This is a genomic window from Aminobacterium sp. UBA4834, from assembly GCF_002400205.1.
In the GTDB taxonomy this organism is placed as follows: Bacteria; Synergistota; Synergistia; order Synergistales; family Aminobacteriaceae; genus Aminobacterium; species Aminobacterium mobile.
Genome location: NZ_DHFC01000014.1, coordinates 57,672 through 110,501 on the forward strand (window position 1 = coordinate 57,672; position 52,830 = coordinate 110,501).

A 52,830-nucleotide genomic window follows, 5' to 3' on the forward strand; every position below is an offset into this window, starting at 1 on the left:
TTTGTCTGTGCCCACAACGAAAAGGACTTCCCCTTTCTTAACCCAATCCCCTTCTTTTTTCTTCCACTCTAAAATAGTACCTTCATTCATTGTTAAGCCAAGTTTAGGCATGGTCACTGTATATGCCATGAGTTGCCATAAGCCTCCTTATATTTCCTACAAAAGAAGCAAGTAGGGGTTCTCCGCTAATTCTTTTATTCGAGCTATAAACTTCGCGGCATCGGCCCCATCCACTAAACGGTGATCAGCAGATACAGATAAGGTAGAGATAGGAAGAACCTTAATTTCTCCACCAACGACCACTGCTTTTTCTACAATAGCATTTATGCCGAGAATACAAGCTTCTGGTGGATTAATAATGGGAGTAAAGCTATGTACACCAAACATCCCTAGATTGGTAATTGTAAAAGTTCCTCCCTGCATCTCCTCTAACTCAAGTCTATTTGATCGCGCTCGCTCCACAATATATGAAGATTCCAGAGCTATTTGCAGAAGACTCTTATCTTGAACTGCCTTTATGTTGGGAACAACCAGTCCACCCTCAACGGCAACAGCCAAACCTATGTTCACATTTTCATGCAGAACAACTTCTTGCTCTTCTAAACTAGCATTTGTCATGGGGAACTCTAAAAGAGCCTGAGCACAAATTTTCATAAAGATATCATTAAAAGATATCTTTATTCCCCTCTTTTCTATCCCCTTATTCATCGTCTGTCTCATAGTTATGAGTTGGGAGAAATCTACATCCATGTTATAGGTCACACTAGGAATAGTCGTAGCGGAAAGAAGCATCCTCTCCCCTATAACTTTCCGCATATTTGTTAGAGGAATCCGTTTTCCTATCTGAGCCGAAGCAAGAGATTTTTTAGAGGAAAGCAAAGCAGCCGCCACATCCTCCTTCATGATACGACCCTCTTTGTCTATGGTAGCCAAATCCACTCCTAAATCTGAAGCCATCTTACAAGCTGCAGGGGAGGCTTTAGCTCCACGAACCAGAGGAACTGCCTGGGAAAACGCCACCACATCTTTTTTTACAACACGCCCCTCTGGTCCTGTTCCTTTTATCTCTGATATATCAATTCCAAGATCACGAGCTGTTTTTTTTGCAAGGGGAGAAGCTTTTACTAATCGGGTAGACACAGAGGAAGATATATCCATACTATCGCGAGAGCCACTCTTTACTATATCTTTTTCTTCTAAAAGGGACGTGTAATCTTCCCCTACTTGTCCCACAACAGCCAGGGGTGTCCCCACCGGAACGTCTTCATGTACGTGCACGAGTATTTTTAGTAGAACTCCTTCTTCTGGTGATTCCACGTCAAAAGTCAGTTTATCGGTAGCAACAACAAAGAAAGGCTCCCCCTTAGCTATCGATTCCCCTTCTTTTTTCTTCCACTCCGCAATGCTTCCGCTATTCATAGTCAGCCCTAATTTAGGCATAGTAACCAGAGTAGCCATCATGACCCTCCTTATGGGACCTTAATATAGGCCAAACGCCTTTGGTAAAAAAGTAGATAGAGATGGGAAAAGCATTAAAACTAAAAGGGCAAGAATTGATGCAAAGATAAGAGGGAAAGCCGGCTTGCTAATCTGTTCCATAGTTAAATTACTAATATTTGCACCCACGTAGAGATTGACTGCTACAGGAGGCGTTACTTGTCCAATAGCGAGATTTACTGTCATAATGACACCAAACCAAATAGGATCCCATCCAAAATGAGCCATTATAGGAACGAGAATAGGGAGGAAAACATAATATATAGAAATTGCATCGAGAATCATTCCTGCGAAAAGTAAAATCACATTTATCAATAGAAGGATAATAAAAGGGTTGTCTGAAAGGCCAAGCAAAAGAGCGGCTGCTTTATCGATAAGTCCCACAGTTGCTCCTACCCAGGAATATAACCCGGCACACGTTACAACAATCATGACCACCGCCGTAGATATTACAGTAGAAGAAAGAATTTCAAACATAATCTTAATAGTAATAGTCTTATATACAAAAACTCCCACAAAAAGACCATAAAAAACCGCCACAGCAGCAGCTTCTGTGGGCGTAAAAATTCCTCCGTAAATACCTCCAAGAATAATTATTGGAGTAAGTAGTCCCCAAAAAGACTCTTTAAAGGCTCGGATGAGAGCTTCTTTGCCACCCCGCGGGGTACCCCTATAACCATGTTTTTTACTGATAAAATACACAAATATCATCATAAAAATAGCCACAACAATTCCAGGGATAACCCCTGCGGCAAATAAAGCACTCACAGATGTTTCTGTCACAACGCCATACACTATAAAAGCAATGCTCGGAGGAATAACAATAGCTAATCCAGATGCCACCGAAACCACAGCTGCTGCAAACGCCTTATCGTATCCTGCAATTGCCATTCCCGGGATAAGAATCAATCCAATAGCAGCTACTGTGGCAGGACCAGAGCCACTTACAGCTCCCCAGAACGTAGCTACTCCTACCGTAGCTATTGCTAAACCACCAGTAACCGACCCTACAAGCTCTTTAATGAGTTGGATAATTCTCTCGGCAATTCCAGCTTTTTCCATAATAATGCCAGCCAGAATAAAAAAAGGGATGGCTAACAAGGGGAATTTAGCAATACCAGCAAAAAAATTATAGGAAATCATTTGATATCCTAGTCCCCAGAACCATGAAACCGCTAAAGCAGCCCCACCTAATGCAATAGCAATGGGAAAACGGAAAAGAAGAGGAATAACAAAAAGGATAAGAGACCATAAGGCAGGATCTTTCAAAATAGCATGCATACTCTAATCCCCCCTAATATTGGTGGTTTTTATAAGCTTCTAAGGTATATTGCGCCATTCGTATGATAATGAGCACTGAAAAAACTGGCGTTGCGATAGTATATATCCAAACTGGAATATCCAGAGATTCAGTAGTAACATTCAGGGCTATTTCATCAACAACTTCGATGTATCCTAAATAAGCCAAAATACCAAAAAAGAGCATTGTAGCCACAGAGGAACAAAGGAAGAAAAAGGCTCGTTTTTTCTCTGAAAACCGCTCATAAAAAAAGGTCATGCTCAGATTAGCCCCTTTTCTAAAAGCCAAAGACGTTCCGAGCATTACAAGCCACACAAAAAGATTAACTTCCAATTCTTCGGTAAAGGAAAGAGAATATTTTATAAAATAGCGTGTTACAACATTGAGAAACGCAACGCTTACCATAATCATCAACATTACAGACCCTACAACTTCTTCAAAGTGATTCCATATTTTTTTCAGCATAAGGCAAACAGTCCTTTCCTTTCTGAAAGAGTGGGAGGGTGAAAAAATCTCCCCTCCCATCTATTCTTCTAAGAAGAATCTTGAAGCTTTTTAAAACGCTTACTTCACAGAAGCCATGTCTTCTTCTGCAACCTTTACAAGATCTTCTCCTATTTTGCTCTTCCAGGCATCGAAAACAGGTTGTGTTTTCTCTACAAAGGCTTTTACCTGATCAGCATTGAGGCGAACTATTTCCATTCCCAGGCCTTCAAGATGCTTGTAAGGCTCTGTTACTTCAGGCAACTCATTGATGTTCTTGAGATATTCATAAGATTCCCCGTCATCAAGACCAACGCGTGACAAGGCTATCTGATATTTCGAAGCCTCTGCTACACATTCCAGAATGAGCTTCTGATCTTCTGGACTGAAAGATTTCCAAATGTTGTTGTTTACAGCATACATAAGGGGATCTACTACATAGTGCCAATCGGTGAGATATTTATGGAATTCATTGACTTTGTAGGGAAGAATAACTGAATTAATGGGGTTTTCTTGTCCATCCACAACACCTTGCTGGAATGCTGTTACAGCTTCTCCCCAGTTCATATTAATAGGATTGGCCCCCAGGGCCTTGAAAATATCGAGGTACAGAGGGCTGCCTACAACGCGAATTTTCATACTTGCCATATCTTCAGGCTTTACTATGGGACGAATGCCATTAGTCAGTTCTCGGAACCCATTTTCTCCCCACCCTAAGACTGTAACGCCTTTTTTCTCCAAAGCATCAGCTATCATCTTTCCTGACTTTCCAGCCTCCATGGCATCAAGAGCTTTATAAGGATTTGGTTGGCTGGAAATAAAGAAAGGAAGGGCAAAAAGGTTTAGTTCTGTTGCTTGAGGAGACCAATTTATGGTGGAAGAAAGAGCAAAATCTGCAGCCCCATTTCGAACAATCATAAACTCAGATGTCTGTTTCCCCGCCATGAGTTGGGCTGAATAGTAGACTTTAACGTTTATCTTTCCGCCGGACTTTTCTGCCAACAACTCGGCAAACTTCCCAGCGCCCTTACCCCACGCACTTTGAGCGGCTACATTAACACTCATTTTATACTCGTCTTTATACGCAGCAAGAGCTGGAACAGCAAGACCGCAAACAAGAACAACCAGGGTTAATAAAGCTACCAGTTTTCGCATTTATACGCCCTCCTGTTATAAAAGTTGTGATACGTTGTGTAGCAGAAAACACTACTCTTAATTTCCCTCTCCCCTTTCACCCCCCCTGTAAACGCTACTGACCTTAAGCTGGAGAATATAGCCATCACTTATTTTCTATTGCGAAAAAGCTTGAACAGAACAAACCCCGTCTCTTCATCAAAAGACCGAACCATACGGACCGTTTCAAAAACGCTAATCACCACTTCCATAGTGGCAAGTACCCTGTTTCTTCCAGAATCTACAAAATGTCCTGCATGAGGTCTCATATCTGAATCAGCAACAGAACCATGAAGATGAAGAGCCACTGTACCATCCTCATTCTTCCCAATAATACCCTGAGCCCCTATAAACTCGAGAGGTCCTGCTATATACAGAGGATCCAGATAACGAGCCTGCCCCTTCTCATCTTTTGCTACGCAAACCATCGTAGCTTCCTCAAGACTGCCTATCATGGAAGTAATAGCCCCTGACTCCACTTCCATTTTTTCGCACAAAGCTATCAACGATTGAAAAAAATCTTCACCAGGACCAAATCGCGCAACTACAATCCTCGAAAGAGCCGTCGATTCTGCCTTCACTACATCATCCTCCATCAAAATATTTGCTTGATAGCTTTATAAATTTTATCTGAAGTAACTCTGTAGGCTTGTTCTAACGGCCGAGCGAAGGGGATGGGTGTAAAAGGTGCTCCTATGCGAACAATAGGTGCATCAAGATAATCTAGGCCCTCCTCCGCTACTATGGCAGCTATTTCTCCTCCAACGCCCCCCTGTTTCACGGCTTCATGGGCAATAGCAAGACGACTTGTTTTGGCCACTGAGTTGAGAATCGTTTCTTTATCAATAGGAGAAATGGTTCGAAGGTCTATAAGCTCGACACTAATACCATCTTTCTCGAGTTTTTCAGCGGCCTGAGCTGCTAAATGCATAGTGTTGGAATAAGATATAAGAGTTAGATCTGTCCCCTTTTTTACTACCTTCGCTTTTCCTATAGGAGTAATGTACTCTTCTTCAGGAACGTCCCCTTTCATACTGAATAAAGCCTTATGTTCAAAATAAATTACAGGATTATCGTCACGAATGGCAGCTTTCAAAAGCCCTTTGGCATCGGCTGGGTTAGATGGGATTACCACTTTGAGCCCCGGAACATGCTGGAACCATGCCTCTATACTCTGAGAATGCTGAGCTGCAGCCTGATTAATCAAGCCATCAGGAGCCCGGAGAACCATGGGCATTGTTTTCTGGCCTCCAAACATATAATGAATTTTTGCCATCTGGTTATATATTTCATCCATACATACGCCCATAAAATCGGCGAAATGCATATCAGCTACAGGACGCATTCCTGCCAGAGCCGCTCCCACAGCTGCTCCCACTATGGCTGTTTCAGAAATAGGCGTATCGATAACTCGCTCCTTGCCAAACTTGTTGGGAAGCCCTTTAAATTGACCAAAAATTCCTCCCTGACGGGCAATATCTTCTCCCATAACAAAGACCCTCTCGTCGCGGGTCATTTCTTCATCCATTGCTTCCAGAGTTGCCTGAGAAAATGTGAGCATTTTCACTGTCTTCACCGCCTTATACGTAAAGATCTTCAAAAAGCTCTGATGGATCAGGTTCAGAAGCATTTTGGGCAAAAAGAATTGCCTCGGCAATGGACTGCTCCACAGACTCTTCGATTGACTCTAATTCCTCTAAAGACATTGATCCAGACTTTGTAACCCTCTCCATAAAACGAGGGATCGGATCAGTCTCATCAAAAACCTTCTGTACTTCCTCTTTTGTACGATATTTTTCTGGATCCCCTACAAAGTGCCCTTTAATTCGATACGTTTTTGCTTCTAAAAGTGAAGGGCCTTCACCGCTCCGAGCCCGCTCTACCAACTCTCTGGCAGCCTCATACACAGCAAATACATCATTCCCATCTACAATAACGCCAGGCATAGAGTACCCTTGAGCACGATCTGCAATGTCTTCCACAGACGTAGTAGTGCGGTAAGGAGTTGTTGAGGCCCATTGGTTGTTTTCACACACAAAAATAACCGGGAGCTTCCAAGCTGCTGCCATATTCGCAGCTTCATGAAAAGTCCCCCGGTTCGAAGCTCCATCACCGAAAAAAACAACGGAAACACCCTGGGTTTTCTGCATTTTTTGCGCCAGCGCTGCTCCTGTAGCAAGGGCAAAGCCTCCGCCAACAACTCCATTAGCTCCCAACATCCCTACGCTAAAATCAGCTATATGCATAGAACCTCCCTTACCTTTGCAATAGCCAGCTTTTTTTCCAAAAATCTCTGCCATCATTTGCTTGAGCTGAGCACCCTTCGCTATAGTATGACCATGTCCCCTATGGGTACTCTGGATATAATCGCTTTTACGAAGATTTGCCATAACACCTGCAGCTACAGCCTCTTCCCCAATATACAAATGGACAAAACCAGGAATTTCTCCTGCAAAGAAGAACTCCTCGACTTTCTCTTCAAAGTGCCGAATTTTTACCATGGTTTCATAAAAAAAACGAAGAGTGTCTCGGTCAAATTCTTCAATGGGAATTGATGGTTCTTTTCGAACCGCTTTGGCACACATATCAAGCCCTCCCCTAATATTGATAAATTAAATTGATTCTTTATTTTTTAAAAAAATATAAGAATTATTACAAAAATTATTATTTAAATATCAATGTATACATAAAATCCGTATATAAACCCGCATGGCTTCCTTTGTCAGGTTCATTAAGAGAGAAGATTTTTCTTCCCAGTAACCATATGAATATGCATGGCTTCTGCTGCTGCATCCCCATTATTATTCCGCAAAGCCTGCACAATATCACAATGTTGTTGATAAGACCGTTCTACTGTCCCCGGTCCCTTTAAAACATTTACACCTACTGAGAAAAAACGATCTTGAACTCGTTGTGAAGTGGAAATAATGAGAGAGTTGGCATAAACAGATATGAAATAATCATGAAATGCTCGATCATATACCAAGTATTCAGCCACATTATTCCTATCCATGGCTTCTTTTTGAAGGGTTAAATTCCGATCTATTTCCTGGAAATGATCTTTTTTTAGGAAAGGGAGTACGTTTCTGATAACAAATTCCTCTATGGCCATTCGCAAGTCTAATATTTCATTTGCTTCTAGGAGGGTTATATCTCGCAGGACAATGCCTCGATTCGGAAATATCTCTATATACCCCTCCATTTGAAGTCGCTGAAGAGCTTCTCGTATAGGAGTTCGGCTCATATGTAACATTTTGGCCAAAGAGTTTTCAGAGATGTCATGATTCTGAATATACTCTTTATCAAGAAGTAACTTTCTTATTTTTTCGTAAGCCACATCTTTTTTTCGTTGCCCGAGCATGGGAACGCCCCCTAGAATCAGGTTAGTCTGTAGCTTGCATACAAGTAACATACAACTTGTACACTAAAAATGTACAACGACCATTTACCTTATGTCAAGAGCCCCATGCCCTTTAATTCTAAAGTCTAAAGAATGGACATTTAAGCAGTTTAAACAAGACAAAAACAAGTTTTAACGATTGTGGATCATATTGTTAAGTTTCAACCCAATTTTCAAGAAAGAAATCTCTTTCTCCTTAAAGATTTCCATATCTTCCTTATATTGAACTCGAGAATATTCCTTTGCTCCACAGCTCCGCTCATAAAGTCGCTGAGAGATCTCTTTTAAGAAAAAGACAGCCTCCATCATTCCAGAGATATACGCCCTCTGGAGTATGAGAAACTGGCCATCGATAGTTTTATTATCAGGTCGAAGTTCTCGTATTTTTTCTCGAACTTCAGCAAGCTGGCGACAAATATCCCCTAATCTCCCACACGTTTCTTTATAATCTACTGGGCAAAAAATGCCAGGAATAGGAATGACTTTTCGAAGAGAGGGCTTAAAAAGGTCTTCCTGTATTTCCATATACTCTTGCAATAATTTATGAGTACATTGAGCTATAGAAAGAGTCTCTGTCTCCATAAAAGAGCATCTCCTCTCCATTACTGTTTACGGGGTTATTAATAAATCCAGTTCTTTCTTCAAATCTGAAAAATTCTGTCTCAGTTCCTTTAAGATTTCTTCTCCTGCTGCAGGGGTAAGTTTAAGACGGCTTGCACGTAGTCTTTCTCTTTTTTCTTTAAGATCTTCTATAACAGACTTTACAATAGTTTTAGACTCGCTATCGAGGCTCCCCATATTTGCTTCTCCCGCAGCAATAACTTCTTCTGCGAGAAGAAGAGTCCGATCTACTTCCTCTACGAGACCTTCTGTGCCAGCAGGACCTTGGGGGAGAGGTTTCGTCGATAACGACGTTTCTTTAAAAATAACAAAACCTAGCACAACAATACAGGCGATAAAAGCTGTAGTGATATAAACTTTTTTCATTAGTTCCTCCTGCTACTCTAGATATTTATATTGTAGTATATATCCATAAAAACAAAAAAGGCCCCTTCTAAGAGGCCTCACAATATTTTTCACTTCCTATTTTCGGCTCCCCGGTTTTTGCCATGGAATCCCCTTCGCACAATAAGGACACTCCTCCGGTCTATATACAGGGAAAGAGACATTCCAGAGAGAGAGCGGTTCGTGGGGTAATATATGTTTTCCACCACTTCTGTTAACTATACAAGCCGTAGCAAGCCATCGTGCCCCTCCGTTCACGAGGAAATTTCCTACCTCCTGCACAGAACCACCAGTAGTGATTACATCTTCTACCACAAGCGCACCTGCCTTTTCTGGGAACGGGAAACGTCGCAATTTCATCTTCCCTTCTTCCCTTTCGCAAAAAATGAAAGGAATATTAAGGGCACGAGCTACTTCATGACCAATAATAAGTCCTCCTAAAGCCGGTGCCACTACAATAGTGGGCTGTAGCTTTTCTGCAAGCCGCGCTATTTCCTGGGCTGCAAAAGCAGCGTATGCGGGGAATCTTAGTAAGAGAGCACACTGCAAATAATTAGAACTATGAAGGCCGGAAGAAAGAAGGAAATGTCCTTCTAAAAGCGCTCCACTATCTCGCATCATTTCTTGTATCCGTTCTTGTACTAATCCTCGCTGCATATTATTGCCCCCTCTATCTCCTTCAATATAGCACGTACCGCTTCTTGCCTATTTTCTGCCCGAAGAATGGGGCGGCCTACCACTAGATAATTGGCCCCGCTTAACACGGCTCCCCGTGGGGTTGCCGTACGAACCTGATCATCAGATCCTTTTGAAGGACGAATTCCTGGCACTACTTTTATAAGTTTTCGCCCTGAAGTTTTATTGATAAGAGGAAGATCCAGAGGAGAACAGACAAGGCCAGGGATACCAACTTCGGCACAGACTTCCGCCCGGGCCCGTAAAGCTTCCTGCAATGGACAACCCGGAGCTACTTCCTGCCACATTTCTTCATTCATGCTCGTCAGGACTGTTACGCCCAAGAGCAACATGGAACTGCCCACTCTATCTCGTCCTTCCAAAGCTTCTTCAAGCATGGCACGTCCTCCTGCGCTATGAAGAGTCAAAGCCCATATTCCTTCTCCAGCCAACGCTTCTACTCCCATCCGTACGCTATTGGGAATATCATGCATCTTCAGATCTAAGAATATTTTATATCCCATCTTCATGAGACTATGTAAAAATTGAAGCCCACCTTTGGCATAAAGTTGGTGCCCCACTTTTATACGATGTAGAACACTTTTGAGGGAAGAGGCTGTGTGTAGGCCTTCTTCAATAGTATCTACATCCAAAGCTAAGATCAGTCTATCACTAGGATTAACCATTTATACCTCTCCTTTCTCTCGCCGGGCTTGGCCACGGAGGTCCCGAAGATGCTCTATATTGCGATCATTTACATACTTCAACAATCCCTCACAAATCCGCTTTGGTGTTTCCGCATGAACAAACATAGACGTCCCTATCTCTACTGCGCTAGCGCCAGCAAGAATCATGGAAAGAGCATCTTGCCATGTAGCCACTCCTCCGCACCCCACGACTGGCAAGGAAACAGCCTCGCATACTTGCCACACAAGACGGAGAGCAAGAGGGAAAACAGCTGGCCCTGAAAAACCAGCAAAAACTCTTTCAAATACAGGACGGCACGCATTAACATCAATAGCCATGCCCAACCACGTATTAGCCACAACCAGACCATCAGCGCCAGCTTCCTCAGCAGCCTTAGCAACTGCTACTATATCAAGAGCCTGAGGGGTCAATTTAACTAACAGAGGACCGGGCCATGCTTTCCGAGCTGCAGCTACTGCTTGAAATGTAGATTCTGGGGATAAACCCCAAGCCATACCATCACCATCTACGTTGGGGCAAGAAATATTTAGTTCCACCCCACAAGTAATCTCTCTTTTAGCCGCCAAAGCATCAAGGGTTTTCTGGGTATCCCCTATGCTTTCCATAACAACATTTACAAAAAAAGGCATGCCTCCTTCTTGAATGGAAGGAAGATTATGAGCAAGAAAATCTTGCACTCCTGTGTTTTGGAGACCAATACTATTCAACATGCCACAGGAGGTTTCCCATACCCGAATTCCCTTATTGCCCCTGCGAGGTGAACAGCTAACTGCCTTTGTGCAGAGAGCTCCTACACCAGGGAGATTACCCCTCCGCCAGAGTTGAGGGTCATAGGGCCACACTCCTGAAGCTATGATTACAGGTGTTTCCAAAAGAACCCCCGCTATTTCCCCCGATAATTTATGCCATGTCATTCCATTGAACCTCGCTTGCCAAGAAAAATGGACCATCCACACAAACCCTTTTGGGCCCCATAGATGTATCTATAACGCAGCCTAGACATCCGCCTATACCACAAGTCATTTTCATATCGAGACTTACCCGTATCTGATGTTTTTGGTCGGGATACTTAAATGCAAGAGCTTTTAGCATGGGGAGTGGACCACACGCCCAAATTTCCATACGTTCGTTTAGAGCATCTGGCAACGCAGCCAAAGCTGTGCCATGAATACCTAAAGTCCCATCATCGGAACAAACAGTCATTCGAGAAACTTTTTCCCGAGTATAACGAACGAAGCCTTCCCAGCCTTTCCCTGGAACGCCTAAAACAAAATCACTCCGAGAACAAAGAGAGAAGTTTTGAAAAGCAAAGAGGAGAGGAGCCGCTCCAAGAGTTCCTGCAACAAGAAGGATATGCTTATTCTGCGAAGGCCGCGATAAATAACCATTCCCGATTGGTCCGCGAAGGTTCATCTTTGATCCTGGAGGCAAAGAAGCGAAAAGAGAGGTAAACTTTCCTACAATCTGGAATAGTAATGTGATTGTCTCTCCATTTACTGCCGCTACAGCTAGGGGTCGACCTAACAGGGGGTCTAAAACTCCCTGTTGCCTCACCATTATAAATTGCCCCGGCCTCGCCGCAGAAGCCACCGATGGGCAATGGATGGTGGCTTCTGCAACTTCAGAAGAAAGTTGATGGATTTTTAAAATTACCCCGTTATGATCAATCCGATCCATGACTACGACCTTTATGCCATACCCGGCCCTCTAGAATGGTCATTACAGGCCAACCAGTCAGAACCTCTCCATCCCAAGGGGTCAGACGAGCCTTACTGTTCCAAGTACTCACGTCCACTACTTTCGACTCTTCAAGATCCAGAACAGTCAAATCTGCAACAGCTCCTTCTTTAAGAATGCCCAACTTTCTCCATTCTGTAGGGAGGATAGATGCCGGTCCCGAGGTAAAGAGCTGTAAAAGTCGATTTAAAGCAACAGGTTGTCCCATTTTAATCCATGTATCAAGAACAACTGCTACTGCACACTCTAAAGAAGCGATACCAAAAGATGCTTCTTGAAAAGGAAGGTCTTTTTCATTAAGATGCCATGGTGCATGATCTGTTGCGATAGCGTCTACAGTTCCGTCGGCAATGGCTTCCCAAACTGCTTTTACATCTTCTCGGCTCCTGAGAGGAGGATTGACTTTATAAACAGAGTGGTAACGACTGATAATGACGTTATTTTCGTCTAAAGATACATGGTGAGGTGTAACATCGCAGGTAACAGGAAGCCCCTCCTTTTTAGCATTGGCAATAGCTTTGAAAGAAAGTGCCGTGCTCACATGGGTAAAATGGATAGGTGCTCCTGTCTCTCGTGATAAAGCTATTCCTCTCTCTATGTCAATATATTCAGCAGAATGGGGGAAACCTTTTAAACCACTAACCGCCGACACTCGCCCTTCGTTCACTTGCCCTTTCTCTGTAAGGGACGGATCCTCTGGATGTTCCATTATCACGGCCCCTACATCTCGGCTATATAAAAGAGCTGTTCGAAGAAGCTTAGAGGTTCGAACGGGGGCACCGTCATCTGTGAAAAGAACGGCTCCGGCCTCTCGCAGGAGCCCCATTTCAGCCATAATTTCTCCCTTTCTGCCATGGCTCACACAAGCGCTGGGTAAAACCCTGGCAGCTCCAGCCTGTCTCCCTTTTTCTGCAACGTAAGTCACAAGAGAAGGAATATCTATTGCCGGATCGGTATTAGGCATAGCCACAACTGTTGTATATCCACCAGACGCTGCAGCTTGAGCACCACTTATAATGTCTTCTCGCCACTCAAAACCTGGGTCTCTAAAATGGGCGTGGAGGTCAATAAACCCTGGACAAAGAACTTTGCCTTGAAGATCTATAACTTCTATGCCATCCTTACATTCAATGGAAGGAGCTATTTTCTTTACCATCCCACCTTCCACCAAGACATCCATTGGTTCCTCACTCAATTCTTTCCCATCAAAAAGCTGAGCGTTTTTTAAAAGAATCAATTACGAGCACCTCCCAAGCAAAGGTAAAGTAATGCCATTCGTACAGCTACTCCGCTTCTTACCTGTTTTAAAATAACGCTGTTCTCTCCATCGGCAACGGAAGAAGCAATTTCTACCTCTCTATTGATGGGCCCTGGGTGCATCACTATAGCCTCGGGTTTTGCCAGAGAGACACGTGTCTCCGTAGCTCCATACCGTCTATGATATTCGTCTATGGAAGGGATAAGCCCTTCCTCTTGGCGCTCTTTTTGTATTCTGAGAAGATACACCATATCTGAACCAGCAATAGCTTTGCGGGGATCAGGCTCATAGTCGACCCCTAAATCCTGATAAAAAAGAGGTATGAGAGTCCGCGGCCCTGAAAGGACTACATGTACTCCCATTTTCCCAAAGGCCTGGATATCACTTCGTGCTACTCGGCTGTGTAAAACATCACCTACAATGGTCATCTTTCGTCCTTCAAGCTTACCGAAACGCTGTCTCGCTGCATGGAGATCGAGAAGGGCCTGGGTCGGATGACCATTTGTGCCATCTCCAGCATTAAAAACCGATGCTTTCCTTAGTTTTCGTGATAAGTAGTCTGCAGCACCTACAGCAGAGTGGCGCATTACAACAGCATCGGCTCCCATAGCTTCCAGTGTCCAAGCTGTATCTCTCATTGTCTCGCCTTTGCTTACACTTGAACCAGATGCCGACCAGTTCACAACATCTGCTGAAAGCATCTTTTCGGCCAGTTCAAAAGAAACTCTCGTCCGTGTAGAGTTTTCAAAAAAGAAGTTTACGATCAGCTTGCCACGCAATGCTGGGACCTTCTTTATCGGTCGATTCATAAGTTCTTCCATATAATCTGCCTGTTCAAGAAAGAACTCCAGCTCTTCTCTGCTCCAATCTTCCAGAGAGATGAGATGCTGATGTCTCCACTGCATCACTCCATTCCCCCATTTCTTTCACAAATCATTACTTTATCTTCTCCATCTAATTCTTTGACTCGCACTTCTACTGTCTCGTTTTTAGAGGTAGGCACAGAACGTCCGACATAATCTGCCTGGATAGGGAGTTCTCTATGTCCGCGATCTACAAGGATAACAAGCTGTACCCGATCCGGACGTCCGAGATCCATAAGAGCATCCAAAGCCGCTCGAATGGTTCGGCCAGTGTAAAGGACGTCATCAACAAGTACTAATTTTTTTCCGGCAATATCTACTGGAATAGAAGTACTATGAACAACAGGCTGCTCTTGCAATGTTGTAATGTCATCTCTATAAAGGGTAATATCCAACTCCCCTGCAGGGACCTTAATGCCCTCGGTCTCCTTCAATATGGACCGCAGCCTTCCGGCAAGATACACTCCCCGACGCTGAATTCCCAGAAGCACGACATCTTCAAGACCTTTATTCCGTTCTACTATTTCTACGGCAATCCGACGAAGAATACGCTCCATATCTTCTTCCGTCATAACCACTGCTTTCTCGATAAGAGCCATACCCATCCTCCTCTACATTCCAATTCGAAAAAAAGGCCATAAACCGCTATTTTTTACGGTTTATGGCCTCGTTATTCCTTACTGTATTCTTTCTACAAAAAAATCTTCCGTTTTTTCCCGCCATCTCTCCAAACCTCCCTCATTTTCCTGAGAGGAGTGTAGCAGGAAAATATGGTTAATGCAAGCGGTTGCATAAAACTTTTTTCGTTACGCTTTTATAGCTTCTATACGTCCTGGATAGACTTCAAGACCCTCTTTTAACACATCCATCGCTCGAACCAATTCCTTTTCTTCAAGTACATAGGCAAGACGGACCTCATCTTGTCCCAGGCCCGGTGTAGCATAAAACCCTTCCCCAGGAGCTGCCATAACTGTTTCTCCATTGCCATCAAAATTTTTTAGCATCCAGATAATAAATTTTTCTGCATCATCCACCGGCAACTTAACCATCATATAAAAAGCGCCCTTGGGCTTTTCGCAAATAACCCCTGGCATACACTTTAGGGCTTGATACATAATATCTCTTCGTTTCTGATATTCCCTGTTGACCTCTTGAAGATATGAAGGCGACGTTCCATATAGAGCAACAGCTCCCACCTGATCTATAGTAGGCGCACTCGTCCGACTCTGACACAATTTTACTATCTGTCCCATAAGGTCCTTGTTCTTGCTCACTATACATCCTATACGGGCGCCACAAGCACTGTATCGCTTAGAAACAGAGTCCATAATGAGAACTCGATCTTCTACATCCTCTAGATTTCCAAAACTCACATATTGAAGACCATCATAAACAAATTCCCGATATACTTCGTCGGCAACAATATAAAAATCATGTTTAAGGGCCAAATGCCCTATACGCTCCATATCCTCTCTTGAATAGACCATACCTGTCGGATTGCCTGGATGGCACATTACGATGGCCCGCGTACGGGGGGTAATTTTCTTCTCTATAGTCTCTGTCGGAGGGAGCCGGAACCCCTCTTCGGCTTTAGTTGTAATAGGAACAATTCGAGCGCTGACCCACTCAGCAAAAGGATTATAGTTTGCGTAAAAAGGTTCTGGAATAAGGATCTCATCACCAGGATCGCAAAGAGCTGTAAATGCGAAGACTATAGCCTCGCTGGCCCCAGCTGTAATGAGAATATTTCCTTTCTCAAGATCTATGTGATAGTCCTTGTAGTACTCTATAATCGCTTCGATCAGTTTGGGATTCCCCTCGGAGGGGCCATAAGCCAATACATCCTCATCAAAATGGCGTATGGCTTCAAAGAAAGAGGGAGGAGTTTTTATATCAGGCTGTCCAATATTTAAATGATATACTTTTTTCCCTCGCGCTTTCGCTTCAAGCCCGTAGGGAGCTAATTTACGAATGGGGGAAGCTTGCATAGCATAGATACGTTCAGAGAATCTCATACGTCTACTCCTTTCAACTTTTAAAAAAAGGCGGCCCAGAGGACCGCCTTGCTTTTGTTGTTGTGTACAAAAACTATTCAAACTCTTTAAGCATGGCTTCAAATTCTTCTTCTTTCCCAGGCAGAATATGATATACATGATCATCTGTAGGAAATTGTCCCGTCTTCACATCTTCAACATATTCTTTAAAAGCTCGAATCTCTTCTGCTGCAAGGTTAGCATATTTTTTAACAAATTTGGGGGTAAAAGCCTCAAATAATCCTAACATATCCCCACAAATCAGTAGTTGGCCATCGCAAGGAATTCCTGCTCCTATAGAATATACTGGTATCTCAAGTCTTTTAGCTATAAATTCTGTCAACTCTGGAGGAACTGCCTCAAGTAGCAATGCATAGGCACCCGCCTCTTGAATAGCCAAAGCATCTTTTATGAGCTCTCGAGCACTCTCCGGATCTCTCCCCTGTGCTTTAAATCCGCCAAGCTGTCCAGAACTTTGAGGTGTGAGTCCAATGTGCCCCATTACAAGGATACCCGCGTCAGCGATAGATCGGATACGGCTGATCACTCTCCGCCCGCCTTCCAACTTTACGGCATCCATATCTGCCTCTTTTAAGAATCGACCAGCATTGAGGACAGCGTTTTCATCGGAAATCTGGTACGACATAAAGGGCATATCTCCTACACAGAAAGTATGAGGAGCTCCCCTGCGTACCGCTTGACAATGACGGATGCAGTCTTCCATAGTGACAGGGATAGTACCTTCATAGCCTAGTACCACCATCCCAAGAGAATCCCCTACAAGAATCATATCCATGCCAGCTTGTTCTACAAAAGATGCGGTAGGAAAGTCATAAGCCGTAACCCACGCTACTTTCTCTCCATTCTGCTTCATTTTTACAAAATCCAAACGTCCTTTCTTCTTTGCCATAAAACTCGCCTCCTCCTATAATGAATCAGCGCCTGTAAAACCCAGTCGCCTCGACACCTCCAAAGAGGCTCTCTGCAAAGCCTGTATCAATTCCTCTGTACGAGAGGAGGTAAAAGATACAGCCAACGCCGAAGAGCTTAATGCAGCAATAATATGACCTCTATCATTTCGGATTGGGAGCCCCACACAACAGAGACCTTTCTCCAGTTCCTGATTGTCCTGCGCCCAACCACAATCCCGAACTCGCCGCAATTCTTCAAAAAGGACCTTTTTAGTTGTAATACTTTTAGCTGTATAGGGAAAAAGAGGGAAAGAGTACATTTCTTCGATAAAAATATTAGGAAGTTCTGACAATAGCACTTTTCCAGCGGCAGTGCAGTAAAGAGGAATTCTTTTCCCCACATGGGAGTAATGGATATGTTGCCCTTCCGGTTCCACCTTTTCAATGTAAATACCCTCGTTCCCATCCCGGATAACGAGATGAACCGTGATTCTTAATTCATTGGCTATACGTTGCATAAAAGGTTCTGCACAATGACGAACATCTAGCGATTGACGAACTATGTTACCTAGCTCAAAAAGCCTTAGCCCTGGAATAAATGTTCCTGGACTTCTTCCTTCCTCGATAAAACCATAGTCTACAAATACTCTCAAAAAGCGATGAACAGTGGATTTGGGAATAGACGACAAAGAGGCAATCTCAGTTGCTGTTAAAGAGGGACGGTCAAAAGAAAAACATTGAAGAATAGTAAGAGCACGTTCTAACGTCTTCATCGAAGAAGAGGCTTTTGTCTTTTTCAAGGACAACACCTCTTTTTAGATTCTCATAATATGATATGCCCTTCTCATATTGTAATATTATAGTGTTTTTCAAAAAATATTTCAATAATAAAAGTTGAACGACCAAGGTGGTAGCCCCTTAATAGCAAAACTAGGGCTACCACCGATTAATACTCTGGAAACATTTGGGCTCATAAAATATTTATTTTAGCTCAAAAATACCGACAACAGGTGTATGATCTGATGGTTTTTCCCAACTTCGCGGCTCTCTGTCTATATAGCAGTCAACAGAACAGACAGCAAGAGGGGGTGTCGCGAGAACATGGTCGATTCTCCACCCAATATTTCTCGCCAAAGCATTTTTTACCCTATAATCGAAGAAGGAAAAATCTATTACATGAGGGTGATATTTTCGAAAAACATCCACAAACCCCCAGGCTTTCACTTCTTCAAACTTATTTTTTATGTCTTTGTGAAAACACACGTGATCTCCTTTTCGTTCAGGGCTCGTTACATCTATATCAGTAGGAGCTACATTCATATCTCCAACCCATAATAGGGGCGTATGAGGTGAAAACTCCCTCTGAAAAAGATTGAGGAGACGATCGAAAAAACGGTGTTTCGCCTGATAGTCCGGATGATCAATGCTCTTGCCTTGAGGGACATACGTATTAATAACATGGATACCGCATATGGTTCCTCGCACTATCCTCGTTATAGGATCAGGATCTTCACCATCATTAAATCCAAACTGAGGGTTCTCTATTGCATGACGGCTTAAAAGAGCTACACCGTTATAGGCCTTCTCTCCTTTAAATATGAGAGAATAACCGAGTTTTTTAAATTCTTCCTGAGGGAAAAATTGATCTTCCGTCTTGGTCTCTTGAAGACAAAGAACATCAACTCTGTTTTTCTGAAGCCATTGCAAAAGGACAAGCATGCGACTTCGCACAGAGTTTACATTAAAGGTAGCAACCTGAAATAGTGCCATGTTTTTCACCGCCTTATACTCTATGTTTTATTCTGTGAATCAGATTTTTATTGATCTCCTGAAATTGACGAGTGTGGAGTTAAAACAGCTGTTTTTTCTCCTCCTCGGACTGCCCCTTTATCCGGCAAAGCATTGCCAGAAGAAGTAGAAACTCTCTTAAGAGTAAAAGTATCCATCAAATGGGACACCTGTTCTGAACCATGACTCACTCCCTCTGCTTCTCGTGCCACACTCTCAGCAGCCTTTACTGTCTCTTCACCTGCTTGCCGAATAGTAGCCACCATCTGCCTCATGCTACGAGCCGCAGAAAGAACACGTTCTACCGTCCCTTTCATTTCTTCACCAGCCAGAGCCTGATTCTGAGCCAAAGCAGCAAGGGCCTGGATAATTTCATCTATTTTTGCCGTTTCAGAGAGAGCATCTTCCATGCCTTTTCTCGCATGGCGGGCATCTACCACTGTACTTTTCATGGTTTCTCCTGTTTCTCGAATAGCATCTATAGAAACAGAGGCATCTTTTTGTAGCTCTGAAATTTGCGACTCAATATTTCGAGCAGCTTCAGCCGACTCCTCTGCCAATTTTCGAACTTCGTCAGCTACAACTGCAAACCCTCGCCCAGCATCTCCAGCTCTGGCAGCTTCAATAGCAGCATTGAGCGAAAGGAGATTCGTCTGATCTGCTATAGCCGTAATTACATTCACAAAACCTGAAATATTCTTAATAGAAGAACCAAGACGAGCTATTTTAGACTCTGTTTCCTTCATCTGATTTTCCACATGTTGTATAGAGCTAATAACGGCCTCAACTCTTGACGCAGCCTCTTCTGAAAGAGAAGCGGCGAAAGCCGATGTTTTTGCCGCTTCAGAAGAGGAATGAGCCGATTCTGATGCATTCTCTGCTACTACGTTAACAGCATCTCCAGCTTGTTCCAAAGCATGCCCACTCTCCTCAGAGAGGGTGTTGAGCTCTTCTAAAGCACCCCGAATTTCCTCCATAGAAGCCGTGCTTTCCTGAGACAAGGCAGCAAGACTCTCTGCTCGCTGAAGGGAATTATATGCATTACCTCGCACTTCCACTAAAGCATTCCGAAGAGAATCTATCATGGCAGAAAGAGCATCTGCCATATGGCCGAACTCATCTCTCCGTTCCGTTCCAAAATCATCTCTTCCCCAAGAGAGGTCTCGTTCTGCCGCCCTTTGGGCGAGACAAACAACTTGACGAAGGGGCGTTGTTATATGACGAGACAAAATCAATCCGGTCACTACACACGAAAGGACCATAAGAGAAGCCGCAAGAAAAATATAGCGAAGGGCCGTATTATTCTGTTCTGCAAGTTCTGGTCCCAATTTTTGCTGGAAGGACTCTAAAGCTTTTTGAATAGAAGCTATTTGCTCCTCCATTTTGGAGCCGAGTTCCTCTATCGTCTCCGACCGAATAGCCCGACGTTTCGTATCTATTTCCACTATAGTAGGTATTTGTTCTTCAAAATTTTTTAACGATTCAGTAAACTTCTGGAGGTGGTCACGCCCTGCCTCATGATCTTCAACCATCATATCAAAAAGAGGCATATACCCCGAGAGATCCACTAGTTCTCGCTTTAACTTACCAATAAGAGTCTGATCTCCCGTTTGAAGATAATGGATTCCGTCAGCCTTGGCCAATAAGAGACTCCTCACCCCTAGTCCTGCATAATACGAAAGGCTGGCATTTTGATTCTTCTCCGCTTCCACCATAAGAGCAGTTAACTCCTGTTCCATAATTTCACTCTGATTGAGAAAGCCTGTCTGAAAAAGAATCTCCATGTCGTCATTCAATTGAACTGCTGTTTGAAAGGCTTGATTATATTCATCGAGAAGAGAAGAAATTATATCTATTTTTTCTTTCTGTTCTATTTTTTCTTTCTGTTCTGTTTTTTCAACATTAGAAGCAAGGCGAGAAAGAGCCGCCTCAAAAACCGCCTGAATATCCCGGTACTGAATTTGATCCTCAACTCTTCTGAATTCAATGTACCGCGTGGCGGAAGCTTTAAGGGACATAAGCGCGACCTGTACTTTTGCACTTTCATTGCTCACTTCAGCTAAACGCTGATATTGTAATAAGCCTAAAGAAGAATGATTCAAGGACCTATAGCTTAACCATCCTACCACCGCCATAAAAAAGATCAGAGCCGCGAAAGCCGCCGCAATCTTTCGCGACACGCTTCCATACGACATAACATTACCCCCCCCATCTATGGATTAAAATACAAAAACTGCACCTCTCCCATATAGTATTTCTCTTTTAACTTCCCCTTCCTCGAGCTTGTCAATTGCTAGTCAATCGGTAAGAACATAGTCTTCTCGATCTATAGAGCCGTGCCACCTTTTCCCCTCAAGGAAAAGGGCTATATTTCGAGCCGCCACTTCACATGCTTCAGCCATGGCACCAGCTACATAATTAGAATTGTGGGGGGAGCCAAGAACGTTAGGGAGTTCAAGGAAAGGATAGTCCACATGAAAATTGTCTCTGCCCCATGTAGGTTCTTTCCACCATACATCAAGACCTACCTGGAAACTGGGGTTTCTTTTCAGATGTTCATAAAGGTCTTTTTCTATTATGAGAGGAGCGCGAGCCACATTAATCAATATGGCATCTTTCTTCATTATCGACAATTCCTTTGTGCCAATAAACCCCTTCGTTTGTTTTGTAAGAGGAAGTGCCAGTAACACTACGTCGGATTCCTTTAAGACTTGAGGTAACTGATAAAGCGTTCCTATAAAATCTACTGGAATTGTCGTCTTACCACTGGTATTTAAAGCCATGATTTTCATGCCAAAAGCTTTAAATAACGTTGCTATACGTTGCCCTATTCCTCCAAAGCCTACGATTCCAGCCGTCATTCCTTTCAGATTTCTTAAGACATATTTCTCTCTGTCGAATTCTCCTTGTGCCAACTTCAAATGAAGAGGAACGAGATGTCTTGCGAGCGCCATAGTCAAAGCTACAACATGCTCTGCTATTTGATAGGCCCACCCTCCGGCATTACATGCTATAAAGAAATGTTGAGGCATTTCAGAAAAGGGAAGATAATCTACACCTGCAGAAAGAGTCTGTAACAAGCGCAATTTTTTGAGCAGGGGGTACTCTTCTTTATGGATTTCACGATTAAAAAAGAAAGATATTAAAACATCAGCTTCTTTTAAGAGCGACACTCTATCTTTGCAATCATCCAAATAAAGCACTGTCGCTACTCTTTCAAGAGGGGCTTCTAGCTTTCGCCGTTCTTCCGGCGTCAGCGCACATGAAACTACAACAAGATTTTCTTTTTTACTCATCTAATTCCCCTCCTTAATTCTCGATTCTCCCTTTTAATTTTTATATTACACTATTCTCTAGCTCGTAGCTCATATTGTAGTACTGTAATGATATTTGCAAATACCTTTCCAAAAAGTATATACTTTATAAGTAATACTATGTTCATTCGAGACTGGAGGGATAAATATGACATCAGAGTGCTTTGAAATGAAAGAGGCTCTCAGGTATGGTATACATGCTGAAATAGAAGCCAAGAACTTTTACCGTATCTGGGCTGAGAGTGTTACAAAACCTCATGAGAAGAAAGAATTGATGGAATTGGCAGAGTGGGAGAAAGAGCATGAAGAAGACCTGAAGAAGCTGTACCTAAAAATGTATGGTGAAGAATGCCCTATAGATCCTCATATGGTTGTCTCTCCTGAACTGAAGGTACAGACCAAAGACTTCGGAGATGTAACGTCCCTTCTACGCATTGCTTCTGCTGCATATTTATCGGAAATGAGAGCGAAAGAATTCTATGAACGCCTGGAGAAAGAGAGCGCTGGCGAAACAGCTATTATGTTTGGCAAGCTCAAAAATATGGAAAGTGGTCATATGGACATTACTAAGAAAAGGTATATGGCTATTCGGGAAGACGTTGTAGGATTTCGAGCATTCTAAAGAACAAGGGGGCCCCTCGGAAAGGAGGGGCCCCTGCTTTTCTCAGACCGGATTTTTATGAGTGTTTTACCTCTTCTTTTTTCCTCAGAAGGCGACGAAGTATCTTTCCTGTACTTGAGAGAGGAAATGCGTCTATAAATTCTACGCTCCGCGGCACCTTATAATGAGCTAAATGTTTTTTGCAGAAATCAATTACATCTCTTGGAGATAAGGCAATTCCTGGCGCTTTTTTTACATACGCTTTAGGAACCTCTCCGTTAATCTGATGGGGAATTCCTATTACAACAGTTTGCTCTATTGCCGGGTGGGTCTGAAGTATAGCCTCCACTTCCTGGGGATAAACGTTAAATCCTCCAACAATAATAATATCTGTCACCCTATCGAGGATTCTGACATACCCGTCTTCGTCAATCTGAACATAATCACCTGTGTTGAACCATCCTCCATCGAAACGCCCCGCCGACTTTTCAGGATCTCTAAAATATTCAGCCGCGACAGAGCTTCCTCGAACCCATAAAACTCCTTCCTTGGAAGTTTTTACATCTTCCCCATGTTCATTTCCAAGTTTCCACTGATATCCAGAAATAAAAGGACCGACAGTTCCAAGTTTTCGCTTGGCATAAGACGGATTTACACATACAACGGGAGAACACTCTGTCAATCCATACCCTTCAAGCACACCCACCCCAAAATATTCCTTGATTTTTGAGTCTAACTGTATGTTCAGCTTATCTCCCCCACTTATAATAAGCTTCACATGATCAGGTTTAGGAGCACCGTGGTCAATAGAAGAAAGCAGGAAAGAAAGCATTGTGGGAACTACAAGCAAAACATTTGTTTTCGACACACAAATAGCCTCTAGCGTCTTATGGGGTGGAAGAAAAGAGGGCAAAATAGTCTGTTTCATACCACAGAGCAGGGGCATTACCCCCGCTACTGTAAAGCCAAAAGAGTGGAAGTTGGGCAGCACATTAAGGAAGACGTCCCCTTCGGCCAACTCCGTCAACTCTTCAAATACCGTCGTGGCATTATGAATCAAATTAGAGTGGCTCAAAGGCACAGCTTTTGGCCGGCCAGTTGTGCCAGACGTAGCAAAAATTACAGCTAATTCTTCATCGCCTACCACAGACTGGCGTCCCGATATATGCGGAAGGGCCGCATCAAGAGGAGAAACAAAGAAAGGGGTCTCCTTTGAAGCCAGAGCTTCTTCCAATTCCTCCATCTTTTCAGACATTATAACCGCAAAAGGATCAATAAGCTCTAAGATCCCAAGAGTCGTGGGAACTCCCGCTCGAGTATTGATAGGAGCTACGGCACCACCCAGTGCCCAAGCAGCTAAAGAAAGCGCCAATACAGCTGGAGAATTAGGCATCATTACAGCCAATCGATGCCCTTTCCCGAACCCTGCATCTCCCAAACTTTGCCTATACTGAGCAGCTAAACATGCAATATCCTCTCCTGTCCACCACTCACCGCTCCACCAAAGGATAGGTTCTGCCCAGTCTTTTTTCAGCCTGTTCATAATTACCTGATCTAGCCTTGTTGCCTTTGTGTTCATACTTTCCTCCAAATAGTGAGGGTCCAGTTCAAAAATACTGGCCGATGATAATTTTACTTTGAAACAGCAATAAGATCAAAAATAGTATATCTCTTAATAGAAGAGGTAGGAGTAGGCCACATCATGTGATAGGATTATTCTTCATATAAACAAAAGGAGGCTTTTTCGTTGAACGAATTGAATAAATACAAAGAGCTTATCTCTACTCTGGACACGACCATAGAGAAAAACGTAGAAACTGTATGGAAATTGAACCTCTATATGGCCTCTCACCCTGAACTAGGTGAACAGGAATTTGAAGCGAGCCGAAAAATGAACGATCTTCTTGCCCAAGCTCATTTCGAAACAGAATATCCTTACAGTGACATTCCAACCGCTTTCTGTGGCAAAAAAGGGAAGGGGACGCCCCACGTAGCCCTTCTGGCAGAATACGATGCGTTACCTGAAATAGGCCATGGATGTGGACATTGCCTTCATGGTTCCATGACTCTCTTGGCCGGACTTGCTCTTTCCCCTCTCATGAGCTCTCTTTCTACTGGAACTCTTTTTGTAATAGGGACTCCGGCGGAAGAAACAAACGGCGCTAAAGTGACTCTTTCAGAAAAGGGGATTTTTGATTCTATGGACTTAGCCATGATGATCCATTGCAATGATAATGTAAGTTATGTACCTTATCGGTCTCTAGCAATGGATGCCATTGAATTCACCTTTACAGGACAAACTGCTCATGCCGCTGGAGCTCCGTGGGAAGGGCGCAATGCCCTTAACGGCGTCCAACTTTTCTTTCATAGTATCGATATGCTACGTCAACATGTAAAGCCAGGAGTCAGAATGCATGGCATCGTTTCAAAAGGCGGAGAAGCACCAAACATTGTTCCAGATTTGGCCTCAGCCAAGTTCTATTTCAGAGCTCCAGATAGAAAATATCTAGACATTGTTTTGCAAAAAGTCTTTAAATGTGCTCAAGGAGTGGCTCTAGCCACCGAAACAGAAGTTGAATGGAAGAATGTAGAATTTAGTTTCCACGAAATGCGTCCCAATAAGGCTGCTGAAGACATGATGGAGGGAGTGTTTGCCGAATGCGGCATATCTACAACCCCAGCTCCCGGCGCTGGCGGGTCAAGCGACATGGGCAATGTAAGTCAACATTGTCCAGCCTTGCAACCTCTACTCTCTATTACAGACATGCAAATACCTCATCATACACGAGAATTCGCACAAGCAGTCACAACACCACGAGCCAAGGAAATGTTGAAAATTGGCGCTCAAATATTAGGAAGAGCTGCGCTCCGATGCTTTACCGACCCTTTATTTTGTGAGGCTATAAAAAAAGAATTTCTCTCTTATTAACATGAAATAAAAGAGGGGCTAACTCTTTTCTTCCTTTCTAGCCCCTCTTCTCTTTTCTTCCTTATTTAATGTATTCTTTATACGATATATATCTTGAGTCCCATTGACAGCTCTTTTTTGCAATGGTAATCTTCTCTCGTTTCTGGTGAAAAATATAACTTTCACAAGGGGTGAAAAAGAATGTGGGACCATAAAGTTGCTATTAACGAAATTAGAGAGATCAGAACGAGAACCACAGCCTATTTAGGAGTTGGCGCCATTAAAAAAATAGATGACATTATAGAGGCCCTCGCCTCTCAGGGTATAAAGCGAGTTCTCTGCGTAACAGGGCATAGCTCTTATAAGAAAACAGGGGCTTGGAATTACGTAATAGCTGCCTTTAAAAAACACGGCGTAGATTATGTTCTATACGATAAAGTAACACCTAACCCTACCGCAGATTCGGTGGATGAGGCCACTCAGATGGGACTTCAATTCAAAGCCCAGGGAGTTATTGCCATTGGAGGGGGAAGCCCCATAGATGCAGGAAAAAGCGCAGCAATTCTTATGGAGTACCCTCATAAAACGGCACGGGAGCTTTTTGAACTTACTTTTATTCCCGCTAAAGCAGCGCCTATCGTTGCTATCAATTTAACCCACGGGACAGGAACAGAAGTAGATCGTTTTGCAGTAGTGAGCATTCCAGAGAAAGAGTATAAGCCAGCTATTGCCTATGATTGCATATATCCTCTTTATGCCATTGACGATCCGGCTCTCATGACGGGCCTTTCCCCAGACCAGACTCGATATGTCTCTATTGATGCCGTTAATCATGTGGTGGAGGCTGCTACTTCTGTTGTAGCAAGTCCTTACTCCATCCTTCTCGCACAGGAAACTGTCCGACTAGTATCTACATATTTACCTCAAGCATTGCAACATCCTACAGATTTAACAGCCCGGTACTTTTTGCTCTATGCCTCCCTTATAGCCGGGATAAGCTTTGATAACGGGTTGCTTCACTTTACTCATGCTTTGGAGCACCCTCTTTCCGCTGTCAAACCAAATCTTGCTCATGGGTTAGGGCTGGCCATGCTTTTACCAGCAGTTTTAAAGCAAATCTATCCTGCCCAGCCAGAAGTTCTTGCTGCTCTTTTTACACCTGTCGTTGGGATCCTTAAAGGAGAACCTGCAGAAGCAGAGAAAGTGGCAAAAGCAGTAGAAAAATGGCTCTTTGACCTCGGGGTAACATCTAAATTAGCTGACGAAGGGTATAAGGAAGAAGATTTGGACCGACTTACAGAGTTGGCCATGACCACCCCTTCTCTCGATGGGTTATTGAGCGTAGCGCCAGTGCCTGCTTCCAGAGACACTATTCGGACGATCTATAAAGAATCTATGACTTCTTATTCTGCTCGATAAAGCACAGAAGATATATTAAGTTAGGGCGGGTTCCCAACCGCCCTTCCAACAACAAAACCGGGGAGTGTAAATACTCCCCGGCCCCCTTTTTATAGAATATGCCAGTATCCATCCACTTCAAAAGGCAAATTTATAACCTCGTCGCCCTTGACCGAAAAAATTTTTTCCCACGAAGGATCACAACGAAGAGGAATGCAAGGATTGCCACGTTCATCCTGCCATTGAAGAGGCAGCTCGTATTCAAGAGACTCCACAAAAATACCACGTTTTTCCTTCATAAAACATTTAAATAAAACAAATTCATCAAGCCCAAGAAACTCATCGGCATATCCTTTTGCCATAGAAGCAATGTGCCGCGGAATAACATTATAATTTTGTAACAAAAAAGGATATGGAGCGATACGAATACGCTCTGCTCTAAGGGGAACCCATACAATACAAGCACATTTCCTGCCTTGCCACTCGTCAAACTTAGAAAAGGCTCGAAAAACTGTCTCTGCCATGGGGAAAAGCCTCCTTGTTTTTACCTCTCTCTTGTCTGTACAATAGCTCTTAATTACTATTTTTTCAAAAGAAAGCTATGGTGATCAAAATGAATGACTCCGATCTGAAAAGAATGATACAACAACTTCGCGAAGGAACCTTAGACGCAGATACTTTTATCCAGCATGTAAAAACCTTGCCTTTTCAAGATTTGGGAGAAGTGAAGCTCGACACTCATAGAGCTCTCAGGAAAGGATTTGCTGAGATTGTTTATTGTCCGAACAAAAGTGAGGAACAGCTGCAAACTATTGCTGAGGCCCTTTCTGACAGCAATGAAAATATATTATTTTCCAGAGCAACGTTGGAACAATATAAAGTTGTAGCCAACATTCTTCCTGATGCGCATTATCATGAAAAAGCTAGGATCATCGGCATAAAACGTCGAAAAATAGAGCCCGTACTAGGGCTCGCTATCATTAGCGCAGGAAGCAGCGATGTCCCTGTAGCAGAAGAAGCAGCCGTTACTGCCGAGTATATGGGGTGCACTCCCAAACGACTTTACGACATAGGCATAGCAGGGCTACATCGTTTGCTCGCTCACATCGAAACCCTCCAAACATCCCTGGCCATCGTAGCCGTTGCAGGTATGGAGGGAGCCCTTCCGAGCGTCTTAGCCGGTTTAGTTTCATGCCCGGTCATAGGGGTTCCAACTAGTACTGGGTACGGTGCTAACTTAGGGGGAATTGCGCCTTTGCTGACTATGCTTAATTCTTGCGCCACAGGAGTAGCAGTCGTTAATATCGATAATGGATTAGGTGCCGGTTACCTCGCTGGGCGCATTGTTCTCCAGGCAACACAAAAATAGCTTTGCCCGCTTTTTCAGGGGAAACCGCAGGAGAGGACTTATGTACAACATAAGCCTCTCCTTGCATTTTATTTATGAGAGTGAATAGGCCTCTTCCCCATCAATAAAGGTTTTAAGCACATGAGATCGGGCATCCAAAGGATCTCCATCCCAAAGGACTATGTCTGCATCTTTCCCGGCTTCCAGAGAGCCCACCTTATCTGCAATACCAAGATGCTCAGCACCCCAGAGAGTCACTGCCTTCAACGCCACCTCACGAGGAAGACCCGCATGGCAGGCAAGAGAGGCACAAACTATAAACTGGTCAATAGGAATAACAGGATGGTCTGTAATGATGCAGAAATGCACCCCTGCGTTGTAAAGAGCCGTCAATGTCTCCCAGCTCTTATTTTTCAACTCGAGCTTCGATCTCCCTACGAGGGTGGGACCTACTGCTGCCATTACATTTTTTTCAGCAAGATATGGTGCCATAAGATGGCCTTCTGTACAATGCTCTATGGTGTAAAGAATTTGAAACTCTTCTGCGATACGAATAGCCGTAGCAATATCATCGGCTCGGTGAGAATGGACACGAAGCGGCATCTTTTTTTCAATAACAGGAAGCAATGCTTCCATCCCCAAGTTTTTCTCAAAAAAATCCCCTTTTCGCTCCGCCTCTTCCTTTTTTTCTCTATAGTTCAAGGCATCATTCAAAGCCTGGCGCATAAGAGAAGCACTCCCCATACGGGTCATGGGTGTGTTTGATTTTTCTCCATAAACGCGCACCGGATTTTCACCAAGAGCAGCTTTCATTCCGGAAGGAGCCTGTACCACCATTTTATCTACTACGTCGACACGGGTCTTTAAAATAGCACCCTGCCCACCTACCACATTCGCACTGCCAGGTAACACTTGGACACAGGTAACTCCTCCAGAGAGAGCATCCACAAATCCCGGATCATGAGGATACACTGCATCAATTACTCGAAGTTGAGGAGTTAGAGGATTGGTTTTCTCGTTTCCATCAGCCATGCTCTCAGGGTAGCCCTGAACAAAAACACCGAGATGTGTATGAGCATCTACAAGACCTGGGGAAACAAACAAACCTTTCCCATCTATAACATCCGCTCCTTCTGGCGGGACAAGTCCTTCTCCCACTGCTAAAATTCCTGTGTTATCGAAAAGAATCGTTCCATTCTCAATTGCATCTCCTGTTACAGTTTCAATAGTTGCCGAGACTATGGCTTTCATAAAATTCCCTCCTAAATACGTCGTTTTCTGTATACGCTCCACAAAAGTGTACCTTCGACATTCTCTGGAAGCAAGAGGTGTTATAATTCCTTCAAGTATGCTTGTTTAGATGTTCCTACAATCAGGAAGGGGTGTACTCCTGTTATGATCAATCGATCTCTCATAGAAAGAATTTTTTCCGCGGCCAGCATCGAGCGATGGAACGACCATCCCAGGCCAATTCAATTTACAGAACTCGCTAAACAGGCTCATAAAATGATTATAGCTTACGTTATTGCAAGGCATGAGGAAGATCAGGGGACAACCATACAATGGCATGCCCTCATAGAGGGAGGAATATTTGAATTTCTCCACCGAGTTATTCTTACTGATATTAAACCACCTGTATTCCATAAATTAATGGGCCATAAGATAGAGAGAGATAAACTTAATCTCTGGGTTATAGATCGTTTTAAACATGAGCTGGAATCTTTAAGACCTCAGCTTCTGGAACGGTTCAGAGATTATCTTTTAGACGAGTCTCCTTCCATACATCTCGAGCGCCGCATTCTAAAAGCAGCACACTATCTTGCGACAAAATGGGAATTCGATTATATCTACGAATGGAGCCGTCCTCTTTATGGTATAGAAGGAACGAGAGACGAAATTAACCGACAAATAAAAGAACACGACGACTTAGGTGCGGTAAAAACCATGCTCCTTGGCCGAGAGCTTCCTGACTCGCAAAAAGGTATTTATGGCTTTATAGCTCTTGTAGGGCAGCTCCGTTTCCAAAAACGCTGGGCTCAAACTCCAAGAGTTCCTGAAACATCTGTTCTTGGGCACTTGCTCATTGTCGCAATTTTATCTTACTTTATGTCTATTGAAATAGGTGCATGTCCTAGGCGACTCTATAATAATTTTTATGGAGGGCTGTTTCATGATCTCCCCGAGGTTCTAACTCGAGACATTATTTCCCCCGTAAAAAATTCTGTGGAAGGACTTGACGATCTCATAAAGGAATATGAGCGTCAAGCTATGGAAGAAAAAATTTACCCCCTCATCCCCATAGACTGGAGGCCTGAAATCAGGTACTTTACAGAAGACGAATTCTGTAACCGTATATGGCTGGAGGGAGATAAGATTCCCACGAACCTAGAAGATCGGGAGCTGGATAGCTCGCAAAATAAAGACGAATATAACCCTATTGATGGGAAAATAATCGAGGCCTGCGACAAACTTTCCGCTTTTGTAGAGGCCTCGCTGTCTATGCGCACCGGTATTACCTCTCCTGCTCTGGACGAGGCAAAAAGGAAACTCTACTCTCGATATGCCAATAAAAAACTCTATGGCTTTCCCGTAGGACAGCTCTTCGATTTCTTTTGGTAATTTTATTATGGCTTACTCAAAAATCGAAGAGCTATAGCCGCTAATACAGAGGCTCCTACTGGAAGACATTGTTCGTCTACATCAAAGAAAGGACTGTGGAGAGGGTATGTTATGTCTCTTTCTTTATTACCGGTCCCTAATACAAAGTATGAACCAGGAGCTTTCTGCAAAAAGTAAGCAAAATCATCTACACCCATCTCCGGCTCTTTCATAATGAAAACCTTTTCCCGGCCAAGGACCTCTCTCCCCACATCTGCAACGAGGTCTGTCATGCTCTCATCATTAATCAGGCTGGGGTATCCTTCAGTAAAGACAACTTCTCCAACAGCTCCCAGTGTATCTGGAATATTCTGCGCTATGCAGCGGACTAAAGCTCGTACTTTCAAGCGGGTATCGGGATCCATAGTACGAACAATGCCTCTCATTTCCACCTCTTCCGCAATAATATTTCCAGCCGTCCCCCCATGGAAAGAACCTACTGTCACCACTACAGGATCAAAAGGAGACGTTCTTCTGCTTACAATCTGCTGAAGAGCCGATATCATCTCTGAACCAATAGCTATAGCGTCAATTCCACGATGAGGCTGAGCGCCATGACTTCCTTTCCCATGAATGGTGATATGAAACATATCAGAAGCCGCCCTGAACTTACCATACCCTACTCCAATAGAGCCTGCCGAGAGCTGTGGATCGCAATGGAGACAAAAGACTCCATCTACGAGAGGGTTTTCCATTACTCCTTCGCTTATCATGGGAAGAGCCCCTCCATCTGTCTCTTCTGCAGGCTGAAAGAAAAACTTTACTGTCCCATCGAAGGTATTGCGAGACTCTGCCAATATTCCAGCAGCCCCCAACAGAGAAGCCACATGAACATCATGTCCACACGCATGCATCTTCCCCTCTATTTTTGAAGAATACAGAGCTTTTGTTCCTTCACATACAGGCAAACCGTCCATGTCTGCGCGAAAAGCAACGGTTTTGCCTTCTTTTCTCCCTCGCAATACGCCAACTACTCCTGTTTTGGCAACTCTAAAATGCTGAATACCCACTTCATCAAGTTTTTTCTCTATAAGAAGAGCTGTTTGTTCACACTCAAAATCAAGTTCAGGGTGCTCATGAATTTTTCGACGTATAGCAACAAGCTCTTCGTACCTTTTTTTAGCCATCTCATGTAAAAATTCAAGACTCATAGTGTCGCCCTCCCACACGTAATGAAGGTATCATATCAGAAGAACAATATATTTGTGGCTCCTTTGCAAAAATACCCTTGACGGGTACCATGAATTCCGTATAATCGTTTCATTACAAGGAGGTGGCCACATATGAATAGAAGAAAGGTAACAATCATCCTTCTCCTCTTCTTAGCTATAGCTGGAACTTTTTACATTAGAGAGAGTAAAGTGAAACAGGAAAACACCGCACTCAACAAAGAAATTAAAAATAATCTTCCTTTAATTATAGACCTTAGCGCAGCGGGATGACCTGCGTGCACAGAAATGTCCAAAGTTTTGGACGACCTAACAGCTCAATATGGAGATTCTATTCGAGTAGAGAAAATAGATGTCATGCAAAACTCCGACCTGGCCCGCAAATATGAGGTCAAGTATGTACCAACCCTTGTGTTTTTGAACAGTACGGGAGGAGAACTCGGAAAAGAGGTTGGTTACATGTCTCTAGAAGAACTCCTTATGAAACTAGACGTGCTGGGAATCCATCTCGAGAAGAAATAAAACCATGGGAAACATATTTGAGACCATCTATATTTCTCTTCACAGTTCAAGTGGCTTCGCTCTTTCAGCTGCCTTTATATGGGGAATTTTCAGCATTCTTTTAAGTCCATGCAACCTTGTAACCATACCACTTGTCGTTGGATACATTGAAAGCACCCGAGGGGGAAAAAGGGCGAGTGCCTTCGCTATTTCTCTCGCTTTTTCGGCAGGAATTTTTGTCAACCTTGCCCTCGTAGGCATGGTGCTCACATCTACAGGCTTACTCATGACAGATATAGGGAAATATTCCAACTACTTTGTCGCTACTATATTCTTTCTTATAGGCCTTCATCTTCTTGATGTCATCAAGCTTCCGTGGTTTGGGCAAAAGGCCTTGAAACCAGGGAAAAGAGGGGGGCTTGGGGGAGCACTCGTGTTGGGAATTTTATCAGGCCTCGCATTAGGACCATGTAGCTTCGCTTATGTGGCTCCACTTTTGGCTCTTACTATCAAAACAGCAACGACAAACCTGCCGTTTGCACTTCTTCTTGTAACTTTTTATGCTCTAGGGCACTGCTCTGTTATTATTTTTGCAGGAACTTCCGCAGATTTTGTCTCTAAGTTTTTAAAGTGGGACGAAAGATCCCGTGCACTTTCTAGAGTTAACTATTTATGCGGTATTTTAATTATTCTTGCGGGACTCTACTTTATATATACAGCACCTACATAAAACAACAATTTAAAGAGGGGCTGTACCATTTCTACAAGCCCCTCTTATTTTCTTTCCCTCCAGCTTTCTGGCTGGACTGGGTTCCCTACCGGGAATCTTACAGGGATTATTCCCTGATTATGTTTTCTATTCAGTTGTCCCATCACGGAAGGTTCTCTAGAACTTATTTTCCCATCCCCTCCTTCGTGGATCCTTTTGTTCATTTGTATTGTACAAAACTCTATTCCATATATCAAAAGGCCTAGCAAGCCTCACGAGACGTTAAGAGCCTCTAGGAGCTTATTTTCAACAATAAATCGAATAAAAACTGTAATTATCATACGTTTTTAAATTTTTTCTCTTGATCTACATTTCTCTCCTTCAAAATTTAACGTTTTTTGAAAAAGGCCTTCTTTAGGAGGGGCTATTTCAAAAAGCTTCTGCATCTGCAATGCATTGCTCACCGCAAAGTTCCTATAGCAATTATTAAACATGATAAAAAGAGAGGGAACATGATCTTTTAAACAAAGAAGAGAATCTTTCCACTGAAGAAGTTCTTCCTCTTTATAACGATAACGGAATCGGTCTTGAACTGAAGCTCCTTTTTGCTCCCATGCGGACTTATTTCTTCCATGAAAACGGACAACACCTCCCCATGCCGCCGTCAGAAACATCTCTGGAGGAACCGTCCAAGACAATTGAGGTTCATCCACCATTACGTAAGCCATATTTCCATCCTTTAAAAGAGACTCGAAGCTTTTACGTCCCTCTCTCAGCCAGCTTCCGTTTCGGACCTCAACAGCGATCTTGAAAGGAGGAGCCATAGAGGCAACGTGTTTTAAATAATTTATGGAAGATGAGGAATACCCCAGCCATGGAGGAAGCTGGAAGAGCAGGTAGCCTAAACGCTTCATCTGATGTAACGGTGTAATAAGGTTTATGAATTGTTTCCACAAGGTTCGACGCAGAGAAAAAGGGATAGCTTGACGAGCTATTTTATCGTCCTTTTTTAAACGCGCTGGCAATTCTTTACGCAACCAAAGAGGGAGGCTCCCATATGCAATTTTGTGAAAAGTGAATAAGCCATAGGCTTTAATATTAAATATAAAATTCGGCGGCGTTCGAAGTGCCCACCGAAACACCGTGGTTTCTTGGGGAAGAGCATAAAAAGTACTGTCTACCTCCACCGTTTCAAAATTCTGAGCATAATGGTGCAACCTTGAAGCGGGAGTAGATGCTTCCCTGGGATACCAACCACTTTCAACGAGAGAACGATCGCTCCATGAACATGTACCAACAAGAACTCTTCCCATCGCCATCACCTCGAATATATTCTTAGCTATACCCTTGAGGGAGGTCTAACGTTCCAGTTCTTTCTTATGTTTATATTGTACCAAGAGGAAACGATTGATATAAACGGAAGAAGATGTCAAACAGCAACAAACAGGGGCTGCTCTAAAGAGCAGCCCCTGTTTATTTATCTCTATTGGACCTCGCTATATTATTTCTTATATTCGTCGCGAGGAGTCCATTTTTCCCAAACTTTACCAACCAGGTTAACGCCTGGCTCTAGTGTCTTCCCTCCTGGATGCCACCCTGAAGGGGTTACCTGTTTCCCCTCTGTTTCCCGAACTAATTGGAACGCTTTAATCTGACGGATTGTTTCGTCTACATTTCTACCCACTGGCGGAGTTAACACTTCCATGGCCTGGACAACACCATCGGGATCAATAATAAAACGTCCACGAACATCCACTCCAGCCTCTGGATCATACACTCCATATGCACTTCCTATATTGCCGCCTCCATCGGAAGCCATGTGGAATGGAACATTTTTGCCTGCCATTTTTGAAAGTTCCATGTCATTCCAAATTTTGTGAACAAACTGGCTGTCTACACTCATAGAGATAACTTCCACGCCAAGGTCATGAATTTCTTCATATCTGTCAGCAACTGCCGACACTTCCGTGGCTCAAACGAATGTAAAATCTCCTGGGTAGAAACACAGCAAAACCCATTTGCCAACAAAATCAGATAAACTGACAGTAGTAAAATTTCCATTGTAATATGCTGGTGCTGTAAAATTCGGAGCTTTCCTCCCTACCATAATGGACATGCCTTTCGCCTCCTTTTCAGAAACACTCCTCAAATCCTCTTTTGGCATTTCCTGTCCCTCTACCACTGCTGAAGGAACAACACATCCACTCTTTTTCTTCTCTACCATCCAGTACACCTCCTTAATGAGAATTAAATTATACCATAGTAGGGTAAAAGTGTTAGACTAATAAAACTTATAACGGAGAAGAAAGTATTGGCTCTAGTATTTTTCGTATATCTGAGAGCCACCATTTAAAATCTACAGCTTTTACGAGACTTCCGAGAGTAAAAAATTCGTCCTTTACACTCCCTGCGCTATCACGCTCTTGAGCTTCAGAGAAAGAAAGAGTTGAAAGACGATAGATTCGATCTCCTTTATGGCGAAGTGTTGCCTGTTCAGGGGAAAGACATACTGCCAATTTATCCTCTTCCCCCAACTCGCAAAATATCACTTTGTACGGGACGTCCCCAAGAACCCCTTCAGGAAAAATCATCCGTTTCTTTCTTTTAAAACCCTGTTCCAACAAGGCATTCTCTCCGTCATAAGATTCTTCTCTTTCAATATCATTTAATAACGCCCAATGCCTCACATATCCTCGGACTTTACGTTGAAAATGAAGAAGAGGTTTTCGTATCTTGCCCTCCGCAGAAGGAAGCTGTTTCAATGTATCCCATACTTTGCCTTCTTCTGATACTTCTTGCCAAAAAAAGTCAGAAACATCTTGTGTATCTTCCTCCGCCAGAGAGAAACCGAGAAGAAGAGCTGCTGCTGAAAAGAAAAGGGGACGATACCATCTTTCAGGATTACAAGACGTTAATCTTCTTGTAATGCCAAGAGATCGTAACCCAAACACTGAACGCTCTCCATCTTTTACCGGAATAGACAGATCTTCCCCTATCAAAACCTTCTCTTCTTCTGACAAAGGGAAAGAGGGGAAAAAAGAAGCTTTTTCTACTCCATTAATCATATTTACCAGCCACAAAACCTCTCTCTTTTCCTCAGGAAGCATGGCAAGGTCTTCTTTCGAAAGTACAGTTTTGGGCTCGTGGAGATACTCTACAAAAAGGAGAGCCGTTTTCCACAAAAGAGCTTTGTAAGGAGCATAAGATGCCTCTGTTCTAAGGAGCTCATGTATTTGAGGAAGGATATCTTGAATTGGATATTGCTCAATCTTGCCATCACTTTTTTTAAGAGAAATAGATTTATTCTCTCCTTCAAGCCATGAGAAACGAACTGTTCTTCCATTCCCTCTCCCCTTATTGAAAATAATAAGCCGAGGAACGGCCCCCCGAGACCAAAGCTGCAAACATAAATGATCATCTACGTCTACTGAATTGATGATGTTCTTTTCTTCCTTTTTCAACGGCCATTCCTTCCTTCTTCTCAATATTGACATATCCTTCTTAACGACAACCCTATATATCATCGGCTTCGTTCATGGCAACATTGAATAAACACACTCGCTGGGGGTATTATAGTGAGTAAAAAGCTACACGTTATTGCCCCACAAAAACACCGTTTGTAGTAGACTCACGAAATATATTATCGTTTTTCGACAACATACGCTATACTGTTAAAGTAAGCTGTGGTACTCAGATATTTAATGGGAGAGAACGTTTAAACTTAGAATAATTTTAACAAAAACATTCGAGGCCTTCTGCGAAAAGAAAACGAAGCGATGAAGTACTTCCCTATCCTTGTTTTTATCTCGCTATCTTTTAATGAGACATAATGTATTACTGTCTATAAGCAACGCGTTGTTGTTATTGTCGTTTAATGGCAACTTTTCAGTAATGCCCTTGCTACTTTTTTGAATTTGGCATATTATACTCGTTTGTTTCGTTGTCATATAGGGTTTGGTATTTTGCATCTATTAGGGAGTTGTTATGAATGGTGTCAGCAGATAAAATTCGAAATATTGCAATTATAGCCCATATCGATCATGGGAAAACGACTCTGATCGATTCTATTTTTAGGGCTGCCCAGGTCTTCCGAAAGGGAGCAAAGGTAGAAGATCGTGTTATGGACAATAATGAAATAGAACGTGAGCGGGGTATCACAATACGAGCCAAACATTGCACAGTAGAATGGCAAGGTTATCTGATCAACATTATAGATACTCCCGGGCACGCTGACTTTTCTGGTGAAGTGGAGCGTATTCTTTCTACTGTAGACTCAGTTTTGTTGCTTGTAGATGCCAACGAAGGTCCTATGCCCCAAACCCGATACGTTTTGATGCGCGCTCTTGCTATGGGACTTCGTCCCATAGTCTTCATCAATAAAGTAGATCGTCCCAACGCAAATCCAGCAGAAGCACTGGATCAAACTTTTGATCTTTTTATTGAGCTTGGTGCAACAGAAGAACAGGCTGATTTTCCTGTCCTTTACGGCTCTGGCTTAGACGGATGGGCCGTAAAAGATTTGGAAAAGGATCCCCACGAAGGGATGGACGCTCTCTTTCAAACCATAGTTGCATATGTACCTGCTCCAGTTGTAAATCGAGAAGCTCCGTTTCTTATGCAGGTCTCTACATTAGCGTGGAACGAATACACCGGAAGAATTGGATGCGGAAGGGTCCTTCAGGGGAGTCTTCACAAGGGGGAAGATTTTTTACGATACTCCACTCGCTGGAAGAATAACAGACAGAAAAAAGATGGTTGGGAAGTCTATTCTGAAGAAAAAACTCGTTCAGTTCAAATGTGGGTTACCCATGGCCTCGATCGCCGAGAAGTAGAAGAGGTGGCGGCTGGGGACATTGTGTGGATTTCAGGACCAGAAGAAATAAATATAGGAGATACATTCTGTTCTCCCGAGATAGAGGGAAAAACTCTTTCTCCTCTTTCTATTGAGGAACCTACAGTATCTATGTTTTTCCTTGTCAACACAGGTCCTTTTTCTGGGAAGGAAGGACAGCCTATCACCTTACGGCAGTTAAAGGCTCGGCTGGAGCGAGAGATGCATGTGAATGTATCCCTCCGCATGGAAGATTTAGGTCGGCCAGATGGGGTAAAAGTCTCTGGAAGGGGAGAACTTCAGCTTTCTATTTTGATTGAGGAAATGCGCCGAGAGGGAATGGAATTCTGTGTCTCCAAACCAGAAGTCATTACTAAAGAAGAGGAAGGACAGCTCCTTGAGCCCATGGAGGAACTTACTATTGACGTTCCCGAAGAATACCAGGGTGTCATATTTGAGAAACTTTCTCGAAGAAAGGCAAAGCTTCTTTCCATGGAGAACACAAAAAGTGGATTAATTCGTCTCATATTCGAAATCCCTACTCGAGGGCTTATAGGCTATCGAGGCGAGTTCTTGACAGATACTCGCGGATTGGGAATTATGAACGCATCAATTTCAGGGTATGGCCCATGGGTTGGGGAAATTTCCCCTCGAAACCGTGGGAGCATGGTGAGCTTAGATACTGGAGAAGCTACAAGTTATCAGCTCGAAAATCTCCAAGAACGAGGGACATTATTTATCGATCCAGGCGATTCTGTTTATGACGGGATGATTGTGGGAGAGAATTCCCGCCCTGGTGATCTTCCATGCAACCCAACGAAGCGGAAACAAGCCACCAACCATCGTTCTGCAACAAAGGATATGACCATAAAGCTAGATGTTCCAAGAAAGATGACTTTGGAAAAAGCTATGGAGTGGATTGCTGACGATGAACTGGTAGAAGTTACTCCTAAATCTATTAGGATGAGAAAAGCTCTTCTCGATCAGCAGGAGAGGAAAAAAGCTGCTAAAAAAGCAAGTTAATAAAAATAAAAGAGGCCGATTTTTACTTCAAATCGGCCTCTTTTATTTTATTCTTCCCCATGGCCAACAAGAGGAATGCTGAGATAAATGTTAGTCCCCTTGCCAGGTTCACTTTCAATGCGAAGATTTCCGCCAATCATCATTGCTCGTTCTTCCATACTGATAAGGCCATATGAACCTCTCTCTTGAGCGCGTACTCGCTCTTTTCGCACATCAAAGCCAACTCCATCATCGGAAACTCGGGCTCTCATTACATCTTTTAATATATCAAGCCGCACAGAAACTTCTCTGGCTTTACCATGAAGAAATGCGTTTGCCACAGCTTGATGAATAATCTTAAAGAGAGGCCGACGGAAAGAAAGAGGGATATTCTGCTGATCGCCCTCGATTCGGATTCGAACTTCTGGCCCCCCAGCTTTCCACACATCTTTAGAAAGGCGATCCAAAGCCTTATTTAGACCTTCCACCAAACCAGAAGGATTAATCTGGAAGAGAAGAGATCGCACATCTCCTAAAGCCTTTTGGATCTGCTCTCGCGTCTTTAGAAGTTCGTTTACGGCACGAGGAGCATCCCCCCCATTCAAATATTCCTGTGCTGCTTCCAGCTGTAATACCGCACTTGAGAATAATTGGATTGGACCATCATGAAGATCTCGAGCCAAAGCTCGACTCTCTCTCTCTGCTAGCTGGCAGGCAAGTTTCATACCTTTAATATCAAAAACCTCTCCGGCACCTATCGCTTCATCTATATTCGAAGAAATAAATTCCAATGCCATTCTAAACCGCCCTGACATTTGTTCGCTGCGCTTCAGGAAACGCTCTGCCCGTCGTTCCGCTCTGTCAAGATCGTCCCGAAGGCGACATAAAAACTTTTCTCTTTCTTCAAAAGCTCCTCGTATTTTCATAAGATGGGCTGCTCGATCGTAGGCTATTTGCTCTCTCTGTTGATCTCCTGACCTAGATGTCTCCATTAACTCTAATCTCGATCGTCTATACTCTTCTTCTGCTTTTTGAGAAGCAACAATTACATCTTCAATATCTCGCTGTACTTGTGCTCGTCTTTCTCGAGTATCATGGAGATGTTCCAGCTCCTCTTCTCGTAATGTAGCAATATAATCCAAACTCTCAATAAGAGTTTCACTCACTTTTTCTTGAATACTCTTAAGCGCTGTTGATAGATGGCCAGTAGTCATAATCTCTCATATCTTCCTTTCGAAAAAACATTTCAATCTATGTCTTTTCGCCTTATTTTCTCTTCATACATTCTCTGGTCAGCAATTCTCAAGGCTTCGTGAAAAGACAAGGTATCCTCCGGCACTGACGCGACACCAAAATCAGCCCAAATAGGACATTCTATACCTGGCACGCTAAAAGATACCGTTTCCTGCTTGAGTCGTTTTATAAGAAGAAGGGCCTGATTTTTAGTTGTTCCCGGTAAAACTATCAAGAACTCATCTCCACCTAAACGACCGACAATGTCTTCAGCTCTCACTGCATGAGATATAAAAGCAGAAAAAGCCTTCAAAACTCGATCTCCTACAAAATGGCCGTACCTATCATTCACTTGTTTAAAATCTCTCATATCGATCATTACAACACAAGCAGGCTCTCCATTCCTATCATAACGAGACTGTTCCTCAGCCAAACGAATTGTCAGGTACCGTCGATTCCAGAGCTCTGTTAAATCATCCACAAGAGCTTTCCTCTTCGTTTCTTCTATTATAGACTGCAAGGCTAGAAGAGCTCCTAAATGTTTGGAGAGGATCAGGAAGAAATCTTCATCACTTCTATCGAAAGGGATATTGCTCTCCATAGAAATAACCGCATAGACCTTACCTGCAAAAGAGATAGGTGTATCAAGCTGAGATGTAGTAATACGCGTAGAAAGGTTGACATAAAAAGGTGACTGTTTAAGGTTTGGAGTATTAATAATCCGTTGACTTTCTACAGCCTTGGAAACCTGTCCACCTCCACTTTCATAAAGTTTTTGAGAAAAAGACGATAGCGCTTCAGTTTCCACAAAATTAGACGCCAAAGCCTTGAGAAAGAATGGCTTGCCTTCGTCCCCTTCCTCCACCAAAAAAAACGTTATTTTTTCATAACAAAAAACTGAAGAAAACATTTTTACAACCTGATTAGCCACTCGAGTTACATCAAATTTTTCTCCAGATACAAATTGCACTATATCCAAAAGAGCTCTCAACCTGTTCAGTTCCCTGCTAAGCCTGGCAAAAGATTCCTTATTTTCAAGTTCCAGCGCTAAATGCGACGTCACGACCCCAAGCAACTCTTCATCTTGTCGAGTTATGCCCCCAATATGATCGTCATCTACAGCAATAGCACCCCATAAACCATTATTCGACATCACAGGAACAATCAATTCGGAACGGACTTCATTATCGAGATTCAAGTAGTTGGGATCTTTTAAAACGTCAGTCATAAGGTACGATTCCCCAGTTTTCAAAACTTTTCGAAGAACCCCTCTCCCCAGGCTTTTAAGATCTTTAAGCTCCTCAGGTAAACTACCTACTGACGACTGAAGAGTGATCTCACCGCCAAAAGAGCGTCGAGAAAAAACATAAACATTCTTATACCCTAACCTTTGAGAAAGAAGTTGGGCGATTAGAGGGAAAAGAGAATCCAAAGAAGGGCAAAGAGACATGGCTTTTACTATATCGAAGAGATCGCGAAGCCTTTTAAGAAGGGCTTCTAAATTTTCTTTTTGTTCTCTGGTAACTTCTAAAGCACAAGACAGGGCTTTTTTAGTGGAAGAAAAAGCCGTATTCGCTCTTTCTAATTCACAAATATTTCTTTCAAGCTTACTCTCTACCTTTAAATGAGAAAAAACTTCTCCTAAAATAGCCGCAAAAAAGCGGATGCTTCGAAGATCCGCATTAGAAAAACACCCTGGTTTTTTCGACTCTACATTAATAACTCCATATTTTTGTCCTCGCCATATAATAGGAACAACCAGCTCCGACCGAGCGCCAGGCACTCCTTCCACATAAAGGGGGTGACGTTTCACGTCATCTATTACTATAGGATCCCCTGTCTCATACACTTTTGAGCACACATTATCGCCTAAAGGGAGCGTTCCATCCGGATCTACCCCCTCTCCACAATACTCCTCCTCTTTACAATACAATTGAAAAACACATTTTTCCTCGTCAAAAAGAGCAATAGAAGGGCTACTATCAGACAGAAGGCGATGTATAAGATCCAAGGCGGGCAGACAGGCTTCTTCTATACCAGAAGCTGCGCCGACTTGATGTATGCATTCAAGAAAAACTGTCATCTCTCGAGAAGTACGCCGCCATAGAAATTTAGAAATTCCGTACATTGCCCCGATCATGACATATAATGGAATGGCTGTTGCTATAGGAAGTCCAGATAGATATACATATGCAGGAAGGAAGAGCGAAGCTAGAAGCAAAAGAATCGCTCCGGCACGTCTTGATGCTAATATAGAGACCGTTGGGAAGAGGATAATGAGGGTTATAGGGAACATACTCGCTCCGTAGATAGTCCCCTTCCCTAAAAGGAGTCCGGCCGTCGAAAAGACAAGAAGCAGCACGCCACCCCACCAATCCTGCAACCAAGCACCTCCAAGGTGATATATTCTTTTTGTATTGTAACATTAATATGAAAAAAGTTTGTGAGTAGATATAAAGTTTAGTTTTATAAATTATAGAAGGAGGAATGGTACGTGGCAACGCTTACCCTTTTTGGTGCTGGTAGCTGGGGAACTGCTCTAGCTAATGTGTTGGCAAAAAACGGGCACCACGTTTGCCTTTGGTGTCGTAGGCAGGCTCAGGCCCAAGCTATTAACATAAATGGGCGCAACCCTGATTATCTGAAAGACGCGCCTCTTTCCCATAATATCCATGCCACATGGAATCTTCGGGAAGCGGCAGAATTTTCTCAAGACTGGATTCTCGCCGTCCCAACTCAAACGATACGAGGCCTTTTGAAGGATCTTCATATTTTCGATTCGCCTCTTTCGCTTTGCAATGCAGCAAAAGGACTTGAAATCGAAACGCTTATGCGTATTAGCCAAATTTCATCAGAAATAATGCCAAATGCTCAGTATGCCGTTATTTCTGGCCCGAGCCACGCAGAGGAAGTAATAAAAAACCTTCCCACCGCTACGATAGTAGCATCCTCTCTCCCGGACACAGCTGAAAAATGGCAGTCTTTTTTTAATGGGAATAGATTTCGCGTCTATACTGGCAATGATGTGGCAGGAGTAGAGATAGGTGGAGCAGTAAAAAATGTTATTGCAATTGCATCTGGAATTGCGAAGGCAATGGAACTTGGAGATAACGCTACAGCAGCACTGGTCAGTCGAGGTTTGGCGGAAATAATGAGGCTGGGAGCAAAGATGGGAGCCCACCCATTAACTTTGGCCGGGCTTGCAGGCGTTGGAGATTTAGTCGTAACATGCTACAGTTTCCATTCGAGAAACTTCAGACTTGGAAAACTTTTAGGCGAAGGGAAAAATCTCGACGAAGCAAAAGCCATTTTAGGTCAGGTGGCGGAAGGAGCTTTTACTGTCCAAGCAGTTGTACGTCTAGCTCAAAAATATTGTGTTGAGCTACCGATAGCTGAATCTGTTTATCGACTACTCTATCAAGGAACTTCTCCTCGAGAAGAACTTGAAAACCTTTTAACTCGAGACCCCAAGCCAGAGTATCCGCCTGCCATTTTCTGGTCTTAGAGGGCTTTAAGTTGCCTCTGGTACTAAAGTATTATATAATCCGCTAAGTGAAGCTTATATCTTGACGGAGGGGGTAATACATAATGGCAAAAGCAGTTGTAGATAAAGACGCATGTGTCGGATGTGAAACATGTGTAGGGACATGCCCTGTAGAAGCTATCTCCATGAACGACGGCAAAGCTGAAGTTGATCCCGATACCTGCATTGAGTGTGGAAGCTGCGTTTCCGTCTGCCCAGTAAACGCTATTTCCCAGTAAAGTAAAGCAACGGTATCAACGCAACAAAAATATATGTGGGAATTATTAAGGAGGATCCTCAAGGGTTCTCCTTTTTTAATGTTAAATATGATATAATTTTTGTGTATTCAATTTTAACATGGGGGGAACAAGTATGACCACTCGTTTCCATCTATTATTCTCACGAGTATTGGGGGCACAAAACACCAACGAAAAACTACCCGCCCTTCGCTCTTCCTCTCAATCCGCTCTAAATCCTCAAAAAAATTTAAAAGATTTTCTCGTCAGAGCTAGGGATGAAATATCTAGCCTCGATGTAGTCACAGAAGATATGAAAATACTTATGGCTGATAATGTTTCGTCCATGAACGCCATCTCTGAAAATGTCAATGCTGTAGCTCAAAGTGCACAAAATCTTGGGAATTTGGCAAAAGAATCAGATCAACAGCTCAAGGAAATGGCCGATTCTGCAAAAGAAACAGCTACTCTTATCAGCGATATGGCGAATCAAGGAGAAATGATTCGTCACCAGGCCCATGAAAATCGAACTTTAACTGCCGACTCAGAGAAGGCAATTGGAGCAGTGGTAGAATCCACAGCCTCTGTAGCAGAAGCTATTAAACAGATGCTTTCTGTAAGCCAAAATATAGGACAAATCGTAAAAGCTATTTCTGGAGTAGCTGACCAGACGAATCTGCTCTCCCTTAATGCCGCTATAGAAGCAGCCCGAGCTGGAGAAGCAGGGCGAGGATTCGCCGTAGTAGCAGAAGAAGTTCGCAAACTCGCAGTGCAGTCAGCCCAGGCAGCGTCGCAAATAGGCTCCCTTGCACAGGCCATCCAGAACACAGCAGAAAAGGGCTATACAAGAATCAACATGGCAGAACAGGCCGTAACTCAGGCTCAAGACCAATCCCTTCGAAGCAGAGAGGGGTTGGATACGATGCTAAACGCTGTCACTGGAGTTCTAGAAAAACTTTCAGAAACCAGCAGTATCGTACTGGAACAAGCCACAGTTATAGAAAAAGTATCAAAAGCTACTGGCGAAATTACAGACCTTGTTCTTAGCCAATCTAATAAGCTTTCCAATATTAATGCCTCTATTCAAGAACAAACCAATACTGTAGCCGCAAGTACCGATCGAGTAACAAATCTGGAATCTATGGCAACGATGCTTCAGAAAAAAGCTCTTTCAGCTCTTGAAAGCTCTTCAAGCCTTCATATCCGCACAGTCAAAGAGAAGGGATACATATCAATAGGCATCGACCATTCTGATTGGGGACTTTTTCACTTTTGGAAGGGAACCCGCGTGGAAGGACTTGACGTAGATTTAGCTCAGGCTGTTGCCTCGGCTCTTGGTGTTAGCCTTCAAGTTGTTCCCCTGGAATGGGGAAAAGGCGAAGAAGGAACAATGACAGGAATATGGGAAGGAAAAGGTTGGCCTTCATGTGACATTATTATTTCCCCTATTACGAAACTGCCAGAAAGAGCACATCACGTAACCTTCTCAACATGGTATGTCGCTAGCGGTCAGGTAGCAGCAAGTCTCGCAGAAAAAAAATATACAGCCCATTCTCACTTGAGGGGATGTTCTCTTGGCGTTCTAAAAGGGAAAACTGGTGAGATAGTGGGGAAGAAAGAATTTCCACAAAATAAAATTTTTCCCTTAGAAACATGGGGAGAAATCATTAACAAGCTCAAAAAAGGAGCTATTGATGCCTGTATTTTGGAAACTCCCGTCTTTTTACAATATTCTGCAGAAATGCCAACTTTAACACAGGTAGGGGGATTACTTGCTAGAGAACATTTTGGCGTTATGATGCCCAAAGACATCGCTCCCCAAATGAAAGCTTTTCTTGACGAAATAATAATAAAGAAACGTGACTTATTGTTCAAAAAATGGTTTAAAAAAGCTGAATAAGCAGCAAGGGGATTCCCCCTGCTGCTTATTTCACTATAATCGCAAGAAAAATCAGAGGGTCCGTTCCTCTATTTTTAATCCCGTGTTTCTCTTTTCTCTATTTTATGGTCATAAATAAAAAGAAGAGCAAGGCGTCCTCTTTGAGGCACAAAGCAGCTCACCGTCAGAGGAACGGCAAAAACATGGCTATAAAAAACAAAAGTCCGTGGTTCCCCACTTGTCACAACATATCTTGCTATCTCCTCAAAAGAGCTGTCTATTTTAGGAAAAAGCTCTTTCACCGTCCGCCCAATAACATCACCATAACCATACTTCTCAAGAAATATAAATGCCTGTTCATTATGTTCTATAAAACGCAGATCATGTAGCTTGCCATTAGAGTCGAGAAGAACATCAAATAGAGAAAAAGGTTCCTGTATCTGCATAAATAGTCTTCTATATTTCTCCCTATCCTCTCGAAGAAGTTCATAGGCCGCATCTCTAGATTTTAAACTGGAAAGCATCTCTGAAAATAAATCAAATAGGGCAAGTTCACTTTTAGTCCAAGAAAAGTTGGAATTAAGGCGCTCAAAACTGATACTACCTACAATTTCTCCGCGAAATCGATATGGAATCGTTACTAGAGAACAAATCTCATACTCTTCAAGAATCCGCTTTGTCTTTTCTGCTTCCACGGGAAGATGTTCTCTATCTTTAATATAAACTACATCTCTTTTTTCTATTTGACCTCTAAACCAGGGATCTACATCCATCAAAGAAAAACTCTCTTCCCTTTCAAGTCTGGGACGAAGAGAAGGGACGGAACGAGCACACCACTCTGCTAAATATTCCATTTGGCCATCTTTTTTCAATAAATAGGTTATACGATCGACCTCCATATAAGAGGCCATTTTATGAAGAGAGTTCGCTAGTGCTTTTTCTAAAGAGGGATAATTTAAAATATCTGCAGAAACTTCTGAGATCATTTGTTCCACTTTGAGCTTCCTCCGAAGAAGTTTCTCTTCTCGCTTCTTTTCAGAAATATCTGTATAAAGATAACAGATCGCCGCAACCCCACCTGGCATCGTGAGAGGAGAGCAGTTTAAAAAGACATCTATTGTCTCCCCATTTCTCTTACATCGTTGGGTCTCAAGAAAAACCTTCTTCCCTTCTAAGACCATGCGACCGATAGAAACTGCTTGGGCATGGAAACGAGGCGGCACGATGCTTTCTCTCATAGGATAAGATAAGGCTTCTTCCCGGGATTCAAAACCAAACATATGCAAAAATGCATCATTTACTTCCAAGGTCCGGAAAAAGGGATCTGCTATAACAATCCCTGCAGGAGAATCTTGAAAAATTTTTTCAAATTTTTTCTTCTCTAGCTCCAATTGGAAAAAACTTCGACGAATAGAAGAAATGTCTAAAGCCACCACATGAACAGCAGAGTAATCGGAAGATCCACAAGGGAGAGACCATTTTATTAAAAAAGAATTTGAAGGGGATCCGTCTGAGGACGTTAAAACAAGATCTCTTTCAAAATATCTTTTCCCTTTCAATAACGCTTCATATTGGTCCGCAAGGAAGAGTTCCTCTTCATACGAGAAGGGGGATTGAAAAAGACCTTGCAGCTCCTTTAAAGAAGAGACTCCAAAAAAATCAAGGGTGTGACGATCAGCATCAATAATTTTCCCCAGAGCCACACAAGAACGAAGCACGTGTGGATTTTTTAAAAGAAAAGACTGTATATCTTCTTGAACTTGAGAGGAGAATATTTCTTGTAAAAATTTTCTTTGATCAGAAAAATCTTGAGTCCAAACGGCTATAGGAACTACTTTAGGAGACGTGTCGAACTCATGCCTGCAACATCCATCAGAAAACCTGTTCATAGAAGAAATAAGTCCATTTACAAGTATACGTCCTTTATCTTCGTCGCTTGGGGGGAAAAGAAAAGATGCGCTTTGTACTTCCCGCGCAAAATTGTAAGACCTCTCTTCAAAAACATCGACTAAAAAAGCTACCCCAGCCACAGAAAACTCCTCCAAACGTCGAACAAGCATTACACTCTCAGCATCGGTAACAAGAGAAAGATTTACGATCGATAAAAAAGGATGAACGTCCCGTGCCGTCTGGAGAGCAACATGAAGTCCTGTTACTGCTAAAAACGGGCAGGCATTTTTTTTAAAAACGAGCTCTATCTCTTGGCTTGTACCGTCGTCTTTTCCTACTAGAAGTATTACACCTTTTTGAGGTTGGCTCTCCGCTCTGGCTTTCATTAAACACCTCGCAAAAAACTATTCTATCTACTTAAGTTTTCGCTCAATCCGCCTGTTTCTAAAATAAAGACACGTATCGATAGACACCATAAGAGTATTTAAAATGTACAAAACCAGAATCCAGCTAAAACCTTCGCTATCTAAAATAACATGTAATATTCCTGCAACGTACCCGATCAAAATGATGCATAAAAAAGAGAGACTCTTACCTCCCGTACTTCGTGACGCCCAAGACTTATAAATAGCAGCTGGCCACGCCATACCAAAACAAATAATCATAATAGCTTCAAAGATTTTTCCCGCCAATTTTATGCACTCCTCCTTCAGATTTTTATATTAAAAAAACTATCTCGACGTCTTAAATATTATAAAAAAAGCGCGCCCTTAAAGCGCGCCTCAGCAACTGAAATTCTCAATTAGTCGAGAAAGTCCCTGAGCTTTTTGCTACGGCTAGGATGGCGTAGTTTTCTCAAGGCCTTTGCCTCAATTTGACGGATCCGCTCTCGGGTTACTCCAAACCGCTTGCCAACCTCTTCTAACGTATAGGAACGGCCATCTTCTAAACCGAAACGATATTGAAGCACTTCTCTTTCACGGTCAGAAAGAGCTTCTAACATCTCATCAATTTGTTCATGAAGCAAATGGCTCGCCGCCGCTTCTTCTGGACTAGGCAAGTCTCTATCTTCAATAAAATCTCCTAACTGGCTATCCTCTTCTTCTCCTATTGGAGTTTCAAGAGAGACTGGGAGTTGAGCAATTCTTCTAATCTCTTCGACCTTTGTTGGTTCTATCTCCATCTCTGCTGCAATTTCCTCGTCTGTCGGTTCCCGCCCTAATTTCTGCACAAGCTGTCGAGACACTCGCACCATCTTATTGATAGTCTCTACCATATGGACAGGAACCCTAATAGTTCTTGCCTGATCAGCTATAGCTCGAGTAATAGCCTGGCGAATCCACCATGTAGCGTAGGTACTAAATTTAAAACCTTTTCGATAATCAAACTTCTCTACGGCACGAATAAGCCCCAAATTGCCTTCTTGAATAAGATCAAGAAAAAGCATCCCGCGCCCAATATATTTTTTAGCGATGCTCACGACAAGACGAAGGTTCGCATCTATAATCTGCCTTTTTGCATCTTCCTCCCCAGCCTCTACTCTCTTCGCCAAATCCACCTCTTCTTCTGGTTCTAGGAGAGGGACCTTTCCTATCTCTCGCAAATACATGCGAACAGGATCAGTGAGAGGAATATCGTCAAGTTTGCCGATCTCAGCTTCAGCAGGCTGAAGAGCCTCTTCCTCCGCTTCTGCTCTACCTCGCTCTTTCCCTTCCTCATCAATGACCTCTATCCCCAACTCCATAAGATTAGACACTACATTCTCCAATACCTCTGCATTCCAGAAGTCGATGGGGATATATTTCTCTATGTCTTTTTGTGTCACAAAACCTTTGTTTTGGCCTTCTTGAATAAGCTCTCGAACCTTACACATATAGTTCGAAAGTTCTTCTCTTGTTACTTCTCTTTGAGCTCGTTTCCCTTTATTATTCTCCATTAAGAGCGTAATCCTCCTCTGGGCATCATGACATAAAAATATTATACCTGTTCTTCTCGCTCCTAGAAAGGGAGTAAACAAAAACAGGCATCCATCATAAGAAGTCACCAAACATATTCATAAATGATCATAATATTAAAAAACACAAAACATTATATCATAGAAAAATTATCTTTTCGACATTCCTAGAATAGGTGTATAATACAGTAAATTATGTTTTGTTTTTAACAAGATTCTCTGCCCCGGAAATGCCGCTTTTTGGCCCCTCTCCTCCGCAGTACAGACTCAATAAAATTGTAGCTAAAATGGACAGTCGGCGTTATGAACATCTCTATAAAGACCTAAAAGAGAAGAGGAGATGATTGAGATGAAGAAGTTGCGCCGTGGAATACTGGTATTCCTTCCCATCACCCTCACAATACTCATGGCCTTATCTGCGTGGAGCTGTACTAACATTGTTGTGGGAAAAGATGCCTCAGCGGATGGCTCTGTCATTACGTCTCACACAGCAGATGGAGCTTTTTACGATGCAAGAGTCCGGACAATCCCTGGGAAAACCTTCCCCGCAGGAAGCAAGGCTGATGTCTTTTGGAATATTGTTATGGAAGAGGACTACGAACCCAAAAAAATTGGAGAAATTCCTCAGGTAGAAAAAACGTATACTTATTTTCACGTAGGCTATCCCTTTATGAACGAACATGGTGTCGCTATTGGAGAAACCACTATTGGGCAAAAAGAAGAGCTCAAAACATTCCATCCTGACGCTCGGGCCATAATGACCATCGAACAGCTTGAAGTTTTTGCCCTTCAAAGAGCAAAAACAGCTCGAGAGGCCATTACCGTTGTTGGAGAGCTGGCCGAGAAATACGGATTTCTTCCCTCATGTGGAAGTGAAGGCGAATGCATTACTATTACCGACTCAACGGAAGCCTGGATTTTCGAAATACGTAGCGCTGGTCTTATGTGGACCCCTGATAGTGGCAAGCCTGGCGCTGTATGGGTCGCCCAAAGGGTACCCGATGATTGCGTAGTAATCGTCCCTAATATGAGCCGTATTCGGGAAATTGATGTGAATGATAAAAACAATTTCATGGCTTCAAAGGATTATATGCAACCCGCCATTGATAACGGTTGGTATGATCCCAATAGTGGGAAACCCTTTATTTGGCAGGAAGCCTACTCTCCACTTACGGGAAATGACGACTGGTCTCTTTCCTCCATGTGGATCCGTAACCGACTTTACACCCTTTACAGCCAGCTCGACCCAACTCGTGAATGGGATCCTTACGCTGAAACCATGAGCTATCCCTTTGCTATCAAACCCCAGAAAAAGCTTTCTGTACAGGATGTGATGACTATGCTTCGAAGCCATATGGAAGGGACCCCCTTCGATATGGCAGCAGAGAGTGCATGGGACATCAGAGAAGGAGACAAGATAGCAAAGAGCCCCCTTACTACTCCTTTTGTAACGAAGGACCTCCGAAATCTTTTAAAGATTCCCTACAATAGACCTGTCGCAAAATGGGATTGCGCCTACAGCTTCGTTTCTCAGGCCCGTTCTGGCTATCCTGCTCCTGTCAGAACGGTACTCTGGTTCGGGTATGACAATCCCCATACTACATGTTACGTCCCCATCTATTCGGGCGTTCTTGAGACAAGAAAAAACTGGAGGACGTTCGATCGTAACACTTTCAGCCTCGACTCCACTCAATGGGCATTTATCCTAGCTGACGATCTCGTAAATCACCGTTACCAGGAAGCTATAGCAGATTTAAAAGCTGTGCGAGAACCTTTAGAGCAGGGGTTTGCCAAACAGGTTTTGGAAATAGATAAAAAAGCATTGGAACTCGCGCAAAAAGATCCTGCTCAAGCTCAAGAATATATAACGAAATTTACGAACGAGTGTATGGAAAAAACAGAAAAAGCCTGGTGGCAGCTGAATTGGGATCTTATTAGTAAGTACAACAACAACAAAAAGAAATAACATTTTGTTCTTTTTGTTCAAAAAAGAAAGCTCTGTTAAAGCGACGATAAGGATCATTATGCTATTCGTTTTTTTGAACAAAAAGATACACTTGCGAACGAAAAATTCAAAACCTTGTCGTTTTTTTACCTTCAAGCTAACATGACAGGCGAAAAAGCGATTCTTGTGAAAGAAGTCGTTTACTGATTAAGGAGGGGAAACTCATGACAAAGAACCGAAAAGGTTCCCTACTTTTTGGAGCGGTATTTTTTGCTGCCGTTCTTCTCTTTGCAGGCGTAGCAAGTGCTGCCGAAATGCCCACTGTCGAAACGCCTGTCATTGTTACTACGTGTGGACAGAGTCCAGGAGCCGTGATGGTAAAGATGTCTCTCATGCAGTCTCAGATTACACCAGTAGAGAACAACAATACCATTATTGCTAGCGATCTGAAAGGGAAAGGATATAAAACCCTGATCGTCACCACTGGAACAAGTGGAAAAGGAATGGGAGCAGCAGGAACTGATGTCAACAAAGAAATCGCCCGCTGCAAGGAAGTTATTGAGGCAGCTAAAGCCGAGGGTATGACCGTTATTACGGCTCATGTGGAAGGTATGGCTCGCCGTACTGATAGCGCAGACCAAGCTTCTATCGACTCTATTATGCCATTAGGCGATGCCATGCTTGTTGTTATCGGCAGTAACGAGGACGGCTATTTTACAAAACTTGCGGAAGAAAACAAAAAACCTCTCATTGAAGCAAAAGACGCTCTCGCTATTGGCGTCAGCCTCAAAGAGTTAACGAAATAAAAAGGAACAAGCCTCCAGTCTGACTGGAGGCTTGTTTTCTCTTTATCGTTAAGAGAAAGGATCTTTTTATTATGTTTACACACTCAGTGTTAAT

General features: G+C 43.0%; 50 protein-coding genes (1 of these 50 cut by a window edge). 14 read left to right on the forward strand and 36 right to left on the reverse strand.

The genetic code is table 11. The annotated features are described in order from the left end of the window. The 24 genes from lpdA to B3L97_RS05060 all read right to left on the reverse strand — a co-directional run. On the reverse strand, nucleotides 1–129 hold the start of the coding sequence (gene lpdA / locus B3L97_RS04945; RefSeq protein ID WP_286934445.1) for a dihydrolipoyl dehydrogenase. The gene continues 1,593 nt to the left of window position 1, outside the view; the window shows 129 of its 1,722 coding nt (coding positions 1–129); it begins with the start codon at nucleotides 127–129; the stop codon falls past the left edge of the window. A 27-nt stretch (nucleotides 130–156) separates the two neighbouring features. Beyond that, nucleotides 157–1,458 carry a dihydrolipoamide acetyltransferase family protein gene (locus B3L97_RS04950; protein WP_286934446.1) on the reverse strand — a complete coding sequence of 434 codons (1,302 nt, stop codon included), beginning with the start codon at nucleotides 1,456–1,458 and terminating at the stop codon, nucleotides 157–159. A 21-nt stretch (nucleotides 1,459–1,479) separates the two neighbouring features. Then, the gene (locus tag B3L97_RS04955) at nucleotides 1,480–2,778 is read right to left on the reverse strand and encodes a TRAP transporter large permease (RefSeq protein ID WP_286934447.1); all 1,299 of its coding nucleotides are present in this window, start codon (nucleotides 2,776–2,778) and stop codon (nucleotides 1,480–1,482) included. A gap of 13 nt (nucleotides 2,779–2,791) precedes the next feature. After that, nucleotides 2,792–3,262 (reverse strand): TRAP transporter small permease, encoded by a 471-nt coding sequence (locus B3L97_RS04960; RefSeq protein WP_286934448.1) that lies wholly within the window; start codon nucleotides 3,260–3,262, stop codon nucleotides 2,792–2,794. Between the two features lie 99 nt (nucleotides 3,263–3,361). Further along, on the reverse strand, nucleotides 3,362–4,435 hold the full coding sequence (locus B3L97_RS04965) for a DctP family TRAP transporter solute-binding subunit (protein WP_286934449.1): 1,074 nt from the start codon (nucleotides 4,433–4,435) through the stop codon (nucleotides 3,362–3,364). Nucleotides 4,436–4,563: 128 nt separating this feature from the next. Continuing rightward, on the reverse strand, nucleotides 4,564–5,034 hold the full coding sequence (locus B3L97_RS04970) for a PPC domain-containing DNA-binding protein (RefSeq protein ID WP_286934450.1): 471 nt from the start codon (nucleotides 5,032–5,034) through the stop codon (nucleotides 4,564–4,566). Between the two features lie 14 nt (nucleotides 5,035–5,048). Next, a complete protein-coding gene (locus B3L97_RS04975) occupies nucleotides 5,049–6,020 on the reverse strand; it encodes an alpha-ketoacid dehydrogenase subunit beta (protein WP_024821619.1) in 972 nt (323 codons plus the stop codon). 13 nt (nucleotides 6,021–6,033) lie between these two features. Beyond that, nucleotides 6,034–7,038: a thiamine pyrophosphate-dependent dehydrogenase E1 component subunit alpha gene (locus B3L97_RS04980; RefSeq protein ID WP_051461089.1), complete on the reverse strand. Its 1,005-nt coding sequence runs from the start codon at nucleotides 7,036–7,038 to the stop codon at nucleotides 6,034–6,036. A 146-nt stretch (nucleotides 7,039–7,184) separates the two neighbouring features. After that, nucleotides 7,185–7,814: a GntR family transcriptional regulator gene (locus B3L97_RS04985; protein ID WP_024821617.1), complete on the reverse strand. Its 630-nt coding sequence runs from the start codon at nucleotides 7,812–7,814 to the stop codon at nucleotides 7,185–7,187. Nucleotides 7,815–7,985: 171 nt separating this feature from the next. Beyond that, nucleotides 7,986–8,435, reverse strand: a complete 450-nt coding sequence (locus B3L97_RS04990; RefSeq protein ID WP_024821616.1) for a hypothetical protein — start codon at nucleotides 8,433–8,435, stop codon at nucleotides 7,986–7,988. Between the two features lie 27 nt (nucleotides 8,436–8,462). After that, nucleotides 8,463–8,840, reverse strand: coding sequence for a hypothetical protein (locus B3L97_RS04995; RefSeq protein WP_286934452.1), 378 nt, complete (start codon nucleotides 8,838–8,840; stop codon nucleotides 8,463–8,465). Between the two features lie 96 nt (nucleotides 8,841–8,936). Continuing rightward, nucleotides 8,937–9,515, reverse strand: coding sequence for an orotate phosphoribosyltransferase (gene pyrE, locus B3L97_RS05000; protein ID WP_286934453.1), 579 nt, complete (start codon nucleotides 9,513–9,515; stop codon nucleotides 8,937–8,939). Further along, nucleotides 9,500–10,219, reverse strand: coding sequence for an orotidine-5'-phosphate decarboxylase (gene pyrF / locus B3L97_RS05005; RefSeq protein WP_286847200.1), 720 nt, complete (start codon nucleotides 10,217–10,219; stop codon nucleotides 9,500–9,502). The genes pyrE and pyrF overlap by 16 nt, the downstream gene beginning before the upstream one ends. Continuing rightward, nucleotides 10,220–11,155, reverse strand: a complete 936-nt coding sequence (locus B3L97_RS05010; RefSeq protein ID WP_286934454.1) for a dihydroorotate dehydrogenase — start codon at nucleotides 11,153–11,155, stop codon at nucleotides 10,220–10,222. Then, nucleotides 11,142–11,918: a dihydroorotate dehydrogenase gene (locus B3L97_RS05015; RefSeq protein WP_286934456.1), complete on the reverse strand. Its 777-nt coding sequence runs from the start codon at nucleotides 11,916–11,918 to the stop codon at nucleotides 11,142–11,144. The genes B3L97_RS05010 and B3L97_RS05015 overlap by 14 nt, the downstream gene beginning before the upstream one ends. Continuing rightward, nucleotides 11,905–13,215, reverse strand: coding sequence for a dihydroorotase (locus tag B3L97_RS05020; protein ID WP_286934457.1), 1,311 nt, complete (start codon nucleotides 13,213–13,215; stop codon nucleotides 11,905–11,907). The genes B3L97_RS05015 and B3L97_RS05020 overlap by 14 nt, the downstream gene beginning before the upstream one ends. Beyond that, nucleotides 13,212–14,141, reverse strand: a complete 930-nt coding sequence (locus B3L97_RS05025; RefSeq protein WP_286934458.1) for an aspartate carbamoyltransferase catalytic subunit — start codon at nucleotides 14,139–14,141, stop codon at nucleotides 13,212–13,214. The genes B3L97_RS05020 and B3L97_RS05025 overlap by 4 nt, the downstream gene beginning before the upstream one ends. After that, on the reverse strand, nucleotides 14,141–14,698 hold the full coding sequence (gene pyrR, locus B3L97_RS05030) for a bifunctional pyr operon transcriptional regulator/uracil phosphoribosyltransferase PyrR (RefSeq protein WP_024821608.1): 558 nt from the start codon (nucleotides 14,696–14,698) through the stop codon (nucleotides 14,141–14,143). Before pyrR ends, B3L97_RS05025 begins: the two co-directional genes overlap by 1 nt. A 207-nt stretch (nucleotides 14,699–14,905) precedes the next feature. Beyond that, nucleotides 14,906–16,114 carry a pyridoxal phosphate-dependent aminotransferase gene (locus tag B3L97_RS05035; RefSeq protein WP_286934459.1) on the reverse strand — a complete coding sequence of 403 codons (1,209 nt, stop codon included), beginning with the start codon at nucleotides 16,112–16,114 and terminating at the stop codon, nucleotides 14,906–14,908. A 73-nt stretch (nucleotides 16,115–16,187) separates the two neighbouring features. Beyond that, nucleotides 16,188–17,042, reverse strand: a complete 855-nt coding sequence (gene panB, locus B3L97_RS05040) for a 3-methyl-2-oxobutanoate hydroxymethyltransferase (protein ID WP_024821606.1) — start codon at nucleotides 17,040–17,042, stop codon at nucleotides 16,188–16,190. A 15-nt stretch (nucleotides 17,043–17,057) separates the two neighbouring features. Further along, nucleotides 17,058–17,843, reverse strand: a complete 786-nt coding sequence (locus B3L97_RS05045) for an IclR family transcriptional regulator (RefSeq protein WP_286934460.1) — start codon at nucleotides 17,841–17,843, stop codon at nucleotides 17,058–17,060. A 181-nt stretch (nucleotides 17,844–18,024) separates the two neighbouring features. After that, the gene (gene xth / locus B3L97_RS05050; protein WP_024821604.1) at nucleotides 18,025–18,813 is read right to left on the reverse strand and encodes an exodeoxyribonuclease III; all 789 of its coding nucleotides are present in this window, start codon (nucleotides 18,811–18,813) and stop codon (nucleotides 18,025–18,027) included. Nucleotides 18,814–18,860: 47 nt separating this feature from the next. Further along, nucleotides 18,861–21,026, reverse strand: a complete 2,166-nt coding sequence (locus tag B3L97_RS05055) for a methyl-accepting chemotaxis protein (protein WP_286934461.1) — start codon at nucleotides 21,024–21,026, stop codon at nucleotides 18,861–18,863. A gap of 102 nt (nucleotides 21,027–21,128) precedes the next feature. Beyond that, the gene (locus B3L97_RS05060; RefSeq protein ID WP_286934462.1) at nucleotides 21,129–22,127 is read right to left on the reverse strand and encodes a 2-hydroxyacid dehydrogenase; all 999 of its coding nucleotides are present in this window, start codon (nucleotides 22,125–22,127) and stop codon (nucleotides 21,129–21,131) included. A 166-nt stretch (nucleotides 22,128–22,293) separates the two neighbouring features. Between B3L97_RS05060 and B3L97_RS05065 the strand changes: the two genes are divergently transcribed. Beyond that, entirely contained in the window at nucleotides 22,294–22,767 is a 474-nt protein-coding gene (locus B3L97_RS05065; RefSeq protein WP_024821601.1) for a ferritin-like domain-containing protein, read from the forward strand. A 55-nt stretch (nucleotides 22,768–22,822) separates the two neighbouring features. Here the strand turns inward: B3L97_RS05065 and B3L97_RS05070 are convergent, their stop codons facing one another. Continuing rightward, on the reverse strand, nucleotides 22,823–24,325 hold the full coding sequence (locus B3L97_RS05070; RefSeq protein ID WP_286934463.1) for an AMP-binding protein: 1,503 nt from the start codon (nucleotides 24,323–24,325) through the stop codon (nucleotides 22,823–22,825). Nucleotides 24,326–24,493: 168 nt separating this feature from the next. Between B3L97_RS05070 and B3L97_RS05075 the strand changes: the two genes are divergently transcribed. Both B3L97_RS05075 and B3L97_RS05080 read left to right on the forward strand, forming a co-directional pair. Next, nucleotides 24,494–25,675: an amidohydrolase gene (locus tag B3L97_RS05075; protein ID WP_286934464.1), complete on the forward strand. Its 1,182-nt coding sequence runs from the start codon at nucleotides 24,494–24,496 to the stop codon at nucleotides 25,673–25,675. 180 nt (nucleotides 25,676–25,855) lie between these two features. After that, nucleotides 25,856–27,073 carry an iron-containing alcohol dehydrogenase gene (locus B3L97_RS05080; protein ID WP_286847216.1) on the forward strand — a complete coding sequence of 406 codons (1,218 nt, stop codon included), beginning with the start codon at nucleotides 25,856–25,858 and terminating at the stop codon, nucleotides 27,071–27,073. Nucleotides 27,074–27,162: 89 nt separating this feature from the next. On the opposite strand, the gene B3L97_RS05085 is transcribed toward B3L97_RS05080, so the two are convergent. Then, entirely contained in the window at nucleotides 27,163–27,576 is a 414-nt protein-coding gene (locus tag B3L97_RS05085; protein ID WP_286934465.1) for a hypothetical protein, read from the reverse strand. An 89-nt stretch (nucleotides 27,577–27,665) separates the two neighbouring features. On the opposite strand from B3L97_RS05085, the gene larB reads away from it, so the two are divergent. Further along, nucleotides 27,666–28,421 carry a nickel pincer cofactor biosynthesis protein LarB gene (gene larB / locus B3L97_RS05090; protein ID WP_024821596.1) on the forward strand — a complete coding sequence of 252 codons (756 nt, stop codon included), beginning with the start codon at nucleotides 27,666–27,668 and terminating at the stop codon, nucleotides 28,419–28,421. A gap of 72 nt (nucleotides 28,422–28,493) precedes the next feature. Here the strand turns inward: larB and B3L97_RS05095 are convergent, their stop codons facing one another. Beyond that, the gene (locus tag B3L97_RS05095; RefSeq protein ID WP_286934466.1) at nucleotides 28,494–29,651 is read right to left on the reverse strand and encodes an amidohydrolase; all 1,158 of its coding nucleotides are present in this window, start codon (nucleotides 29,649–29,651) and stop codon (nucleotides 28,494–28,496) included. Nucleotides 29,652–29,795: 144 nt separating this feature from the next. Between B3L97_RS05095 and B3L97_RS05100 the strand changes: the two genes are divergently transcribed. Next, a complete protein-coding gene (locus B3L97_RS05100; protein ID WP_024821594.1) occupies nucleotides 29,796–31,019 on the forward strand; it encodes an HD domain-containing protein in 1,224 nt (407 codons plus the stop codon). Between the two features lie 5 nt (nucleotides 31,020–31,024). Here the strand turns inward: B3L97_RS05100 and B3L97_RS05105 are convergent, their stop codons facing one another. Then, entirely contained in the window at nucleotides 31,025–32,209 is a 1,185-nt protein-coding gene (locus B3L97_RS05105) for a M20 metallopeptidase family protein (protein ID WP_024821593.1), read from the reverse strand. A gap of 132 nt (nucleotides 32,210–32,341) precedes the next feature. Between B3L97_RS05105 and B3L97_RS05110 the strand changes: the two genes are divergently transcribed. The 3 genes from B3L97_RS05110 to B3L97_RS05120 are packed head-to-tail and all read left to right on the forward strand — an operon-like array spanning nucleotide 32,342 to nucleotide 33,458. Then, the gene (locus tag B3L97_RS05110; RefSeq protein WP_286934468.1) at nucleotides 32,342–32,500 is read left to right on the forward strand and encodes a hypothetical protein; all 159 of its coding nucleotides are present in this window, start codon (nucleotides 32,342–32,344) and stop codon (nucleotides 32,498–32,500) included. Nucleotides 32,501–32,515: 15 nt separating this feature from the next. Then, nucleotides 32,516–32,749, forward strand: coding sequence for a thioredoxin family protein (locus B3L97_RS05115; protein ID WP_024821592.1), 234 nt, complete (start codon nucleotides 32,516–32,518; stop codon nucleotides 32,747–32,749). A 4-nt stretch (nucleotides 32,750–32,753) separates the two neighbouring features. Next, nucleotides 32,754–33,458 carry a cytochrome c biogenesis CcdA family protein gene (locus tag B3L97_RS05120; protein WP_286934469.1) on the forward strand — a complete coding sequence of 235 codons (705 nt, stop codon included), beginning with the start codon at nucleotides 32,754–32,756 and terminating at the stop codon, nucleotides 33,456–33,458. Nucleotides 33,459–33,784: 326 nt separating this feature from the next. Here B3L97_RS05120 and B3L97_RS05125 read toward each other — a convergent pair whose 3' ends face one another. The 3 genes from B3L97_RS05125 to B3L97_RS05135 all read right to left on the reverse strand — a co-directional run bounded on the left by B3L97_RS05125 (nucleotide 33,785) and on the right by B3L97_RS05135 (nucleotide 36,898). Further along, on the reverse strand, nucleotides 33,785–34,750 hold the full coding sequence (locus B3L97_RS05125) for a DUF72 domain-containing protein (RefSeq protein WP_286934470.1): 966 nt from the start codon (nucleotides 34,748–34,750) through the stop codon (nucleotides 33,785–33,787). Between the two features lie 188 nt (nucleotides 34,751–34,938). Beyond that, entirely contained in the window at nucleotides 34,939–35,661 is a 723-nt protein-coding gene (gene prxU / locus B3L97_RS05130) for a thioredoxin-dependent peroxiredoxin (protein WP_274532062.1), read from the reverse strand. A 67-nt stretch (nucleotides 35,662–35,728) separates the two neighbouring features. After that, nucleotides 35,729–36,898: a hypothetical protein gene (locus tag B3L97_RS05135; RefSeq protein WP_286934471.1), complete on the reverse strand. Its 1,170-nt coding sequence runs from the start codon at nucleotides 36,896–36,898 to the stop codon at nucleotides 35,729–35,731. Nucleotides 36,899–37,425: 527 nt separating this feature from the next. Between B3L97_RS05135 and typA the strand changes: the two genes are divergently transcribed. Next, nucleotides 37,426–39,291: a translational GTPase TypA gene (gene typA / locus B3L97_RS05140; RefSeq protein ID WP_024821586.1), complete on the forward strand. Its 1,866-nt coding sequence runs from the start codon at nucleotides 37,426–37,428 to the stop codon at nucleotides 39,289–39,291. A gap of 47 nt (nucleotides 39,292–39,338) precedes the next feature. Here typA and B3L97_RS05145 read toward each other — a convergent pair whose 3' ends face one another. Both B3L97_RS05145 and B3L97_RS05150 read right to left on the reverse strand, forming a co-directional pair. Next, nucleotides 39,339–40,484, reverse strand: a complete 1,146-nt coding sequence (locus tag B3L97_RS05145; RefSeq protein WP_286934472.1) for a sensor histidine kinase — start codon at nucleotides 40,482–40,484, stop codon at nucleotides 39,339–39,341. A 32-nt stretch (nucleotides 40,485–40,516) separates the two neighbouring features. Beyond that, nucleotides 40,517–42,886: a diguanylate cyclase gene (locus tag B3L97_RS05150; protein WP_286934473.1), complete on the reverse strand. Its 2,370-nt coding sequence runs from the start codon at nucleotides 42,884–42,886 to the stop codon at nucleotides 40,517–40,519. 111 nt (nucleotides 42,887–42,997) lie between these two features. On the opposite strand from B3L97_RS05150, the gene B3L97_RS05155 reads away from it, so the two are divergent. From B3L97_RS05155 to B3L97_RS05165, 3 genes are all read left to right on the forward strand, one after another. Then, nucleotides 42,998–44,008 carry an NAD(P)H-dependent glycerol-3-phosphate dehydrogenase gene (locus B3L97_RS05155; RefSeq protein ID WP_024821583.1) on the forward strand — a complete coding sequence of 337 codons (1,011 nt, stop codon included), beginning with the start codon at nucleotides 42,998–43,000 and terminating at the stop codon, nucleotides 44,006–44,008. An 83-nt stretch (nucleotides 44,009–44,091) separates the two neighbouring features. Further along, nucleotides 44,092–44,265 carry a DUF362 domain-containing protein gene (locus tag B3L97_RS05160; RefSeq protein WP_024821582.1) on the forward strand — a complete coding sequence of 58 codons (174 nt, stop codon included), beginning with the start codon at nucleotides 44,092–44,094 and terminating at the stop codon, nucleotides 44,263–44,265. Between the two features lie 133 nt (nucleotides 44,266–44,398). Then, nucleotides 44,399–46,162, forward strand: a complete 1,764-nt coding sequence (locus B3L97_RS05165) for a methyl-accepting chemotaxis protein (protein WP_286847254.1) — start codon at nucleotides 44,399–44,401, stop codon at nucleotides 46,160–46,162. Between the two features lie 74 nt (nucleotides 46,163–46,236). Here the strand turns inward: B3L97_RS05165 and B3L97_RS05170 are convergent, their stop codons facing one another. The 3 genes from B3L97_RS05170 to rpoD form a co-directional block, all read right to left on the reverse strand. Continuing rightward, nucleotides 46,237–48,417 carry a PAS domain S-box protein gene (locus B3L97_RS05170; protein WP_286934474.1) on the reverse strand — a complete coding sequence of 727 codons (2,181 nt, stop codon included), beginning with the start codon at nucleotides 48,415–48,417 and terminating at the stop codon, nucleotides 46,237–46,239. 27 nt (nucleotides 48,418–48,444) lie between these two features. Then, the gene (locus B3L97_RS05175) at nucleotides 48,445–48,723 is read right to left on the reverse strand and encodes a PQ-loop domain-containing transporter (RefSeq protein WP_024821579.1); all 279 of its coding nucleotides are present in this window, start codon (nucleotides 48,721–48,723) and stop codon (nucleotides 48,445–48,447) included. A gap of 110 nt (nucleotides 48,724–48,833) precedes the next feature. Next, nucleotides 48,834–49,967, reverse strand: a complete 1,134-nt coding sequence (gene rpoD, locus B3L97_RS05180; protein ID WP_024821578.1) for an RNA polymerase sigma factor RpoD — start codon at nucleotides 49,965–49,967, stop codon at nucleotides 48,834–48,836. A 367-nt stretch (nucleotides 49,968–50,334) separates the two neighbouring features. Between rpoD and B3L97_RS05185 the strand changes: the two genes are divergently transcribed. Further along, on the forward strand, nucleotides 50,335–51,951 hold the full coding sequence (locus B3L97_RS05185; RefSeq protein WP_286847258.1) for a dipeptidase: 1,617 nt from the start codon (nucleotides 50,335–50,337) through the stop codon (nucleotides 51,949–51,951). Between the two features lie 203 nt (nucleotides 51,952–52,154). Continuing rightward, entirely contained in the window at nucleotides 52,155–52,736 is a 582-nt protein-coding gene (locus B3L97_RS05190) for a DUF6305 family protein (protein ID WP_024821576.1), read from the forward strand. Nucleotides 52,737–52,830: the final 94 nt, after the last annotated feature.

Bases quoted from the DNA above. Each gene is read 5' to 3' on its own strand.
- B3L97_RS04950 (WP_286934446.1), bottom strand. From the start codon at position 1,458: ATGGCTACTCTGGTTACTATGCCTAAATTAGGGCTGACTATGAATAGC.
- B3L97_RS04955 (WP_286934447.1), bottom strand. From the start codon at position 2,778: ATGCATGCTATTTTGAAAGATCCTGCCTTATGGTCTCTTATCCTTTTT.
- B3L97_RS04960 (WP_286934448.1), bottom strand. From the start codon at position 3,262: ATGCTGAAAAAAATATGGAATCACTTTGAAGAAGTTGTAGGGTCTGTA.
- B3L97_RS04965 (WP_286934449.1), bottom strand. From the start codon at position 4,435: ATGCGAAAACTGGTAGCTTTATTAACCCTGGTTGTTCTTGTTTGCGGT.
- B3L97_RS04980 (WP_051461089.1), bottom strand. From the start codon at position 7,038: ATGTGTGCCAAAGCGGTTCGAAAAGAACCATCAATTCCCATTGAAGAA.
- B3L97_RS04985 (WP_024821617.1), bottom strand. From the start codon at position 7,814: ATGCTCGGGCAACGAAAAAAAGATGTGGCTTACGAAAAAATAAGAAAG.
- B3L97_RS04990 (WP_024821616.1), bottom strand. From the start codon at position 8,435: ATGGAGACAGAGACTCTTTCTATAGCTCAATGTACTCATAAATTATTG.
- B3L97_RS04995 (WP_286934452.1), bottom strand. From the start codon at position 8,840: ATGAAAAAAGTTTATATCACTACAGCTTTTATCGCCTGTATTGTTGTG.
- pyrE (WP_286934453.1), bottom strand. From the start codon at position 9,515: ATGCAGCGAGGATTAGTACAAGAACGGATACAAGAAATGATGCGAGAT.
- pyrF (WP_286847200.1), bottom strand. From the start codon at position 10,219: ATGGTTAATCCTAGTGATAGACTGATCTTAGCTTTGGATGTAGATACT.
- B3L97_RS05010 (WP_286934454.1), bottom strand. From the start codon at position 11,155: ATGACATGGCATAAATTATCGGGGGAAATAGCGGGGGTTCTTTTGGAA.
- B3L97_RS05015 (WP_286934456.1), bottom strand. From the start codon at position 11,918: ATGGATCGGATTGATCATAACGGGGTAATTTTAAAAATCCATCAACTT.
- B3L97_RS05025 (WP_286934458.1), bottom strand. From the start codon at position 14,141: ATGCAGTGGAGACATCAGCATCTCATCTCTCTGGAAGATTGGAGCAGA.
- pyrR (WP_024821608.1), bottom strand. From the start codon at position 14,698: ATGGCTCTTATCGAGAAAGCAGTGGTTATGACGGAAGAAGATATGGAG.
- B3L97_RS05035 (WP_286934459.1), bottom strand. From the start codon at position 16,114: ATGAGATTCTCTGAACGTATCTATGCTATGCAAGCTTCCCCCATTCGT.
- panB (WP_024821606.1), bottom strand. From the start codon at position 17,042: ATGGCAAAGAAGAAAGGACGTTTGGATTTTGTAAAAATGAAGCAGAAT.
- xth (WP_024821604.1), bottom strand. From the start codon at position 18,813: ATGGCACTATTTCAGGTTGCTACCTTTAATGTAAACTCTGTGCGAAGT.
- B3L97_RS05055 (WP_286934461.1), bottom strand. From the start codon at position 21,026: ATGTCGTATGGAAGCGTGTCGCGAAAGATTGCGGCGGCTTTCGCGGCT.
- B3L97_RS05060 (WP_286934462.1), bottom strand. From the start codon at position 22,127: ATGAGTAAAAAAGAAAATCTTGTTGTAGTTTCATGTGCGCTGACGCCG.
- B3L97_RS05065 (WP_024821601.1), top strand. From the start codon at position 22,294: ATGACATCAGAGTGCTTTGAAATGAAAGAGGCTCTCAGGTATGGTATA.
- B3L97_RS05070 (WP_286934463.1), bottom strand. From the start codon at position 24,325: ATGAACACAAAGGCAACAAGGCTAGATCAGGTAATTATGAACAGGCTG.
- B3L97_RS05080 (WP_286847216.1), top strand. From the start codon at position 25,856: ATGTGGGACCATAAAGTTGCTATTAACGAAATTAGAGAGATCAGAACG.
- B3L97_RS05085 (WP_286934465.1), bottom strand. From the start codon at position 27,576: ATGGCAGAGACAGTTTTTCGAGCCTTTTCTAAGTTTGACGAGTGGCAA.
- larB (WP_024821596.1), top strand. From the start codon at position 27,666: ATGAATGACTCCGATCTGAAAAGAATGATACAACAACTTCGCGAAGGA.
- B3L97_RS05095 (WP_286934466.1), bottom strand. From the start codon at position 29,651: ATGAAAGCCATAGTCTCGGCAACTATTGAAACTGTAACAGGAGATGCA.
- B3L97_RS05100 (WP_024821594.1), top strand. From the start codon at position 29,796: ATGATCAATCGATCTCTCATAGAAAGAATTTTTTCCGCGGCCAGCATC.
- B3L97_RS05105 (WP_024821593.1), bottom strand. From the start codon at position 32,209: ATGAGTCTTGAATTTTTACATGAGATGGCTAAAAAAAGGTACGAAGAG.
- B3L97_RS05110 (WP_286934468.1), top strand. From the start codon at position 32,342: ATGAATAGAAGAAAGGTAACAATCATCCTTCTCCTCTTCTTAGCTATA.
- B3L97_RS05115 (WP_024821592.1), top strand. From the start codon at position 32,516: ATGTCCAAAGTTTTGGACGACCTAACAGCTCAATATGGAGATTCTATT.
- B3L97_RS05120 (WP_286934469.1), top strand. From the start codon at position 32,754: ATGGGAAACATATTTGAGACCATCTATATTTCTCTTCACAGTTCAAGT.
- B3L97_RS05125 (WP_286934470.1), bottom strand. From the start codon at position 34,750: ATGGGAAGAGTTCTTGTTGGTACATGTTCATGGAGCGATCGTTCTCTC.
- typA (WP_024821586.1), top strand. From the start codon at position 37,426: ATGGTGTCAGCAGATAAAATTCGAAATATTGCAATTATAGCCCATATC.
- B3L97_RS05145 (WP_286934472.1), bottom strand. From the start codon at position 40,484: ATGACTACTGGCCATCTATCAACAGCGCTTAAGAGTATTCAAGAAAAA.
- B3L97_RS05160 (WP_024821582.1), top strand. From the start codon at position 44,092: ATGGCAAAAGCAGTTGTAGATAAAGACGCATGTGTCGGATGTGAAACA.
- B3L97_RS05165 (WP_286847254.1), top strand. From the start codon at position 44,399: ATGACCACTCGTTTCCATCTATTATTCTCACGAGTATTGGGGGCACAA.
- B3L97_RS05170 (WP_286934474.1), bottom strand. From the start codon at position 48,417: ATGAAAGCCAGAGCGGAGAGCCAACCTCAAAAAGGTGTAATACTTCTA.
- rpoD (WP_024821578.1), bottom strand. From the start codon at position 49,967: ATGGAGAATAATAAAGGGAAACGAGCTCAAAGAGAAGTAACAAGAGAA.
- B3L97_RS05185 (WP_286847258.1), top strand. From the start codon at position 50,335: ATGAAGAAGTTGCGCCGTGGAATACTGGTATTCCTTCCCATCACCCTC.
- B3L97_RS05190 (WP_024821576.1), top strand. From the start codon at position 52,155: ATGACAAAGAACCGAAAAGGTTCCCTACTTTTTGGAGCGGTATTTTTT.